At 35.7% G+C, this 57,671-nt stretch carries 63 protein-coding genes, 3 rRNA genes and 4 pseudogenes (2 of these 70 cut by a window edge); 58 read left to right on the top strand and 12 right to left on the bottom strand.

Translation table 11 applies throughout. From position 1 onward, the window contains the following. From NYE63_RS10970 to tatC, 6 genes are all read left to right on the top strand, one after another. On the top strand, window positions 1-662 hold the 3' portion of the coding sequence (locus tag NYE63_RS10970; protein ID WP_342605143.1) for a multicopper oxidase domain-containing protein. It extends 364 nt beyond the left edge of the window; the window shows 662 of its 1,026 coding nt (coding positions 365-1,026); the start codon falls outside the window, past its left edge; the stop codon is at window positions 660-662. A gap of 15 nt (window positions 663-677) precedes the next feature. Then, window positions 678-1,847, top strand: coding sequence for a ZIP family metal transporter (locus NYE63_RS10975; RefSeq protein WP_342605144.1), 1,170 nt, complete (start codon window positions 678-680; stop codon window positions 1,845-1,847). Window positions 1,848-1,906: 59 nt separating this feature from the next. After that, window positions 1,907-1,966, top strand: coding sequence for a twin-arginine translocase TatA/TatE family subunit (locus tag NYE63_RS10980; protein WP_232522831.1), 60 nt, complete (start codon window positions 1,907-1,909; stop codon window positions 1,964-1,966). A gap of 133 nt (window positions 1,967-2,099) precedes the next feature. Beyond that, window positions 2,100-2,324, top strand: coding sequence for a helix-turn-helix transcriptional regulator (locus NYE63_RS10985; protein WP_342605145.1), 225 nt, complete (start codon window positions 2,100-2,102; stop codon window positions 2,322-2,324). A gap of 66 nt (window positions 2,325-2,390) precedes the next feature. Beyond that, window positions 2,391-2,579, top strand: a complete 189-nt coding sequence (locus NYE63_RS10990; RefSeq protein ID WP_063236300.1) for a twin-arginine translocase TatA/TatE family subunit — start codon at window positions 2,391-2,393, stop codon at window positions 2,577-2,579. A 78-nt stretch (window positions 2,580-2,657) separates the two neighbouring features. Continuing rightward, window positions 2,658-3,374: a twin-arginine translocase subunit TatC gene (tatC, locus tag NYE63_RS10995; RefSeq protein WP_342605146.1), complete on the top strand. Its 717-nt coding sequence runs from the start codon at window positions 2,658-2,660 to the stop codon at window positions 3,372-3,374. A gap of 422 nt (window positions 3,375-3,796) precedes the next feature. Here tatC and NYE63_RS11000 read toward each other — a convergent pair. Beyond that, window positions 3,797-3,949 (bottom strand): annotated as a pseudogene (locus NYE63_RS11000) (chromate transporter); the annotation flags it as partial. Window positions 3,950-4,669: 720 nt separating this feature from the next. On the opposite strand from NYE63_RS11000, the gene NYE63_RS11005 reads away from it, so the two are divergent. Both NYE63_RS11005 and NYE63_RS11010 read left to right on the top strand, forming a co-directional pair. Then, window positions 4,670-5,239: a copper resistance protein CopC gene (locus NYE63_RS11005; RefSeq protein ID WP_342605147.1), complete on the top strand. Its 570-nt coding sequence runs from the start codon at window positions 4,670-4,672 to the stop codon at window positions 5,237-5,239. Next, entirely contained in the window at window positions 5,236-6,327 is a 1,092-nt protein-coding gene (locus tag NYE63_RS11010; RefSeq protein WP_342605148.1) for a CopD family protein, read from the top strand. Before NYE63_RS11005 ends, NYE63_RS11010 begins: the two co-directional genes overlap by 4 nt. Before the next feature lie 159 nt (window positions 6,328-6,486). Here NYE63_RS11010 and NYE63_RS11015 read toward each other — a convergent pair whose 3' ends face one another. Continuing rightward, a complete protein-coding gene (locus tag NYE63_RS11015; protein ID WP_255264142.1) occupies window positions 6,487-6,765 on the bottom strand; it encodes a hypothetical protein in 279 nt (92 codons plus the stop codon). Window positions 6,766-6,770: 5 nt separating this feature from the next. Beyond that, the gene (locus NYE63_RS11020) at window positions 6,771-7,718 is read right to left on the bottom strand and encodes an IS110 family transposase (RefSeq protein ID WP_342602057.1); all 948 of its coding nucleotides are present in this window, start codon (window positions 7,716-7,718) and stop codon (window positions 6,771-6,773) included. Window positions 7,719-8,133: 415 nt separating this feature from the next. Here NYE63_RS11020 and NYE63_RS11025 point away from each other — a divergent pair, with 415 nt between their 5' ends. The 5 genes from NYE63_RS11025 to NYE63_RS11045 all read left to right on the top strand — a co-directional run bounded on the left by NYE63_RS11025 (window position 8,134) and on the right by NYE63_RS11045 (window position 12,011). Then, on the top strand, window positions 8,134-8,730 hold the full coding sequence (locus NYE63_RS11025) for an rRNA adenine N-6-methyltransferase family protein (RefSeq protein ID WP_342605149.1): 597 nt from the start codon (window positions 8,134-8,136) through the stop codon (window positions 8,728-8,730). Further along, window positions 8,720-9,406: a response regulator transcription factor gene (locus NYE63_RS11030; protein ID WP_342605150.1), complete on the top strand. Its 687-nt coding sequence runs from the start codon at window positions 8,720-8,722 to the stop codon at window positions 9,404-9,406. Before NYE63_RS11025 ends, NYE63_RS11030 begins: the two co-directional genes overlap by 11 nt. Then, window positions 9,403-10,491: a HAMP domain-containing sensor histidine kinase gene (locus NYE63_RS11035; RefSeq protein ID WP_342605151.1), complete on the top strand. Its 1,089-nt coding sequence runs from the start codon at window positions 9,403-9,405 to the stop codon at window positions 10,489-10,491. The genes NYE63_RS11030 and NYE63_RS11035 overlap by 4 nt, the downstream gene beginning before the upstream one ends. Window positions 10,492-10,761: 270 nt before the next feature. Beyond that, entirely contained in the window at window positions 10,762-11,229 is a 468-nt protein-coding gene (locus NYE63_RS11040) for a VTT domain-containing protein (protein WP_342605732.1), read from the top strand. Between the two features lie 278 nt (window positions 11,230-11,507). Continuing rightward, the gene (locus NYE63_RS11045) at window positions 11,508-12,011 is read left to right on the top strand and encodes a fructose-bisphosphate aldolase (protein WP_342605152.1); all 504 of its coding nucleotides are present in this window, start codon (window positions 11,508-11,510) and stop codon (window positions 12,009-12,011) included. A 414-nt stretch (window positions 12,012-12,425) separates the two neighbouring features. Here the strand turns inward: NYE63_RS11045 and NYE63_RS11050 are convergent, their stop codons facing one another. After that, entirely contained in the window at window positions 12,426-13,643 is a 1,218-nt protein-coding gene (locus NYE63_RS11050; protein ID WP_342605153.1) for an MFS transporter, read from the bottom strand. Continuing rightward, on the bottom strand, window positions 13,636-14,235 hold the full coding sequence (locus NYE63_RS11055; protein WP_342605154.1) for a TetR/AcrR family transcriptional regulator: 600 nt from the start codon (window positions 14,233-14,235) through the stop codon (window positions 13,636-13,638). The genes NYE63_RS11050 and NYE63_RS11055 overlap by 8 nt, the downstream gene beginning before the upstream one ends. An 808-nt stretch (window positions 14,236-15,043) precedes the next feature. Between NYE63_RS11055 and NYE63_RS11060 the strand changes: the two genes are divergently transcribed. The 4 genes from NYE63_RS11060 to NYE63_RS11075 all read left to right on the top strand — a co-directional run bounded on the left by NYE63_RS11060 (window position 15,044) and on the right by NYE63_RS11075 (window position 18,328). Further along, complete coding sequence (locus NYE63_RS11060) at window positions 15,044-15,856, top strand: SDR family NAD(P)-dependent oxidoreductase (RefSeq protein ID WP_342605155.1); 813 nt, start codon at window positions 15,044-15,046, stop codon at window positions 15,854-15,856. 304 nt (window positions 15,857-16,160) lie between these two features. Next, the gene (locus tag NYE63_RS11065) at window positions 16,161-17,024 is read left to right on the top strand and encodes an alpha/beta hydrolase (protein ID WP_342605156.1); all 864 of its coding nucleotides are present in this window, start codon (window positions 16,161-16,163) and stop codon (window positions 17,022-17,024) included. Window positions 17,025-17,194: 170 nt separating this feature from the next. Further along, the gene (locus NYE63_RS11070) at window positions 17,195-17,563 is read left to right on the top strand and encodes a DoxX family protein (RefSeq protein WP_342605157.1); all 369 of its coding nucleotides are present in this window, start codon (window positions 17,195-17,197) and stop codon (window positions 17,561-17,563) included. Window positions 17,564-17,794: 231 nt separating this feature from the next. After that, the gene (locus NYE63_RS11075) at window positions 17,795-18,328 is read left to right on the top strand and encodes a TetR/AcrR family transcriptional regulator (RefSeq protein ID WP_342605158.1); all 534 of its coding nucleotides are present in this window, start codon (window positions 17,795-17,797) and stop codon (window positions 18,326-18,328) included. 176 nt (window positions 18,329-18,504) lie between these two features. Here the strand turns inward: NYE63_RS11075 and NYE63_RS11080 are convergent, their stop codons facing one another. After that, window positions 18,505-18,963, bottom strand: a complete 459-nt coding sequence (locus NYE63_RS11080) for a cupin domain-containing protein (protein ID WP_342605159.1) — start codon at window positions 18,961-18,963, stop codon at window positions 18,505-18,507. A 354-nt stretch (window positions 18,964-19,317) separates the two neighbouring features. On the opposite strand from NYE63_RS11080, the gene NYE63_RS11085 reads away from it, so the two are divergent. From NYE63_RS11085 to NYE63_RS11125, 9 genes and pseudogenes are all read left to right on the top strand, one after another. Then, entirely contained in the window at window positions 19,318-19,755 is a 438-nt protein-coding gene (locus NYE63_RS11085) for a MarR family transcriptional regulator (RefSeq protein WP_342605160.1), read from the top strand. Continuing rightward, window positions 19,752-20,495: a pirin family protein gene (locus tag NYE63_RS11090; RefSeq protein ID WP_342605161.1), complete on the top strand. Its 744-nt coding sequence runs from the start codon at window positions 19,752-19,754 to the stop codon at window positions 20,493-20,495. Before NYE63_RS11085 ends, NYE63_RS11090 begins: the two co-directional genes overlap by 4 nt. Window positions 20,496-21,257: 762 nt before the next feature. Beyond that, window positions 21,258-22,142, top strand: coding sequence for a Virginiamycin B lyase (locus tag NYE63_RS11095; protein WP_342605162.1), 885 nt, complete (start codon window positions 21,258-21,260; stop codon window positions 22,140-22,142). A gap of 28 nt (window positions 22,143-22,170) precedes the next feature. After that, on the top strand, window positions 22,171-22,824 hold the full coding sequence (locus NYE63_RS11100; protein WP_342605163.1) for a Vat family streptogramin A O-acetyltransferase: 654 nt from the start codon (window positions 22,171-22,173) through the stop codon (window positions 22,822-22,824). Window positions 22,825-22,918: 94 nt separating this feature from the next. Beyond that, a pseudogene (locus tag NYE63_RS11105) lies at window positions 22,919-23,463 on the top strand (DUF1697 domain-containing protein). Window positions 23,464-24,056: 593 nt separating this feature from the next. Next, on the top strand, window positions 24,057-24,473 hold the full coding sequence (locus tag NYE63_RS11110) for a DUF4362 domain-containing protein (RefSeq protein ID WP_342605164.1): 417 nt from the start codon (window positions 24,057-24,059) through the stop codon (window positions 24,471-24,473). Window positions 24,474-24,716: 243 nt separating this feature from the next. After that, window positions 24,717-24,926, top strand: a pseudogene (locus NYE63_RS11115) (hypothetical protein); the annotation flags it as partial. Between the two features lie 16 nt (window positions 24,927-24,942). Continuing rightward, the gene (locus tag NYE63_RS11120) at window positions 24,943-25,299 is read left to right on the top strand and encodes a hypothetical protein (RefSeq protein ID WP_342605165.1); all 357 of its coding nucleotides are present in this window, start codon (window positions 24,943-24,945) and stop codon (window positions 25,297-25,299) included. Between the two features lie 470 nt (window positions 25,300-25,769). After that, on the top strand, window positions 25,770-26,084 hold the full coding sequence (locus tag NYE63_RS11125; RefSeq protein ID WP_144552803.1) for a hypothetical protein: 315 nt from the start codon (window positions 25,770-25,772) through the stop codon (window positions 26,082-26,084). 255 nt (window positions 26,085-26,339) lie between these two features. On the opposite strand, the gene NYE63_RS11130 is transcribed toward NYE63_RS11125, so the two are convergent. After that, window positions 26,340-27,110, bottom strand: coding sequence for a sporulation protein (locus NYE63_RS11130; RefSeq protein WP_057216934.1), 771 nt, complete (start codon window positions 27,108-27,110; stop codon window positions 26,340-26,342). A gap of 598 nt (window positions 27,111-27,708) precedes the next feature. Here NYE63_RS11130 and NYE63_RS11135 point away from each other — a divergent pair. From NYE63_RS11135 to NYE63_RS11185, 11 genes are all read left to right on the top strand, one after another. After that, window positions 27,709-28,128, top strand: coding sequence for a UPF0715 family protein (locus tag NYE63_RS11135; protein WP_342605166.1), 420 nt, complete (start codon window positions 27,709-27,711; stop codon window positions 28,126-28,128). Window positions 28,129-28,287: 159 nt separating this feature from the next. Continuing rightward, window positions 28,288-28,569, top strand: a complete 282-nt coding sequence (locus NYE63_RS11140) for a colicin immunity domain-containing protein (protein ID WP_342605167.1) — start codon at window positions 28,288-28,290, stop codon at window positions 28,567-28,569. A gap of 379 nt (window positions 28,570-28,948) precedes the next feature. Next, window positions 28,949-29,464, top strand: a complete 516-nt coding sequence (locus NYE63_RS11145; RefSeq protein ID WP_342605168.1) for a sigma-70 family RNA polymerase sigma factor — start codon at window positions 28,949-28,951, stop codon at window positions 29,462-29,464. Then, window positions 29,454-30,500, top strand: coding sequence for a DUF4030 domain-containing protein (locus tag NYE63_RS11150; protein ID WP_342605169.1), 1,047 nt, complete (start codon window positions 29,454-29,456; stop codon window positions 30,498-30,500). The genes NYE63_RS11145 and NYE63_RS11150 overlap by 11 nt, the downstream gene beginning before the upstream one ends. Window positions 30,501-30,904: 404 nt before the next feature. After that, a complete protein-coding gene (locus NYE63_RS11155) occupies window positions 30,905-31,399 on the top strand; it encodes a hypothetical protein (RefSeq protein ID WP_342605170.1) in 495 nt (164 codons plus the stop codon). A gap of 196 nt (window positions 31,400-31,595) precedes the next feature. Beyond that, the gene (locus NYE63_RS11160; RefSeq protein WP_342605171.1) at window positions 31,596-31,970 is read left to right on the top strand and encodes a hypothetical protein; all 375 of its coding nucleotides are present in this window, start codon (window positions 31,596-31,598) and stop codon (window positions 31,968-31,970) included. A 176-nt stretch (window positions 31,971-32,146) separates the two neighbouring features. Continuing rightward, a complete protein-coding gene (locus NYE63_RS11165; RefSeq protein WP_342605172.1) occupies window positions 32,147-32,380 on the top strand; it encodes a DUF3953 domain-containing protein in 234 nt (77 codons plus the stop codon). 141 nt (window positions 32,381-32,521) lie between these two features. Beyond that, window positions 32,522-32,701, top strand: coding sequence for a hypothetical protein (locus tag NYE63_RS11170; RefSeq protein WP_342605173.1), 180 nt, complete (start codon window positions 32,522-32,524; stop codon window positions 32,699-32,701). Window positions 32,702-32,917: 216 nt separating this feature from the next. Beyond that, a complete protein-coding gene (locus NYE63_RS11175) occupies window positions 32,918-33,250 on the top strand; it encodes a hypothetical protein (RefSeq protein ID WP_342605174.1) in 333 nt (110 codons plus the stop codon). Window positions 33,251-33,626: 376 nt separating this feature from the next. After that, window positions 33,627-34,229 carry a DUF6241 domain-containing protein gene (locus NYE63_RS11180; protein ID WP_342605175.1) on the top strand — a complete coding sequence of 201 codons (603 nt, stop codon included), beginning with the start codon at window positions 33,627-33,629 and terminating at the stop codon, window positions 34,227-34,229. Window positions 34,230-34,552: 323 nt separating this feature from the next. Continuing rightward, window positions 34,553-34,825, top strand: a complete 273-nt coding sequence (locus NYE63_RS11185) for a hypothetical protein (RefSeq protein ID WP_342605176.1) — start codon at window positions 34,553-34,555, stop codon at window positions 34,823-34,825. 272 nt (window positions 34,826-35,097) lie between these two features. On the opposite strand, the gene NYE63_RS11190 is transcribed toward NYE63_RS11185, so the two are convergent. Beyond that, complete coding sequence (locus NYE63_RS11190; RefSeq protein ID WP_342605177.1) at window positions 35,098-36,087, bottom strand: anti sigma factor C-terminal domain-containing protein; 990 nt, start codon at window positions 36,085-36,087, stop codon at window positions 35,098-35,100. Next, window positions 36,080-36,580: a sigma-70 family RNA polymerase sigma factor gene (locus NYE63_RS11195; RefSeq protein WP_342605178.1), complete on the bottom strand. Its 501-nt coding sequence runs from the start codon at window positions 36,578-36,580 to the stop codon at window positions 36,080-36,082. The genes NYE63_RS11190 and NYE63_RS11195 overlap by 8 nt, the downstream gene beginning before the upstream one ends. A gap of 568 nt (window positions 36,581-37,148) precedes the next feature. Between NYE63_RS11195 and NYE63_RS11200 the strand changes: the two genes are divergently transcribed. The 15 genes from NYE63_RS11200 (at window position 37,149) to NYE63_RS11270 (ending at window position 50,453) form a co-directional block, all read left to right on the top strand. Further along, entirely contained in the window at window positions 37,149-37,283 is a 135-nt protein-coding gene (locus tag NYE63_RS11200) for a hypothetical protein (protein WP_342605179.1), read from the top strand. A gap of 236 nt (window positions 37,284-37,519) precedes the next feature. Continuing rightward, window positions 37,520-38,815, top strand: coding sequence for an IS110 family transposase (locus NYE63_RS11205; protein ID WP_342603074.1), 1,296 nt, complete (start codon window positions 37,520-37,522; stop codon window positions 38,813-38,815). 454 nt (window positions 38,816-39,269) lie between these two features. Further along, a complete protein-coding gene (locus NYE63_RS11210) occupies window positions 39,270-39,644 on the top strand; it encodes a hypothetical protein (RefSeq protein ID WP_342605180.1) in 375 nt (124 codons plus the stop codon). Window positions 39,645-39,767: 123 nt separating this feature from the next. Beyond that, the gene (locus tag NYE63_RS11215; RefSeq protein WP_185152130.1) at window positions 39,768-39,935 is read left to right on the top strand and encodes a hypothetical protein; all 168 of its coding nucleotides are present in this window, start codon (window positions 39,768-39,770) and stop codon (window positions 39,933-39,935) included. Window positions 39,936-40,096: 161 nt separating this feature from the next. After that, the gene (locus NYE63_RS11220; RefSeq protein ID WP_342605181.1) at window positions 40,097-40,642 is read left to right on the top strand and encodes a GrpB family protein; all 546 of its coding nucleotides are present in this window, start codon (window positions 40,097-40,099) and stop codon (window positions 40,640-40,642) included. Between the two features lie 278 nt (window positions 40,643-40,920). Then, on the top strand, window positions 40,921-41,133 hold the full coding sequence (locus NYE63_RS11225) for a helix-turn-helix transcriptional regulator (RefSeq protein WP_342605182.1): 213 nt from the start codon (window positions 40,921-40,923) through the stop codon (window positions 41,131-41,133). After that, complete coding sequence (locus NYE63_RS11230) at window positions 41,123-41,548, top strand: hypothetical protein (RefSeq protein WP_342605183.1); 426 nt, start codon at window positions 41,123-41,125, stop codon at window positions 41,546-41,548. Before NYE63_RS11225 ends, NYE63_RS11230 begins: the two co-directional genes overlap by 11 nt. Window positions 41,549-41,770: 222 nt before the next feature. After that, window positions 41,771-42,133 (top strand): hypothetical protein, encoded by a 363-nt coding sequence (locus NYE63_RS11235; RefSeq protein WP_342605184.1) that lies wholly within the window; start codon window positions 41,771-41,773, stop codon window positions 42,131-42,133. Window positions 42,134-42,334: 201 nt separating this feature from the next. Beyond that, the gene (locus NYE63_RS11240) at window positions 42,335-42,748 is read left to right on the top strand and encodes a hypothetical protein (RefSeq protein WP_342605185.1); all 414 of its coding nucleotides are present in this window, start codon (window positions 42,335-42,337) and stop codon (window positions 42,746-42,748) included. 176 nt (window positions 42,749-42,924) lie between these two features. Continuing rightward, complete coding sequence (locus NYE63_RS11245; protein ID WP_340890432.1) at window positions 42,925-43,125, top strand: hypothetical protein; 201 nt, start codon at window positions 42,925-42,927, stop codon at window positions 43,123-43,125. A 144-nt stretch (window positions 43,126-43,269) separates the two neighbouring features. Beyond that, on the top strand, window positions 43,270-43,704 hold the full coding sequence (locus tag NYE63_RS11250) for a hypothetical protein (protein ID WP_342605186.1): 435 nt from the start codon (window positions 43,270-43,272) through the stop codon (window positions 43,702-43,704). Between the two features lie 896 nt (window positions 43,705-44,600). Then, window positions 44,601-46,151, top strand: a 16S ribosomal RNA gene (locus NYE63_RS11255). Between the two features lie 176 nt (window positions 46,152-46,327). Further along, window positions 46,328-49,260, top strand: a 23S ribosomal RNA gene (locus NYE63_RS11260). Between the two features lie 63 nt (window positions 49,261-49,323). After that, window positions 49,324-49,439 (top strand): 5S ribosomal RNA (rrf, locus tag NYE63_RS11265). The 16S, 23S and 5S rRNA genes sit together here, the layout of an rRNA operon. A 162-nt stretch (window positions 49,440-49,601) precedes the next feature. Continuing rightward, window positions 49,602-50,453, top strand: coding sequence for a tyrosine-type recombinase/integrase (locus tag NYE63_RS11270; RefSeq protein ID WP_342605187.1), 852 nt, complete (start codon window positions 49,602-49,604; stop codon window positions 50,451-50,453). Window positions 50,454-51,017: 564 nt separating this feature from the next. On the opposite strand, the gene NYE63_RS11275 is transcribed toward NYE63_RS11270, so the two are convergent. After that, on the bottom strand, window positions 51,018-51,257 hold the full coding sequence (locus NYE63_RS11275; protein ID WP_161922965.1) for a hypothetical protein: 240 nt from the start codon (window positions 51,255-51,257) through the stop codon (window positions 51,018-51,020). A gap of 177 nt (window positions 51,258-51,434) precedes the next feature. On the opposite strand from NYE63_RS11275, the gene NYE63_RS11280 reads away from it, so the two are divergent. Further along, window positions 51,435-51,701 (top strand): hypothetical protein, encoded by a 267-nt coding sequence (locus NYE63_RS11280; protein WP_342605188.1) that lies wholly within the window; start codon window positions 51,435-51,437, stop codon window positions 51,699-51,701. A gap of 1,050 nt (window positions 51,702-52,751) precedes the next feature. Here the strand turns inward: NYE63_RS11280 and NYE63_RS11285 are convergent. Beyond that, window positions 52,752-52,934 carry a YolD-like family protein gene (locus tag NYE63_RS11285; RefSeq protein ID WP_342605189.1) on the bottom strand — a complete coding sequence of 61 codons (183 nt, stop codon included), beginning with the start codon at window positions 52,932-52,934 and terminating at the stop codon, window positions 52,752-52,754. A 363-nt stretch (window positions 52,935-53,297) separates the two neighbouring features. Between NYE63_RS11285 and NYE63_RS11290 the strand changes: the two genes are divergently transcribed. Continuing rightward, window positions 53,298-54,230 carry an amidohydrolase family protein gene (locus NYE63_RS11290; protein ID WP_342605733.1) on the top strand — a complete coding sequence of 311 codons (933 nt, stop codon included), beginning with the start codon at window positions 53,298-53,300 and terminating at the stop codon, window positions 54,228-54,230. Here NYE63_RS11290 and NYE63_RS11295 read toward each other — a convergent pair. Next, window positions 54,196-54,623 (bottom strand): annotated as a pseudogene (locus tag NYE63_RS11295) (GerAB/ArcD/ProY family transporter); the annotation flags it as partial. The gene NYE63_RS11290 and the pseudogene NYE63_RS11295 sit on opposite strands and share 35 nt — an antisense overlap. 94 nt (window positions 54,624-54,717) lie before the next feature. Between NYE63_RS11295 and NYE63_RS11300 the strand changes: the two are divergent. From NYE63_RS11300 to NYE63_RS11315, 4 genes are all read left to right on the top strand, one after another. Then, a complete protein-coding gene (locus NYE63_RS11300) occupies window positions 54,718-54,987 on the top strand; it encodes a hypothetical protein (RefSeq protein ID WP_342605190.1) in 270 nt (89 codons plus the stop codon). A gap of 182 nt (window positions 54,988-55,169) precedes the next feature. Further along, complete coding sequence (locus tag NYE63_RS11305; RefSeq protein WP_342605191.1) at window positions 55,170-55,922, top strand: DeoR/GlpR family DNA-binding transcription regulator; 753 nt, start codon at window positions 55,170-55,172, stop codon at window positions 55,920-55,922. Window positions 55,923-56,474: 552 nt separating this feature from the next. Further along, window positions 56,475-57,455, top strand: a complete 981-nt coding sequence (locus NYE63_RS11310) for an ABC transporter substrate-binding protein (RefSeq protein ID WP_342605192.1) — start codon at window positions 56,475-56,477, stop codon at window positions 57,453-57,455. Between the two features lie 80 nt (window positions 57,456-57,535). Continuing rightward, window positions 57,536-57,671, top strand: the 5' portion of a protein-coding gene (locus NYE63_RS11315) for a sugar ABC transporter ATP-binding protein (RefSeq protein ID WP_342605193.1). 1,430 nt of this gene lie beyond the right edge of the window; only the first 136 of its 1,566 coding nucleotides appear in the window; its start codon is at window positions 57,536-57,538; the stop codon falls past the right edge of the window.

A 57,671-nucleotide genomic window follows, 5' to 3' on the forward strand; every position in this document is an offset into this window, starting at 1 on the left:
CTATTCCAGGACCAACATTTCGTTGTACGGAAGGGGACCTTTTGCGGTTTCACTTTATTAATAAAGGCAGCCATCCCCACTCTATTCATTTTCACGGAATCCATCCTCCAGAGATGGACGGTTTAACTTCCATTTATCCTGGACAAAAATTCACGTACGAATTTGAAGCGAATCCATACGGATTACAAATTTACCATTGCCATGTACTACCCCTAGCTCGCCATATCCATAAAGGCTTATACGGTAATTTTATTATTGATCCAAAGAAACCAAGAGAGCCGGCATTAGAGTTAAACATGGTTATGAATGGATTTGACTTGGATTTAGACGGCGAAAACGAGTTTTACACGGTGAATGGCTATGCCAACGCATTTATGAATCACCCTATTAAAATCAAAAAGGATCAACTCGTTCGGATCTATCTAAGTAATTTAACAGAATTCGACTTATTAAATTCGTTTCACTTGCATGCGAATTACTTTACGTACTATCCAACCGGCAGAAACGATAACCCCTCTCAATTTACAGATACCATCATGCAATGTCAGGGAGAACGTGGAATTATTGAAGTTCGGTTTCCATACAAGGGATCATATATGTTTCATGCCCATGTAAGTGAATTCGCTGAGTTAGGCTGGATGGGATTCTTTGAGGTCGAGTAAAAAAGGAGGGATAATATGAAGGGCAAATGGCTAATTACTGGTTTAATACCGTTAGTATTACTTATAGGAGTGTTGGGATGGGTGCTAAAGAATGGAGCGGGTATAGAAAAAGATCCTGCAGCACCGATAGAAGTCTTGAACATTGAACGCATCAAGGTAACTAAAATCGGTTTCGAATTATCTGTTAGTAATACGGGACCCAAACCCTTAACGATTTCTCAAGTTATGGTCAATGATTCGGTGTGGAATTACAGTGTCTCTGCTCAAGCAAAACTTGAACGATTTGAAGAAGGAAAGGTGACCATCACTTACCCATGGGTGGAAGGTGATCCACATACAATTAAATTAATCACAGAAAATGGGATTATCACGGAAGGTGAAGTTGCAGCTGCCACGCTCACTCCAGAAACCAACTGGAGCAACTTTTTGAATTACGGCTTAATCGGCTTTTACGTTGGGATTGTCCCGATCACATTGGGGTTGTTGTGGTATCCATTTATGAAACGTTTCTCACGAAAATCTATTAATGGGATTCTTGCTCTTACCGTTGGGCTCCTTTTATTCTTATTTGTTGGGACTTTGGCTGATGGATTTGAAATTGGTGCAGAAGCACCATCTGTCTTTCAGGGGAATATGGTTGTCATTATTGGGGCATCCTTAACCTTCTTATTATTGATCGGTTTTGATCAGTATCAACAAAGAAAACAAGAAAAGAAAGGATATTCTCCTTTTGGTCTAGCTTTGTTGATGGCTACCGGAATAGGACTTCATAACTTTGGGGAAGGTTTGGCAATTGGTTCTTCCTTTGCCCTAGGTGAAGCTGCTTTAGGAACCTTTTTAATCATCGGCTTTACCCTTCACAATATTACGGAAGGGATTGGAATCGCTGCTCCTTTATTAAAGACCACACCTCGATTTAGAGACTTTCTATTACTGGGAGTTATCGCAGGTGCACCCGCCATTGTAGGTACTTGGGTTGGCGGATTTATCTTCTCGCCAATTTGGGGTGCTGTATTTCTAGGTATAGGAGCAGGGGCAATTCTTCAAGTAATTTATGTAATAACGAAAATGCTGATAGACGATCATAAAAAACATGCGGAACCATCGGTCTCATGGTTAAATTTAACTGGCTTTACCATTGGATTATTAATTATGTACTTCACGGCATTTTTTGTTAAATATTAAGGAGGGATTTCGAGGTTAGGATCTGGAAGTGCATTCCTTATTAGATTTAAGCCTTAATCTTGTTTGGACCCATAAAAATTCCCGAACTTGGTAGAGGTGAGGGTTCAACATTGAATTAAAAACTCCACCCAAGGTCTTATTGAAGTGGAAAAGAAAGATAAAGAAAAGTAATAAGAGAAAGATTCTGTAGACCCATAAAACATTTTATTTTTAACCAACGCTGCTAAAACTAATTAAAAGGGAGCGTCATTGGTGATAAAACTTGGTAAAAAAAGAAGTAATTTTGGTAGATGGGTGGATAAACAAAAAGACATAAATAAATTAGAGTTAGAAAGAGCATCAAATTTAAGTAGAATGACGATCTCAAAATTATGTAGTGATCCGGACTATCGACCGAGATTTTCAACTGTAATTAAAATTAATCAGGGACTAAAAAAACTTGGTAAGAATATGGATTTAAACGATTTTTTTTACTGAAGTTATTCAAAAAATGATCATAAGTCTAAAAGGAATTACAAAATTTAATTACTTGGGGGAAATATTATGCTTCAAAATATAGGTATACCAGGATTGATACTAGTTTTAATCATCGCCCTTATTATTTTCGGCCCTTCTAAGTTACCGGAAATCGGAAGAGCATTTGGATCAACATTAAGAGAATTTAAAAAGTCTACTAGAGAGCTTGTAACAGATGACACGAATATAGAAACATCTAATAAGAAGAATAACTAGATAAGTAAATTAAGAGGAGATGTAATTTCTGTCTTACATCTTCCTTTTCATGGAGTGATTATGTTGGAAGGTCAAAACATGAACGTAGTTCAGCACATTGAGGAGTTACGCAAATCAATTATCATTACTTTAGTTGCCTTTCTACTGTTTTTAGCTCTGGCATTTATATATGTCCAAGATATTTATCATGTGATAGTCGAAGATTTACCATTTAAACTTGCTGTGTTAGGACCGAGTGATATCTTATTCGTTTATTTAATGATTGCCAGCGTCGTTGCCATTACAGTTACTATTCCAGTTGCTGCGCACCAAGCTTGGCTGTTTGTGCGTCCAGCATTAACACCAAAAGAACGCAAAGTTACAATCGCTTATATTCCAGCACTATTTATTCTATTCGTATTAGGAATTAGCTTTGGTTACTATATTTTATTTCCTCTTGTACTAAAATTTTTAATGTCACTATCAAACGACATGTTTACTACTTTCTTTACAACGGAGAAATATTTCCGATTTTTGCTTCATATGACTTTGCCGTTTGGATTTCTGTTTGAACTGCCCGTTGTTATAATGTTCTTAACAAGTTTAGGAATTATAAATCCATACCGTCTACAAAAAATGAGGAAATATGCATACTTCATTTTAATCGTCGTTTCAATTTTGATTACACCGCCAGATTTCCTATCAGATATCGTTGTGATCATACCTTTATTACTCTTATATGAAAGCAGTATCAGCTTATCTAAATTTGTATATAAACGACAGCACAAGGATAAAGAAGGTAACAAAGAAGCTTAAACATCTGTTATTATGCTAGCCTTATTCTACTAAAGTACCCTTGAACAAGGTAAATTAAAAAAGTCGATTCTTTTAACTTACAGGAAATCGGCTTTTTTAGGTTAAAATCTGCTTAGCGTACAAAACAATGTTGGTGCAACCCCTAAAAGTAGAAATTAATGAAATGGATTATCCTTATAATACTTGAACGGTGTTATTTAAGTTATGAGTTCAAATTAAACCTTTACTATATTAAGCAGTTGCGTTTTCTTTGTCCTCTATAAGTTGTTTAGATACTGAGATTGTTTCAAAATCAGACTTACTATTTAGATCAGTCAAGATAATTTCACCGTCTAGTATGTCATAAGAGTACCAACTCATAAAATTGTAGCAATAATAGTTGAATAATCACTGAGGTAGATAATGCAGATCAAAGAAAACGGTCACAAATTATTATAGGAGGTTATAGGGAATCCTCCAATGGCGCCTGTTAAAACAATAATCCAAGGTGGTAACTTCCAAAAGACTAGCATACTAAACAATATAGCAGCAAAAGCAAAGTCAATTGGAGCTAAGATAGAACTGGTCCAAATAGGCTGCTTTGGTGTAAAAGGAGTTCAGAATATCAGAGCAAGGGATTGCGGTAATAATACTGTCGAAGATGCTGTGATACTCGATAATTCTACTCTGGAATTAAAAGATGCACATGACATTTCTACTAAGCAAATGTTTTTATAAAGGCAGCAGTTAAAACTAATAATAAATGCCTCTAAAAATACTATTATTCTTTATTCTTTCATCACATTTGACCAGTAAAATCATTTATTGTGGATGGTAGGGCTCTTAAAGATTTGCATGTTGATGGTGTAGAGTCAGAAGTGAAGAGATTACTTTAGGGTAATGATGTTAATGGAAAGCAAGAACAACGGACACAATCAATCTAATAAAAGGAGTTCGAAACTTGAATTTTTGGTACTGGCGATCCTGATTCTAGATGAAGGCAAGTTTGAAATAGGGAAGTCAGGTAGTGGCGAAGGTATAAGAATACCTGGTGCCATCTGTTATGCAGAATCAAAAATACCTTTCAAGAAGATGGGGAATACTACCTTCCTACTCATATAACATCTCCTGGATTACATATCAAGCCATACAAGCGATTTATAATAGGAGATATTTCGGAAGAGGAGATCATTTAAAGATAGTAAAGAATCTGTTTTTCATTTTGAATAGCTATTTTTTATAGATAACCACAAAGAATATATAATCGTTTTAATCACTAGATGAAATTGTTGATGAAAATAAGGAGGTCATTGATTTTGAAAAAGTCATTATATATTTTATTCTTTATACTGTTCACTTTCTCTTCTTCAGTATCAGCACATACTGGGTTAGAGAATTCTTCTCCATCAAATGGAGACACGATAACAGAAGAAATTCAAGAGATCACGATGGAATTTGAAACGGAATTGGAGACTGGCAGTTCCTTCTCCTTACTGAATGACGGTGAAAAGGAAATCCCGGTTTCAGATATTCAAATTGATGGAAATAAATTGACTGGTACGTCTGATGATCCGTTAGAAAACGGAAAGTATACAGTGATATGGAATATCATCGGGGAAGATGGACACATCATTGATGGGGAGTATGGATTTACTGTGGCGAAAGCGAATGCAAATAAGGAGAGTACCAAGTCACCAACAGAGATGGAGGAAGATAAATCTCCAACAATAGAAGAACCAGAAAAGAACCCAGAACAATCGCCAGCTGTAAATACCGCAGAAGAAGAAACCCAGTCGAACACTAATTTCATTGCGATATTTGTAGGACTGTTCTTTTTAGTTGTGATCATCGTAACTGTTTGGTTGATGAGAAAAGGGAAAAAATGATCTATGCACTATATCTGACTGAAACATTATTATATGGATGTTTTTCTTTACTGATGGGAACGTTTATCATGCAATTGATTCCATCAAGCAAGAAGCCATCTATTCATATTCATAAGCGATGGCTTCAATTCTCCATATTAGGTATTATACTTTTCTCTTTAATGCCTGTTGTTAACTTGATCTTTATGCTTTATAAAGACACAGGTTTTTCTTTAAGAGTACAGGATGTATTTTTAAGTTTTAAAGTTGGGAAAGCGTGGATCATTACCTTCATTATTTCGGTTTTCTTTTATTTGTTTGTTTCCATCTTTCCTGTTTTAAAGAATAAAGGATATTCGATGATTTCCATTGTGTTTCTCATTTTTCTTATTTTTACCATTGGATGGGCCAGCCACCCTGCGTCCTTAACCGCGTGGACAGGTTTTGTTTATCATTCTATCCATTATACGGCCGTGAGTGTATGGGTGGGAATACTGATACTGGTCAGCTGGTTTTCAAAAAATCACGAGAATTGGTTAGCGTTCTTAAAATGGTTTACACCAACAGCCATCATTTGTCTTGGGCTGACGATCCTATCGGGATTTATGATAATGACAATCATCGTGGAGGCAAAGGATTATGCAAATGCATGGATGCTGAACTACGGACAAGCCTTATTAATTAAGCATGTAATCGTTCTTCCTATATTGATATTTGCTTTCATTAATGGTTTTTGGATTAAAAAGCACCTACAACAAGGGTCGTCCTTTAACCCAAGGACATGGACAAAGGCAGAGAGTATTTTGTTATTGTTAATTTTTACAGTTACAGCCTTTCTTGGGCAGCAAGAGCCACCAAATGAGATTGAAATGATGGTGAAAGATAGTGGGATTTCCCCCCTGTTTCATTTTATCTATGGAACTATACCACCATCGCTGCCAGTTCATTTCGAGCTTAATTTCCTGAACCTATCTTTTTCTTGTTTATCGGCCGTTTTCTTAATCCTTGTTTTATGGTCATTTATCAAAAAGATCCCAGCTGCTTCATTATTTTTGAGCTTATTTCTTATTATTTCCATATATTTGTCGCTTATGTTCAGTATCCAATAAAGAATGAAGATGGACGATGAGGATGGATTTATCTATTGTAGGTTGCTGAGGCAACCTATTTGTATGAAAACATATTCGTGAAAGGCCATACTAAAATAAGCCCACCATATTCTAATTTTTTTGAAGGACGTAAATGTACTATGTCGTTATTTTAACTGGTTATGCAGTTTGTTGTTCAGATGGAGCGATTGTATAGCCTTTCTTTTTTAGGTATTCGATCATTTTTAATTCTTTGTTCATTTGTTTTTCTTCAAGGTAATTTGAGCCTAGTTCTTGATAGGGTTCCCCTGTTTTTAAGATGTTGTAAGCAATCGTTAATAGTAAATGAGCAGAAGCGATTCGTCCCTTCATTTTTCCCTGCCGTTTGGTAATCCTTTTTCGATGTGAAGCAATTCGATTATTTTGCCTTGATGTCGCTAGTACACACTCTACAGCCATCGTTTTTAAAGCTTTGTTACCTTGTGTGGTTTTACTCGTTTTTTTTTACCAGCACTTTCGTAATTTCCGGGACTCACACCAGCCCAAGAGGCAAGGTGTTTAGCTGACTTAAATACGGACATATCAACGCCCATCTCTGCAATAAAAGTAGCTGCGGCAGCTTTGTTCACACCAGGTATTCCATCCAATAATTCTACTTCTTTACGATAGGGGGACAGGAGTTGATCGATTTGTTTTTCCAATTCTTCTATGGCTTTTTCTAAATAACTCATATGCTCCCAATGGTAACGCAACATATCACGATGATGACGGCGAATACGACCATTAATTGCACTGGCAATGTCAGTAATACTTGCTTTTGTTCGCCAATCCACCATTTTTCGAAGACCATCGGTCTCTATTTTTTCACCGTTTAGAATCGCTTCAAGGATACGGCGTCCCGATACACCAAAAATGTCTGATAGTACGGATGTTAGCTTGATATTAGCATCTTGAAGAATTTTGTGAATGCGATTCTGCTCTGAGGTGCGATGATGAATCAATTTTTTTCGATAACGAGTAAGATCTCGTAAATCACGAATATCCTCCGGTGGAACAAAATTGCTTTCAATAAGTCCGCATCTTAGAAGCTTGGCAAGCCATTCGGCATCTTTCACATCAGTTTTACGCCCTGGAACATTTTTGACATGTCTGGCATTGGCAAGAACAAGGTGAAAAGAATCTTCGAGTATATTCCATATTGGTTTCCAGTAGACTCCAGTACTTTCCATCACAACATCGGATACCCGAAGGGTAGTTAACCAATCACTTAAAGCCAAGAGTCCTGTTGTTGTAGTTGAAAAAGTTTCAATAGAGGTATTTGGCTTTTTATCTAATGGACCAAATAATACACAGGCTACTACTGTTTCTTGGTGTACATCTAGGCCAGCACACCGTTCAATCATTGCTTCCATAGGAGAATCACCTCAATAAAAGATTAACAATACATATGACAGGAGATTTGTTACAAAAATTTTTGTATACGTACTTGTAGTACACTAAATGGTTCTTCAATACTGTCACAACCAGTTTCTTATACAGGGTATCTTCCTTAAGATCCACCAAAAAAGGTTCAGCCTGGTTGTATTGTTATCATCCATTATCGTCAAGGAGTTAAAGGGTTAGACTCTATTTTGAGTTTAGATTTTCGTAGTAGATGGTGGCGGCGAGAATCGCCGCCATAGAAGTTTCTTATGGAACTAAAGGGGTAGGTTAGTGAAATAAGATATACTTGTAAAACTTAAGAATTCTTAAGGTTTTTGTCGAGTTTTTCTTCAGGTTTGTTTTTTATGATTTGATTATAAATCACAAACCTAGAGGAGTAAGTACATGAAAAAAATTGATTTTTCTTTTATATATCAATACATTGTCAATCCTAAAACTGTCGGAGCAATCCTACCTAGTTCAAGATACCTTAGCAATAAAATGATAAAAGAAATTAACTTTAAGGATGCAAAATACATTGTGGAATATGGCCCGGGTACTGGAGTGTTTACAGAAAAGATCCTTGCACTAAGAAACCAAAGTACAATTGTTGTTTTAATTGAAAACAATAGGGAATTCTATTATTTACTGAAAAAAAAATTCTGGAATGAAAAGAACTTTATTCTTATACATGGTTCAGCTGAACATGTTCAACACTATTTAAATGAATATAAAATTCCTTATGCAGACTATATTATTTCTGGTTTGCCGTTTGCGAGTTTACCTCACAATGTATCAAACAAGATATTATCAAGCACTTTAAACGTATTAAAAACAGGTGGGGAGTTTGTAACATTCCAATACACCAAGGTTAAAATACCATTATTGAAAAAGTACTTTTCAAAAATCACTTTAAAAAGAGAATATAGAAATATCCCTCCAGCTTATATTCTTAGGTGTGAACCACGAGAAAAAAACAAGGAGACATTAGATGCAATCTAACATACTTATAATTGATGATGATAAAGAGATAAGGAACCTTATTGGAATTTATTTAGAAAATGAAGGTATGGTAACGGAAAAATTTGAAGACGCTATTGAAGCCATGAAATTTCTACAAAAAAATGAAGTTGATTTGATCATTTTAGACATTATGCTGCCTAAAATGGATGGAATACAAACTTGTATGAAAATTAGAGAAGAAAGAAACATGCCTATTATTATGCTTTCGGCAAAGTCTGAAGATATGGATAAAATACAAGGTCTTATGTCAGGAGCTGATGATTATTTATCAAAACCCTTTAATCCTTTGGAATTAATCGCCAGAGTAAAGTCTCAACTAAGAAGAACGAATAAATATAATACTGATTTAAGCGCTAGTAAAAATGTTATTGAAATAGGAGAACTAAAAATAAATGTGGATACGAGACAAGTTTATGTGCAAAACCAAGAGGTTAGGCTGACTCCTAAGGAATTTGACATTTTAGAGTTGCTTGCACGAAACAAAGGGATTGTACTTAGCGTACAAAAGATATATGAAGTGGTCTGGAAAGAGGAATTTCTAAAATCGGATAATAATGTGATGGTCCATATTACAAAAATAAGGGATAAAATTGAACAGGACCCTAAACGACCCATATATGTCAAAACAGTTTGGGGGGTAGGCTATAAAATATGAAGATTGTTAAGTTTCCAAATAAATTATCCTTTCAATTACTTGGTGCAATTACACTCAGTCTACTTGTAGCTATACTCATTTTTATTCCTTTTGCGCGTTTTATAGGCTACTTTTTGGAAAATAAGTCCCCTAATAATCTTAGTATATCTGTATATTACTCATTAGCCATCTTCATTTTTTTATTTTCAATTTTAACGTTTATAGGAACCTTTATAATTTTAATAAGAAAAAAATTAGGTTATCTTAAATTGATCTCACTAAGTATTCAAAATATCGCAAATGGAGAAATGGGGCTAATAATTGATTTGAAAGGTAAAAATGAATTGACTCAGCTTGCGGATAACATAAATTACATGTCTAAAGAGTTACATGACAAATTTGAAAAAGAGAGACAATTAGAGCAAGAAAAGAACGAACTCATCACTAATGTATCTCATGATTTACGGACACCATTAACCTCCATTATTGGTTATTTAGATCTGTTAAAAAGGAAACAATACACAAACCAAAAGCAGTTACAGGAATACTTAGAAATAACATACCAAAAATCACATAGACTTAAATTATTAATTGATGAGTTATTTGAATATACTCGACTATCCAATCAGGAATTTAAGTTAAATAAAACTGTTGTTGATATTCGAGATTTAATAGAGCAAGTAGTAGGTGAATATATTCCCATTTTAGAGAGAGAACAGTTAAGCATTAATAAATCAATCGAAGATACAAATATTCCAGTATTAATGGACGTAGAGAGGTTGGTTCGGGTATTCGACAATCTTATTAGTAACGCCATAAAATATAGTGATAAACCTTCAGAAGTATATATTAGCCTTCACAAGGAAGAAAAATCCGCCTGTTTTGAAATCTTGAATAAAGTGGAAAATCCTCCGAGTCATGACATAAACAAGGTATTTGATCGTTTTTTTATGGGGGATAAAGCAAGAATGGGTAATAACGGGGCTGGACTGGGACTTTCCATATCCAAAAGAATCGTTGAATTACATGATGGGATAATATCTGCCGACTACAAAGATCACACGATTGTCTTTAAAGTGGAATTACCTTTATGTTTTAACATTTAATACAGTATCATCTTAAGAAATCTTAATATTTTTATGAAGTGTTTCTTTATTATTTTCTCTTACAATTACCCTAGTTAACATTTAGGGGAGTGAGGAAAACTGAAAATAAAATATGCTATTATTGCCATTTGGCTATTATCCTTTTTTGCTTTAGCATACTTTGATTTATTACCAACTGATATAAATACAATTAAACACTTTTTTTCTGAAAATCAAAAATATGCACTGGTTATATTTATTGGATTATGGATACTTCGATTATTATTTCTTATACCTGGGACACCTTTAATGATTCTTGGTGGGGTATACTTCGGTCCAATAGAAGGGGCAATATTATCTACAATTGGATTAGTAATGAGTGCAACCCTGATATATTTCTTTTCAAGTAAAGTTTCTGAAAAAAAAGTAAAAAACTTCATGGATAATAGGCATAAAGATTTAAGCATTCTTATAAAAACTTATAATTATAAGATTCTGGGTTTGGGAATGATTTGTCCGATAGTTCCAGCAGACGTGTTATGTTTCTTATCGGTTGCTAATGGAATTAAATATTCTACTTACATTTTAACTATAGTAATTGCAAATGCACCTTTGAGACTTTTATATAGTTATATTGGTGTTAGTTTTACAAAATCTACTGTTGGGTTAATTTTAACTTTTGTATCAATAGCATTGATATTTAAAGTATCGATAAAAATGTGGAACACTTTAAAAAAACCAATACAGGCCTACCATTAAAATAAAAACTAATTTCTAAACAGTTGCTCTATAGGCAGCTGTTTTCTTGTTACTAACGGAGGAGCTTCACTGTAATATTTGAGCTGAAAATAATCAAGCTTGTGAATTAATGTACTTAAACTAACGGGTGCGTTAGCTGAAGATCGGAGCTGTCTTTAAGGCAGCTTTTTCTTATGGAACTAAAGGGGCAGGTTAGTTTAATAAGAAATTCTTCTTTGTCACCAAAATATGGAATATAATTATTTTGATTGCATTATGAAATGGGGAGTGAGAATTAATTGAATAAAAAACATCAAATATGTTTATCTTTAATTTTTTTACCCTTAATGCTAATTTCAATTGTTGCTTGCAATAACATTAAGGACCCAAATATAACAATTGAAGCACAAGTTGCAAACTTAAGTGTAAAAGAATTTAATTCTGTTGGAACTCATGGTTTAGATAATCCAATTAGAGATGATTTTAGAAAATTCACGTTAAACTTTAATATGGAAAATTCAAATGAAGTAAAATCTCGGTCAATTGAAATTCCTAATGATTGGGGAAAGTTTATCAATTTTGATAGAGAAAGGTATTTATATGGCAATGGAAAGGAACAAGATAATGAGGATGAAAATTTCGCGAGATATACAAATGAATTCGTCTTTTACTCCAAGGGATTAAGTGAAGACGATATAAAAAATGCATTCAACTCAGCTAATATTACAGTTTCTTGGGTTACAAAAGAAGGAAAATCCATGACAAAAGAATATGTAATTGGTGATTTAATCAAATTTAATTAAGTTAATTAGTTCTTCAACTAACGGGTGCGCTAGTTCATTATAAAATTGCTATACCAATTAAAAAGTAAAGAAACCATTTTGATCTATCTTTTTGTCAAAAGGGTTTCTTTTTATTTGCCTTAAAATAAAGGCTCACATAATATTTAAGATAAAATTCATTTTCAATCAAACAATATAAATAAACGCCTATCCGATGGATAGACGTTTATGATATATATTCGACGAAGGACGGAATACGCAATTTAACCTTACTATAATAAATAGTGAATACTATGTTCAATATGACATAGACTATCCACTATTTTTTTACATACTATAATTGCTTTGCATACTATTTATTCTTAGTATTAAATGTCTAATATATAAGAGATACATGAGTAAGAAAACAAACTCATTATGTCGCTAATACTAAAATTATAGAATTTCTCTTATCTTTGTTTCTTTTACATTACCAGATTTTGTTTTTATAAACATTGAAACACCTAATCCAATTAAGAGAATGAGACCTATCCATTCAAACGAAAGGCGAAAGTGACCGTTCTTTATTAAATTTAGAGCTAAAATTGGTCCAGTGCTTGCACCTAAGAATAAGATAAAAGCGCTAAAAGCAACCGCACTTCCTCTTGCTGATCCAGCTAATTGATTAATGAGTGAAACGGTGATAGGAGTAACAATAGCAATTCCAATAACAAAGATAACACTTGCAATAATAAGTAGTGAAATTGTTTGACTAAACCCTAGACCAATTAAACCGACTATAGCTAAAGCAAGCCCTCCACGAAGGACAGCTCCGGAACCTAACTTTCTTGCAAAATGACCTGCAAATGGAGATAGTATCATTCCAATAATTCCAGCAGCCCTTACAAATAGAACTTGCTGAGAAGTTAATCCCCATTTCGGAGAAGTTAAATAACTTCCTAAAATTGTATACATCCCAACCAAAGATAGTAAGAGCATAAACATAATGATGAAAAGGAATAATAGTTGTCTTTGCTTAAATAGCTGATTCATTTGTTTGAATTTAATTAAAACACTCTCTTTAGAATGAGGAAGAGTATCTTTAGGAACGAAAAGAATCACTACTATACTAGAAATCAAATAAATACCACCTAAAAGGCCAAAAATTGCATGCCATCCAAATAGAGGATTTATGATACCTGTAAACACTTGTCCTACAATACTCGCCATTAATAACCCTGAGCTAATAAATCCTACTGCCGTTAATCTTTTATGTGGAGGAAACATTTCAGCTGCATACACAAAAGAAATAGGTGCGAATGCTGCTGCAATAATGCCCTGTAGAGCTCTAAGGATAATTAGTCCAGAAAAATTATTAGTAAAGGCAATAAGAATAGTTACAACTGTTAAAGCAATGAGACTTGTCACTAGAAAAATTTTACGGCCATATTTATCTGAGAAGGGCCCGTAGATTAAACAGCCTAAGGCGTAACTTAATGAAAAAGCACTTCCAATCCATGTAGCTTGATTAGAAGTAACATTAAAAGTGTTGGCAAACATCGTTAAAAGAGGAATAGTGACATACATACTGCATAATATCACTAATCCACACCAAAATAAGATAAGAGTGATTACAGAATAATTGTAATTTGACTGACTGGTTGAGTTATTCAAGATTTTTCTCCTTTAATTTATTATCGTTTTGGTTAACTGAAGGTAGAATGCTCTCCATTACTTGTTGTACTAATCCAGAAATAAAATGATGGTCTGGTTCTTGATTGAAAATTAGTGTACGAAAATAAATAGGGCCAAATAGCATATCTAACACAATGTCTATATTTATATTCGATTTGATTTCTCCTTTCTTAATAGCTGTTTTCAAAAATAAAGTAGCCTCTTTTCTTCTTAAGTTAAGGTAAGAAGTGTAAAATCTCTCTGATATTTCTCTGTTTTCCACAATAATAGCCAACATAGAACGTCCTAGCTTTGTGTTAAAAACAACTGATAAATTAATAAGCTGCTGCTCAAAGTTATGACGAACAGACTTTTTTGTATCGAATTGGAAAGTAGAAGCAGTAGTCATAAGAAAAGCATCTAAGACAAGGTCAGCTTTACTGTCCCACCACCTATATATAGTTGACTTCCCAACTCCCGCCTGGATCGCGATAGCTTCAATCGTTAATGAAGAATAACCTGATTCATTTAGTACTTTTATTGTAGAATCCAAAATCTTTTCTGTATTTCTTGATTGCTTTAGATTTGGCATAACTATTTTCCCTCCCAATTTAATTTTCTAAGAAGTTTATCATTAACGATACGATACGTTTCGTTTTGTAATGTTACGTATTATATAAGATAAAATAACCTTGTACAAGCTTTATTTATTAAAAAATATTGAAAATAATGGAATTATCCAAGTTGTATAGTAGGTTGCACAAATCAAAAGGAGTTAACCCAATAGATGTTAAATTTAAACTGGCTGAAATTATTACGAATTTATACTGAGGAGAAGAACAAAAAGGGCGATAGCATATTTTGAAACAGCTTTTAGCAAAAAAGAAATACCGGATGATATTCCAAAATTATTAATAGAATTTGGTGCGGAAAAAGTTCAAGATATCATTCCTGAACTAATTGAAAAAGGATTCGTAAAAAGTAAAAGCGAGTTTACACGTTTGATTAAGCAAAACGGTGTTCAATTAAATTAAGAAAAAATAAGTGAAGATGATTTAGACCGTGTATTAATGAATGAAGAAGTACTACAAATCGGTAAAAAAAGATTTATACGTTTAATTAAATAGTAGGTGTGAAATTGTATCGGAAGCGTTAATTCAAGAAAGAATTAGCGCTTTTTTGTTGAACATATTGTACTTTCGGTCAGGTTAATTGAAGAAGGATTTATGTTAAGGTATTGCTCATATTAGTATCCAATTTTAATCAGATAATTTTTTTCATATACTAAGCATTTGGTTTGACATCTATCATTTAATATATAAAATGATAGATGTGAGAGCGAAATAATAATAACCGTAATAATAATAGTATGCTCTCTGATTTCTAAGGAGGAAGAAAATATGCCAATCAAAGACGTAAGTAATAAATCGTTACCAGAATTAATTTCATTAAGAGGTCGAACAGCAGTAGTAACTGGTGGCGCTTCTGGTATAGGATTTGCAATCAGTACACGTTTAGCTGAAGCTGGTGCAACAGTTATTATTGGTGATTTAAATGAAGAAGCTGCGAAAAAAGCTGCTACTGATTTATCTCGTTTTGGTGTAGAGCATAAAGCGGCTCAACTTGACGTAAGTAAATCAGAATCAATTACTGCACTAGCAGACTTTGCTGTATCATCAACAGGACGTCTAGATATTTGGGTAAATAATGCTGGGGTATACCCTTCAAAACCTGTACTTGAAATTACAGATGAAGAATGGGATTTCGTTCATGACTTAAACTTACGTGGTACATTCATTGGTTCTCGTGAAGCGTCAAAACGAATGATTGATTTAAATATTGAAGGTGTTGTTGTAAACCTTGTTTCAACTGCTGCTTTTAATTCAAGTAATGGTGCAAACCCTGGACACTATGTATCATCTAAACACGGTGTAGCTGGTTTAACGAAAAGTTTAGCAGTAGAACTAGGGAAATACGGAATCCGTGCTGTAGCAGTCGCACCTACACTAAGTGAAACACCAGGTGTAGCTGCAAAACGTAAAGAAGATGCAGGGATGGACGAAGCATTAGCTGCCTATGCAAAAACAATTCCATCAGGCCGTTTGGGTGTTCCTGATGATGTAGCACGCGTAGTATTATTTGCAGCTTCAGATTTAGCGAAGTTTGTAAACGGTAGTACTGTGTTAGCTGATGGTGGAGACGTAGCTAAATAAGCCGAAATGGAAGAGGAGGGTTTTAGTGGACTTTCTATCCTATGATGACATTAAAGCCTACAAAATTAAAGGGACCTGATTTTAGGACAAATAAAAAAAGCACTTTCAAAGAGAATATTTTTCAATATATAAACCTTTGAAAGTATTTTTATATGGATTGATGTATTTCTATCGACGAGCAGATCGTTTTTACGTAAGTTTTACTTGCGGTTAATCGTCTAATGATGGAATACGAGAACGAAATTAAAAAGAATTACAATATTACATCGTCAGCAATTGTAATGCTGGAAGAGGAGAAAATACGTTGAATAAAATCGAAGAAACATTTAATTTTGAACATCACACAGCTATCGTGAATGACATTCGTCTTCATTATGTCATGGCTGGTAGCGGCGAGCCAATTGTCCTTTTACATGGTTGGCCACAAACATGGTATGAGTGGAAGGATATTATTCCAGCACTTGCCCAATCATATACAGTTATTGTGCCAGATTTAAGAGGCGCAGGTTTATCTGATAAGCCAGTGACGGGATATGATAAGCTCACTTTAGCGCAAGATATTTACTTATTAGTAGAGCAGCTTGGCTTTAAAGAAGTATCTCTAGTAGGGCACGATATAGGAGCGATGGTCGCATTCACTTACGCGAATGAATATCCTGAAGATGTGAAAAAATTAGTATTATTAGATGCATTACTTCCAGGCTTTGGGCTTGAGCAATTAATGGACGTGGCGAACGGTGGTATGTGGCACTTTGGATTCCATATGGTCGATGATTTACCTGAAGCATTAGTAACGGGACGTGAATATCAGTACTTAAATCATTACTTTAAAAAACTATCATACAACCCCACATCGATTAAAGAAGAAGATGTAGCTGAATACGTTCGTCAATATTCTAAACCAGGTGCATTACGTGGAGGTTTTAATTATTATCGTACTCTGTTAGAGGATGGCCACTATAATCAGCAATATAAAGAACGCAAATTGAAGATGCCGATTCTAGCTTATGGCGGTGAAACCTCTACAGGGGACTATTTCCGTCAATCACTTCTGCCGATTGCGGATCATGTAGAAGGTGGTTCTATTCCGGAATGCGGACACTATATAGCAGAAGAACAACCTGAATTTTTAATTAACGCCCTGACAAAATTCTTGAGCCAATCGTAGGGGAAGTGGAAGAGTTGGCGAATATAAAACTTCTTTCTGATACAATCCTCGTGCTATTTTCGGTAGATTTTAAAGCATCGTTTACATGTGTCGGGAGTTTCAGTGGCTAAAACGTTAATTTAAGAACAAATGAAATAAAAGCAATATAGAGAAAAGCTGGAGGAATTAGAATGATGTTAGTGTCTATGGTTTTACAGGTTTTATTGGGAATTCTATTTTTAGGAACAGGTTTCAGTAAAATCGTTGGGGTAAAAATGCAGGTAGAGGAATTCAATCATCTAAAACTGCCGCAATGGTTCAGGATTGTTACCGGAATTGTTCAATTAATTGGGGTACTGGCCTTGATTTTAGGGTTCTGGTATCCAGAATGGGCAGCTTTTGGAGGACTCTGGCTAGCTATTACCATGTTTTTTGGCATTGTAGCGCATATGCGCGTCAAACACCCGATAAAAGATTCAATTCCAGCCTTTGTGTTAATGATTTTGTCTTTAATTGTCTTTTTGTTGAACAGCTCGGCTCTAGTAGCCCTGTTCAATTAAATCATGACAAAATTCGATAAAACTTAGCTGTCCAATTATGGGCAGCTTTTTTGTTTTTTAGTTTAAAGAAATCGACCAAAAACAACCCTTTGCTTCTGAATCACAATTATACTTTAAGCAAAAAGCTTTTCATAATTGTCGCATCCATTGAAAAAATAGCGGTCAAGGCACATAATCTATAATAGTACGTAATTGGATCCGTTTTAGGATGTTAGGTTATGAGGTGAAGATATGTCACAAGTCAAGACAACAGAAGAGATGATACTGGATGCCGCCATCGAGCTTTTTGCTGAGAATGGGTATTCAGATACGGGAACAAAAGCGATTGCCCAGAAAGCAGGGCTCCATGAAAGCACATTGTTCCGGCACTTTGACGGAAAGAAGGAAATTTTCCGTAAAGCGATTTTAAAACATTCTCCTATTGTCGACTTCAATCGGATTGATGAGGATCTAACGGGTGACTTGGAGGAGGATTTAAGATTTTTAGGGACTCATTATTTGAACCTGGCCTTCAAAAATATTAATCTATTCCGGATAGGTCTGATGGAGGTGCCAAAGAACATCGAATTCGCCAAAGTCCTTTCAGAGGTTCTCACCACATTGGAAAACCATTTAAGCTCCTATTTAGCTGCTGGTTATTCTGAGGGGAAATTGAAAAAGGCAGGTTTCCAGCTTTTAGCGAAGCTGTTTTACGGCATCCATTACCAACAGGTCGTCACGACCATTGTGTATGAATCCGTCGACACGTTTGCCCATTCTAACTGACTGAAATGGGAACCTAATTCCGAGGAAGACATATATCACTAGTATCAGTCATTATTAAAGCATCATCTAGCTAGCGCGCTATTAAAACCAGAAATAAAAAATTGCTCTCTTCACTGGATGAAGTAGAGCAATTTTTTTTAATCTTACTGATAAATAACCAAATAATTAATAGTTTCCTATTCGTGTTTTAAAATGGTTAATCCATTTTTCTTGCCAGAAGCAATTAATTGTTCAGCTTGTTCATTTGAAATAGGTTGATTTGGCAATTCAGTTGCAGAAGTAGCAGGTCTAGCGATATCACGAATGACATTTTCAAAATCAGTTGATGTAAGTGATAAAATTGCTTTTGCCGTTTCAGTTTTTAAACGGAACGTATGGGATTTCCCTCTTGGCACAAAGACTGCATCACCTGCAACAGCATGAATTTCTTGGCCCTCTAAATAGAATGTCATTTCTCCTTCAACCACACGCCAAATTTCATCTTCATTTTCATGAATATGGAATGGAGCTTCTAATCCTTTTACTTCATTAAATTCAAATACTGAGAAATTCCCCTCAGATTCTGTGCTTAATAATAAAGGTTTTACGCGAGCGCCTAAAAAAATATAATGCTCATTCGTCAATAATTTAGTCATATCATTTTCTCCTTTTGTCGATAACGATGTGTAGTAGTTTCTTAATAATAAAAAGATCTGTTACACTTATCATTTTATATATTAAATGATAGATATTCAAGTGGAAAGCCTTCAGAATTGACTTGAATTCTATTCCTTTGTAATAAAGCGGTAATAGTTTGGTTAGTATTGATATAATGTTTATGATTTATACAATCAGGCGAGAATTCATGACAAATGGGCTTATTCATACTGTAAAATGGAGAAGAAATCACCTTTATGCTAGGAAATAGAAATATTCCAATAAGCGATAAAATCAATCATTTGCAATTACAACAAACATCAATTAATATATTAAATGACAGGAGAAATATTATGAACTACTCATTAAGAAGAATTCGTTTAAGTTATCTGGCTTGGTTTCGTTACACACGTTATTTTAACCGAAGTATGACCTGCAGCAATCGTCATTTAGCTAAATGGGAATTAAGAACAGGTCAGTTTGATATTATTAGCCATTTAAAAGAAGGCGAGCGGGTTACACAATCAGAATTAGCGAGTCGACTTGCGGTGACCAATTCAAATATAACTCAAATTTTAAGCAAGTTAGAAGATGCAGGCTATATTCAACGCGAACAAGAGTGGAAGACAAAATATATTTCACTCACTCCTAATGGGATAGCACTACGGAACGAAGTTGTCCCTGCGCAAGAACAATTCCGAGCAGAGCAATTTGCGAATTTGACAGAAGATGAACTTGAACAGCTGATCCAACTACTAAAAAAAGCAAATCAAGGAGTGAATGTAGAGTGAATATTTTACGAAATGAACAAGCTTATTCAAACGGTGGGGGTGTTTTTTCTCTACTAATTCGTCGCCCCGGTTTAATCGATGGGATCTTTGAAAAAGAGGACCATGCATTTGGCCCACTTAGTCGAATTGACCACGCAAAAATCGGGCAGGGTACAAAGATAAGTATGCATGAACACATAAATGATGAAATTTTAAGTTATATGTGGCAAGGCGAAATGCTACATGAAGATTCAACAGGCTTGAAAGAATCTTGCTCACCAACAAAGCAAATGCTAATGGGTGCTGGGAAAAGCTTCTTCCATGAGGAATCAACACCAACAGGTCCAGTTGAAATGCTCCAAGTATTTATGCGTCCATCGGAAAAGGATTTAGAGCCACGCGTTCAATTTGCGGAAATGCAACTACCAGAAGTCAGTGAATGGCGTTTAATTGCAGGACCAACAGAATCAGATGCCCCACTTGAACTTCGTCAGCAAATCATTGTTTATGATGTACATGGAAAAACAGACGAAGTCTTTATATTACCGTTTGTGGCCGGCTATACACCTTGGCTGTATGTAATGGACGGCGAAATTACTGCGCATGGGAAAATCCTACGTAAAGGCGATGCAATTTCAGATACCGCGGAAGAGTTAACAACAATCCAAATGACAAAGGATACAACCGTTGTGCTATTCCTAGTCGACCTAGAGGCACCAATGACACTTGTTGGTAATTTTAGTGGCGTCAAACGCTTTTAAGATATAGAAATAAAAATAGGGCTTTTTCTTCATCGAGGCCGCCCTGTTACCTTCTTGAAAAATATGAACTAGTAGTAAAACATGAAATTAAATTAAGCTTTGATTTACAAGACACGCAATTAGATGAAATTCTTCAATATATTAGAGGATAAAAATTTAATTACTTTAAAGCCTACGCTAATGGATTTTATGTGGGTGCGTTAGCTTAAAGATCGGAGCTGTCTTTAAGGCAGCTTTTTCTTATGGCACTAACGGGGCAGGATAGTTCAACAAGGAATACTGCTTTTGAAATAGAATTTATAATGTACGTTAATTAAAGAACGAAGGTTGAATGATTTTGATTAACACAGTTTTTTATATGTTCTTCTTGGTGTGATAGTTTCATACTTCTTGGAGGGCAGTTGTTGGGAGGGTATTTATAATAAAGTTTGATCAAAAGTCCTGTATTGATATGAAGGATTTTTTTTGTTCCGCAATCGGGCCATTTTCTTGAATAAGATGTTGCATAAAATCCCACTTTTTTATACGGCTATCAGGTGCGTGAGTGTGCACAAACGTTGATTTAACAATGATAAAATCCTGAAAAAATAATAAATTGTGACAGGTTCTTGGCGCCCAAGGGGGTTTGTGAGGGGGAAATTTCTGTTAGATTAATTATGTTAACTTAATATGAATAGAGTATGCAAGATCTTTTTCGCAGGAATTCAATCATTTTATAACGAATTACTAGAAGAACTTTATACAAGAGGAAGGAGGATTATGGTGGGGATAAAAATTGACGAATACGAACTTCTTGACATAGATTCAGGCCCTTATGGAATAACTGCTGGAAAAGATGGTGCGCTATGGTTTACACAACATAAAGCAAATCAAATTGGTCGAATGACTGTTAACGGTGAAGTCACTCATTTCGTTGTTCCTACACCCAATGCAGGTGTGCTATCTATAATCTCCACAACTCAGGGTGATGTATGGTTTACGGAAAATAGGGCGAATAAAATTGGAAAACTGAAAGTAACAGGTGAAATCATCGAATATACTCTCCCGAGTCCAAATTCAGCACCTTTTGGAATAACTGAAGGACACAATGGAGACATTTGGTTTACCGAAATGAATGGAAATAGAATAGGGCGAATTTTACCATCAGGTGAAATTATTCAGTATGATATACCGAATCCTGGCTCCTATCCCTCTTTTATTGTTGCTGGACCTGACGGTGCCATCTGGTTTACTGAGAATCAGAGTAATCAAATTGGTCGGATTACAATACTCGGAGAAGTGACTAATTACATTTTGCCAACAAAACATGCTGGTCCTGTAGGTATTACAAGTGGACCGGACGATGCACTTTGGTTTGTGGAAATTAACGAAAATAAAATCGGTAGAATTACTACCTCTGGAACAATAAGTGAATATACCATCCCTACTGCAAATGCTCGCCCACACGCAATAGTAACGGGTCCTGACCGTGCTTTATGGTTCACTGAATGGGGAAGTAATCAAATTGGCCGAATTACAATGCAAGGTGAAATTACGGAATATCCAATTCCTACACAAAATGCGGAGCCTCATGGAATTGTATTAGGACCTGATGGTGCCATTTGGTTCGCTGAGGAATGCAATAAGATAGGTCGGCTAAGTTTATAATAAAAATCCTGAAAGGCAGTGGATATCCATGGAATCAAATAAGCAACATGGACCCAATCCTAAAGATAAATATCCGATTAAAGGGAATCGCGTCGTGCAATTTATAAAAAATACAATTACTAGACCAAACATTATTGTGGGTGAATACTCATATTACGATGCAAGAAATGGTGAATTTTTTGAAGATCAAGTGTTATATCACTACGAATTCTTCGGTGACCAGCTTGTCATTGGAAAATTTTGCGCCATAGCACCTGGTGTAACCTTTATTATGAATGGAGCTAATCATAGAATGGATGGTTTTTCAACCTACCCATTCAATATTTTCGGACACGGTTGGGAGAAATATACGCCAACGTTAGATCAGTTGCCGTTTAAAGGTGATACCATAATTGGAAATGATGTTTGGATAGGAATGGATACTGTCATTATGCCTGGAATAAAAATAGGGGATGGTGCAATTGTAGCAGCCAAATCGGTTATTACAAAAGATGTGGAACCTTACACTATCGTTGGAGGAAATCCTGCAAAGAAACTTAATACCCGTTTCTCAGAAGAAATCATTAACGAATTGCTGGAAATTAAATGGTGGGATTTAGATATTGATATCATTTCTGCTCATATTGATGTGATAGTGAATGGAGAAATGGAGAATCTAAGAAATTTTAAAAATAAAATATGACAAAATAAAAACTGTCTATAAGGCCGAGTGACAGAGTTCTTGCTCTAATCCGTCAAATGTTTTATATAAAATGCAAACTAATAGGAGGATTATCATGGTCTATGTCGCACTGCTTAGGGGAATCAATGTTGGTGGGAAAAATAAAATTAACATGAAGTTGCTTAAACAAGCTTTTGAACGAGTGGGTATGAGCTCGGTAGTTACATATATCAATTCAGGTAATATTATTTTCACAGTGAATGGCCAATCAAAAACAACAATATCCCATATTTTAGAAGAGGCTATACATACAAACTTCGGATTACAAATCAAAGTTTTAGTCCGTAGTTTTGATGATGTTAAAAAAGTCATACACTCCCTTCCAGAGTCTTGGACGAACGACCAACAGATGAGAAGCGATGTGCTGTTTTTATGGGATGAAATTGATGATGAGTCAGTGCTTAATAAGCTGGTCATCAAACCAGAAATTGATACGGTGAAATACATTCCTGGAGCCATTCTATGGTCGGTTGAAAAAAAAAAATTACCAAATCCGGTATGACTAAACTCGTTGGTTCAAAGCCATATCAACAAATAACAATCAGGAATGTAAATACAACTCGCAAAATATACGAACTTATGCAAGCTGCAGAGTTGTGAATTACATGATACTAGCAAGAACTATTTTCTAGTAATTGGAAACCATCTGACAATTAGAGCAATAACCCTGTCACTGGGCCTATAATACTCGTTATGGTAAAAAAAGGTTAGGTACTTTTTAGATATCCAACCTTTTTTTGATGATATGACACTTTATGAAAGTTCTGCAATATACACCAGTTGAATTAAATAATCAATCTTCAACAATAGGGCGCGATTCTTTAATAAGAAACGCTTTTCTTAATGAACTAACGGGTGCGTTAGTTGATTAAGGATCACAAAAATAATCAATCTTTTTTATAAAATAAGCAAGAAGATTAAAAATATATGTTGTTCGAAAAAGGGGAGGGTATAGATATTGCCTTCCCCTTTGTGTTTACAGATAAATTTGTATGACTGTATTGTTTTAATGTACCCGATTTTGTATCTCAAAACAGTTTAGAGATTGAACTGGTGCGGTTTTGAGTGGATTAATAACTCTATGTACTCAAATTCATGTCCCCAATGTACTTATCTTTGTGTCTTCGTACAATGGTTGCATAAGTGAAACCGTAAAACAATTTATAACGTCATATAAATAAAGGGGGGAGTTTATGATAAGATATTTAAGTTTTATAACTGTCAGCATAATGTTTTTGCTTATAGTTGGTTGTGCCAATATAGAGACTGATTCAAAAAAATTTGTTCCTTCTGATACTGATATTGTGAATAGAAATAATGGTGATATTGAAAACGAAACTAAGTTAAAAGAATTTATCAAGAATACAGAAACAGGGAAAAAGGATAGTATTCGTGTGGTTACTTACACGAAGGAAGGAGACCCAATACTAACTGATTTAACATATAACGGAGAGCAGCTTGAAATTACTGAGGATACCACTAGAGATGAGTACGGTAGTGGAGAAATTAACACATTTGGATGCGAGAAAATTTTAGTTGAAGGAAACAAATACTCTATCATTGGTTGCCAAGGTTACGAAACACCTTATTACTTAGCAGAAGGTAATTAATGTGATTCTCAACGACCCTCTATCACACCTTGATTCGAGTACATCCTTCTTCAAATAACAGGTGAGTTAGCTGAAGATCAGAGCTGTCTTTAAGGCAGCTTTTTCTTATGCAACTAAAGGGGCAGGATAGTTCAACAAGGATAATGGTTATTTTTATTTGACTTCACAAAAATGTGAAATCAAAATCAAACAATAATTAAACAGAATGAAAGGTTAATCTCTTCTGTTGGAAGGGATTAAAAGACAAAATACCTCCACCATTATTTGAGTTGGTTTCAATTCCTTGACCGCATCATGCATCAAAATGATGATGCAACGGTAAGCAAAATGATTATTGATAGCTGCCTGTTCTCAACAGAAGCAACCTATGATAAACTTAAATTACTATATTTTACCAAATGGTTGATATTTGTTTATTTCAGTAAAGAGGCAGAATTGTTGATGAAACATTAATATTAGGGAGTTGAATATGAAAAAGATTATATATGGAAGTTTAATATTTCTAATCTTATCAATGCTAGTAGCGTGCACGAATGAAAAAGATGATTTCGCTCGAATTCATCCAAATCTTTTACCTAGTGAAGGTCACAGGTATTCGCTACAAGCTGTTGGAAAAGAAATTTCATTGGATTTACTAGAGGACAACAACATAACCAATGTGGGACCTGTTACAAATACATCATCTTATGAGTCATTGAATGAGCAATACCCTAAACTTGAATTAAAGAAAGAACCTGCATTCATCTTGTTCGATGAAAATGGTTTGGTTTTAAAAACATATGACTATGAAGAAATGATTGATTTTTTACAAAATCCAGACAAATAATTTTAATCTTCAAAAATCGGGGAGCTTTAAAGAAATAAGGGAACTTCTATAAATTAGGGCTTCCCTTTTTTTTTTTGAAATCAACAATATTATTTAACATAGTTTAGATAAAAGAAAAAGGGATTAAGAAGTATGATGGCGGTGGGAGATATGCTAAATTATTCGCCAAATGGTGGACCGACGGTGAATTAATGGTTTCAACCAGAAATATCTGGCTGAACTTATTTTACTAAAGGGTGCTTTACTTCAATAAGGAAGGTTGCTGAGGCAGCCCTTTTCTTATGGAGCTAAAGGAGCAGGTTAGCAAGATTGTGAAGGTTTGTACTTAAACTAACGGGTGCGTTAGCTGAAGATCGGAGCCGCCTTAAAGGCAGCTTTTTCTTATGGAACTAAAGGGGCAGTTTAGTTGCATAAGGATAATGGTTTTTTGTGGTAAAATTAATAGGGAAAGGATAATAAGGGGGATGACTATGGAAGGGTTGGAAATATACGATTTTTTAAGATTAGTTTTTATTACTTTTATAATTAGTTTAATTGTTATTACCATTATTTTATTGGCTCAAAAGAAACGGAGCAACCTCGTTAATGGATTCACAGTTAGTATTACTTCAATAATTTCAATAATTGTTTCTGGTATTAATCTTATTATTATGGGATACATAGCTGATGAATTAAATTTAGGAGGAGATGTTATTTCCTCATATTTGTTTCTTATAATTTTAGGGTTAAGCATATTTAATTTGTTTATTTACTTTAAAAATAAAAACAGTATTATTAGTGCCTAATAAATAAATTTTGTTCTTAAAGGAGTTGTTAGGGCAACTCCTTTAACGGGTGCGTTAGCTGAAGATTGGAGCTGTCTTAAGGCAGTTTTTCTTCTTTAACTATCAGGTGTTATTGTTTAATGAAAAATCTACTAATCTAGTATAATAGTTCTTCTTTTGTCTATACTGTCTATTAATATGGTATAGATTGGAGAGAAACAGGTATGATCTTAACTGATGTATGGGGTTTATATAAGGCAGATAAGCAAATCCAATTTATCGAGAATAACGGGATAGTATATCCATTAGTTCTTGCTTGGCTGTTTCTACACTTTCTTTTTGGAAATGTTTGTATTGCACTCGGATCTTGGATTCATCCATTCCTGCTGCACTTTCCAAAAACCCAGAAAGTCCTCTTGCTTTTCTATCCACTTCGATGAATAAATCTACGGATTGAGCGTCCGCGACGAATCCGATTTCAACCTCATCAAGGCTTCTTTGGAATGGACCGCCCTTTGGCTTGTATTCGAATTCCTGAAAGACACCCGTTTTGCTACGTTTGAAGGGTACATTTTTCACTTTGTTCAAGTAAAACCCTAATGATTCGATTGCTTTTAGGAAGCTACTGACTGTTTCATTTTCAAATACGTTTATATAATCGTTATCTTTAGGGTCCAATGCGAACGTCACATCCATTTCCGTCTTCATCCACACAGACACGTCCCCTATCGTGATTGGCGTTTCGTACGGAAGTTGCAAGGAAAACGGAATCACCTTTTCTTCGCCTTTTTCAATGACGAATGCATCCGAAACCTTTATTTTGTAAAGGGTAACATCATCTAAATACTTACGGTCATCCTGTTCCCTCAAAACCTGTGTCATCACATGGATGTACAGCCCATTGATTTCCTGTTGGGTGTTTCCGCCAAGGACAAACACGTTCCCTTTTACCGTTTCTCCTTGTTTGTATGAATCTTTTTCTAATTTTGTATCCACTTTCGCCGCACCGATTCCGATGCTTGCTTTCATTTTATCAAAAAATGACATGTACATAATTCCCCCTTTGTAAGTCTATAAATAGCATAGCATAATAGGTTCATGAGCGTCTCTAGAAGTGGTTCAAAGTTTAATGGGCCATGAAAAAAGTGAAACCACAAAAATTTATGCATATCTAAGTGGTGCAATGCGGAGAGACTTGTATAGAAAGTATTTTTAAGGGACCAAGGGTCCTTTTTATTTTGTTCTTAATAAACTATCGGGGCAGGATAGTTGAAGATGAATGTTACAATAAAAGAAAAATGAAGCTAGGTGATATTATGGTTGGAACGTTTTTTAGTTTTTTTGTTATCTTTTTTATTATTGCAAGACTTGTTAGCCAAATGGGTAAGATTAGCTGGATGCCACTGATAAGAACAACTACGAGACAAGATGCAATATTAGCAATAATCTTTTCATTCGTTGTTGCTGTTTCAACCCTTAATGGATAAAACTCTATTTAGACCTTGTGAAATATCACGTGCGTTAGCTTAAGATCGGGACTGTCTTTAAGGCAGTTTTTTCTTTATGCAACTATCGGGGCAGAATAGTTGAAGAAATGATATTATTATGGAAAAAAGTAACATGACATTTGGAAGGTTGAGAAAAATTGGAGATTTGGAAATTAAGTGAAAAAGTATCGAAAATTAGCGATGTAATACCTTATTATTTTGTTAGTCTATTCTTGTCTTGTATCTCTTTTTCTGTTTTTATAATTGTAGTTAGTGGAGAACCCTCTTGGTTGCAGTTAATGCCTGTTATTATTTATTCTTTTTATGTTGTTATACCTTATTTACTTTTTGCAGTACCATTGCAGATTATATTTAATAAACGCCCGAGAAAATTTGATGTGTTTTATCTTTTAATTTACACGGTACTTTCTTTTGTAGCAGTATTTTTATTTAATGTAATGTTATTTAGAGTTGAACCTACATATTTAGTTGAAACCCAAATATATTACGGTTTTAGTTTTGCAGCAGCTGCTATTTATTGGTTTTGGGATTCTGTCTTCTTACAAAAGAAAAACTGAAATATCCTAGTTCTTCAGCTAACAGGGTGCGTTAGCTGAAGCTCAGAGCTGTTTTTAAGGCAGCTTTTTCTTATAGAACTAAAGGGGCAGGTTAGTTGAATAAGGAATGCTATAATATCACTAATTTACCTTTGGATTCTCTAGTGAAAGGGGATAAAAATGTTCATAAACAAATATAAGCAAATAATGGTGGATTTTTTAGAGGGGAATATGTCGGCAGATGAATTTCAAACCCGTTATATGGAAATTTTTTTAAAAGCGAATGATAAGTTGGATGAGGCGTATTTTGAAATACTGAATGGGGTGTTTGAGTCGGCAGATTGTTACTGGCACGAATGTCTTCCTGGACAAGAGACTTCATCTGAAATTTCTGAACAACAACTAAGAAATGAAATAAATGAAGCATTAATAAAATTAAATATATTGTTAGATAGTCGTTAGCTCTTCTTCAACTAACGGGTGCTTTAGTGAAACAGGAACCAAAGAAGCGATTTCACCCCTAGCATAGGGAAAATCGCTTCTTTACATCCAAAAAATGTCTTAGCGTATATTATCCGCGTTTTGACGGCAGGACCCCAAGTAACAGAAGAATATTCCCCATATAAAAAAGTAACCCTTCCAAGACGAAGGGTTACTTTTTTATATGGGAAATCGTACACTAAGAAAGCTTAAAAGGAGAAAAAAGAAAAAAAACTTAGACCAAATGTCAATATCATCCGTCTTATATATAAGTACAAAAATTAGGAGATGTAAAAGGATGCGTAGGTTTATACAGAAATGCATTTAAAAGGGTACATGCTGTAAATTAGTGGAGGTATTTATGGATAACAATAATGAATATACAACAGATAAAGATGATGCATTTTTAAAACTTTTTAAACAATACGAAAAGGATGTGTATAGGATTGCTTATGTTTATCTCAAGAATAAATCAGATGCCTTAGACATTGTTCAGGAAACTGCTTATAAAACGTACTTGAAATTTGAAACTTTGGAAAAGGAAAGTTCACTGAAAAGTTGGATTATAAAAACAGCAATAAATTCTGCTATTGATCTATTACGAAAAAATAAAAAAATCATATCAATAGAAACTAAAAATATAAAATCAATTTTTGTAGAAAACGATATTTCGTTATCTATTTCTCTACAAAACTTATTAACTTTAATAAATGAAGATGAAAAAACGGTATTATTATTAAAATATTATCAAGGTTACACTTTTAAAGAAATATCCGAGTTTCTAGATATACCAATTAGTACAGTTAAGTCAGGACTATATAAAAGCTTAAAAAAAATGCGGAAATATTCAAGGAGGTCAGATTTTTATGGATTTTAAAATAAAAAAAGAAATAGAAAAGATAGATATTCCAAATGAATTACATGATTTCGTAAAATTAGGAATAATACAAGCAAAGGAAGAGACACAAACTTTGGTACCTTCGTTTGAGAAGAAGCCCGTTAAGAAACGCTGGAGTCAAAAAAAGAAATTTACATACTTAACGTTAGCTTCAATTATGATGGTTGGTCTTTTCATTAGTACTGCGTTTATATCGCCTGCAATGGCAACTATAGCATCTCAAATTCCATATTTGAATCAAATATTCCATTCAGATTCAATATTGGATTCAGTCTCTCAAATTATTGATGAGGAAGGGATTCAAGTGAGTTCTTCAGGTGTAAGGTACCTCCCTAAAAAGGAAGTATATATCGTTCTGGATGGACCTAAAGATTATTACAATGATACTAAAGGGGAGTTAGAACTTAAAATCAAAGAGTTATTAGCTGCAAAAGACTTTGATGCATATTCAATTAATATTACTCAGGAAGAGTCCCATGTTTCTGAGCAAAAAGAAAAAAAAGAAATTGAAAATCTATCTAACAAGTTAGAAGATAATTTAAATAAATTAGGATATCAGGATATAAATATTAGTATTGATCCATCAGAAGAGGCAATATTAATAAATTTAAACTTATCTGTAAAAAATCACAAACAAGCACAGAATGAAATAGAAAAGGAAGCTCGAAAAATAACTAACAATAATAGTACTTATAAGTATTATGATATTAAAATAGCCAATACTAAAGTGGAAGTAATAAAAGCTGGTAAAGGTGCAGAAATTGCACCTATTCTTGAAGAAGGATTATTGTCTAAAAAGGAATTTAAGGTAACAAGTATTGGGTATACCACGGATTCTCTAACTTTTTCAATCTATACTTCAATAGATAGTACAGATTCAAAATCTAGGGAATCAATTAAGACACTTAAAAATACTATAAATGAATTTTTACAATCTAAAGAAATAAAGACAATAGTTGAGGGTGAACCAGTTACTATAAAAATTTTCAATAAAGACAATAAAATAATTAATTAAGAATTATGAAAATAAAAATGAAGTAAAAAAAAGTTGTTCATCAAAATCAAAACGCTTTTATTGAATTTACAATGATATCAGAAGCAAAGGAATATAGGGAGACTCAAATATTAGAGAAGCAACTCGCTAAACAACATATTATTTAAGGAAATCATAACCTACTGACACCTGAACATAATAAAAAATAGATAAGTGAGGACTTGTACTTCAATAATTGAGGTTGCTACGGCAACCTTTTTCTTGTGGAACTAAAGGGGCAGGTTAGTTCTGCAAAGTGTTTCTGGGTTAAATTGGGATGGACTACAGATAATGAATTGTTCAGCAAGAATCTCACGGGATTAAATGGTAAATTAAATTAAAATAGTACGCGTATGGTATATACATTCATTAAGGGGAAATTGATAATGAATAAAAAATTTTATTGTTTATTTATTGTACTGATGTTTATATTATTTGGGTGTTCAAAAGACCAGTCCTTCGATAGTTTCTTTCAGTCAAAAATGAACGAAATGGAGGGTAAAGGAAAATATTCGCTGATTCAAAAAATGGAAAATGAAAATAATGCTCTTGCTGTCTTTACTACCGAAGACAATAAAAAGATATACATAGCTTACATGGAGAAAATAGATAGGAAATGGGAATGGAGAAAAACAAGAGGTACAGAATGGGAGACACCTCAAAAGTGGTCAGTAATGGATACAGCTCCATACATTTATTCTGGGGCAATATCAGACCCCTCAATTTCAAAGGTCCTTGTCGGAAATGATGAAGCAGAAATCATTGAAGTAAAGGGGAATAATCGTTTTTGGTATTTTACCGGTAAAACAATGGATGAAAAAGTTACTACTATTAAAGTAGATGGTTCAGAGGAAATATTAAATGAATTTGAGTTTAGTTAAATAAAGTGTTCTTAAAGAACTAACGGGTGCTTTAGTTCATTAACAGGGGTTACTGCCGGCAGCCTTTTTCTTATGGCACTAACGGGGTAGGCTTGCTTAATGAAAAATATTCCAAACTCTGTTTAATTCCAAATTAATTAATAATGTTAAACTTATCCTATGGGACTAAATAACTTGAGAGTTGGGAGTAGTTTATTTGTTAAAATCGAAAGCATTTAGAATAATAGTACTAATATTAATTCTATTTTCCATCTTTATAATTCAAAAAAGAGATGTGATATTTCAGGAAGGAAACCCTATACCTTTTGCTGTAGCTATATCTAAAATAATTATTCAGGATAAAGAAATTACTGAAGTAAAAGGAACAGAGGAAGTGGGGGGGATTTACGGATATTTAGTAAAACGTGGGGAAATGAAGCCTTTCATTAAAATGATGGAAAAGGAAGGCTGGGATTTCGAAGAAAGAAACGAGATATCAAATGCTTTAGTGTTTAATAAAGGTGATGTTACCACAAGTATTGGTTATCAATATTATACAAGATACTACACAATAATTTATTATTCTCCTTGAACTAACGGGTGCTTTACTTCAATAAGGGAGTTGCCTAGGCAGCTCTTTTTCTTATGGAACTAAAGGGGCAGGATAGTTAAAGAAGGAATTTCCATTTTCTACACAAATGAAAATGTGTAAATGGTATGATTAAATTTCAAATTGTACCGACTTAATTCTTAGGGGGAAATATATTCTTGAAAATAGTTAGAGTTACCTTAGCGATAATTGTTATTGCTTTATCAGCCTATCAGCTAATTACTGAAAATTTTGAGTTGATGCCGTATTCTATGTTGTTCTTGGGGGCAACTATGTTAGTGACTGGATTAGCCGAACTTCAAAAGGATAGAAAAAGATTTTGGGGGTATATGAGCATTGTTGTCTCTTTATTTCTTTTCTTTGTTTCCATACAGGGTTTCTTAATTAACTAGCGAGTGCGTTAGCTGAAGATCGGAGCTGTCTTTAAGGCAGCTTTTTCTTATGGAACTAACGGGGCAGGTTACTTCAACAAGAAATGTGGGTTTTCTGGTAAAATAAAGGGAATAATTGATTATTTGTTTGGGGGATTTTTGGTGGAGGGTATCATACCTATTGTTTTTTATATTGTTGGGATATTTATTCTATATATAGTTATAGAAACAGCAGTAAGGAAAGGTATTAACAGTTCAATAATTGGTCAATTTCTTGAAAAGAAGTATGGAATTAAAGAAGATAAAAAGTCTTTTCTTGATGATGATTTAGATAATGGATAAATATAACGGATTTTTAAGCTAACAGGTGCTTTACTTCAATAAGGCAGTTGCTGCGGCAGCCTTTTCTTATGGCACTAACGGGGTAGTTTAATAAGAGAGAAGCCTATTTTATGTCGCTTTTGATCATCTTAATACCAGATAGTTCTACAGATAGATAAATATGATAAAGTTAAAAAGGATGTAAAAGAGACAGAATTTTGGACAAGGAGATATAAAGTGAAGAAATTAAAAAAACGGGTTTTTCTAGGGTTAGGTGTGCTGATGGCCGTGTATCTACTTTTTGTAGTCTATGATTACTTAGACAATCAGAAAAAGGAAGAGCAGAGCCGAGCATTCATGGAAGAAAGCAATAAGGTATTTAATCAATATGATATTAGAGCGCTCGGAGTCAATCCAGATAACAAAAAGATTAAAGTCCATGTGCCGATAGAGGAAGAACAACGGAATGAACTAGCCTATTCTTTGGCTCAAATCGCCCAAAAGCATGACATGGAGGATTATGAAGTCATAGTTAGAGCTATAAGAGATGGGTACCCAATTGCCAATTGAAAGCCTTGTGAAGGATTGTACTTAAACTAACGGGTGCGTTAGCTGAAGATCGGAGCTGCCTTTAAGGCAGCCTTTTTCTTATGGCACTAAAGGGGCAGGTTAGTTCATTAAGCTTGGAAACTTTTCAATTTGTACCAGAACCACACAAGGTCTTGAACAGGAAGGAAGAGAAATGCAGAAGTAACAACAACGTCTTCAGCAACAAAAAACAAAAGGCAATGGGAAATGGAAAAGTCGTCAAAACCCATAGGAAATAGAAAAATTCAAGGATAATAGTTAAGGTATCTGTTATGATAGTAAATGTAAACTTTGCCCAAAAGAGGAAGTAACTAAAACGAAGCATGAATAATCAAGGTGCAATCTGGAGGAATTTATTATGAAAAAGAAAATTATGTATGGAACACTTGGCGCAGCATTATTAGCTTTTGGAACTTACGCTTCTCTATCTTATAACAGCCCTATCGCAGAAGCTCAAGCTGAACCCAACGGCAAAATTGTAGCAGATGCTGAAAATACTCAAACTGCAGAAGTTGATTACAAACTTAGTAGTGAAGAACTTCAAAAAGCTCAAAAGGAAATCGGTAAAGTTAACCACGAAGAAGATGTCATCGCTAGAATGATAGAAATGACACTTCAAAAAGTTAATTTCGGTGGAGAATCGGAAACTCCTAGAGGTGTTGATCCTAATTCTATTAATAGAGCTCAAATGACTAAAGGCAACATCCAATACTTGAAAAATCAATTAGACTCTATTGAAATCAGTCGTCTTACTAAAACTGACGGATATGAAAAAATGTTAGATAAATGGGCCGAAGGTAATTTTGACCAAGTTGATAAAGATGCAGAAAGCCTAGTAAGTTTCTTATCCGAGCCTTACGGTAAATATGAAGGCGATAAAGTAGGGAAGAAAGGCTTTTTACAAGAGGAAAACTACGTTAAAAAAATGTTTGGTGAGAATTCACTGAAATTCCAACAATAATCTTCAGATGATAAGCTACGAGAAATCGCGGCTTATTTCTTTGTTTATATTTAATAGGGATTTTAATGTGCGATTTTTCTTCTTTTCATAGAGAAAAAAATACCCTTCTTCAACTATCGGGTGTCTTAGGCTGAAGATCAGAGCTGTCTATAAGGCAGCTTTTTCTTTATGCCACTAACGGGGCAGGATAGTTCCACAAGCACAGTGTATTCGTACTGTGTGGTTTGATATTCAAGCAAACTCTTATTATTGTTAAAATACGGTAGTGTTAATTTTTTTAAGGGCACAAATTTTTATAATCTAATTCATAAGGAGCAATTGTTATGCAAAAAATACCTGGACTTATATCCATTCTAATCCCGTCTGTTTTAACATTATTGATCATTAACTTTTTATTTGATATCGTATTGTTGAAAATTCAAGGAATGCCACTCGTGTTTCCGTTTATCTTGTGTCCTATAGGAGCTGCATTAGGGTTTGTAGGATATAAAATGAATCGGGATAAACTTTCATTGGTTGGGATAATCTTTAACATCGTTTTATTTGTGTTCCCAATCGTATATAACATTATCGGTATACTCACACAAGGTGCATAAAGTTTAGTGAAAAAGGAATGGATTATTCCAAACCTCTATTTTAGAGATATATCGCACAGTTTGTGTCAACTCTACAATAAGGCAGGTTGCTGAGGCTGTCTTTTCTTATGGAACTAACGGGGCAGTTTAGCTCAAGAAGAGTGCCAAAGGCGTTGATCAAAAATACTATGCGAGTTTACATAGGAGATCGATTTTATTGAAAAAGGATCTTCCATTGGAAGATCCTTTAATATGTCTCCTCAACTAAGTTATCTTAGTTAAAAGTGTGTAATTTAATAAATATCAACAGTAGCCCCAATAAGAGAGGCTCTAATAATATCTATATTATTAAACCGTTCTAACTCTTTTGGTGTCCCTGTAACTACAGCTCCACTAATACGAATATCGCTAACTTTTGGTGATGACTTTTCATTAATACTATTAGCTAATTTCTTTACTTTGCTTTGATAGTTTCCATCCTCCAAACTAAGCGTTTTAATGATATTTAGAAAGAATTGTCCTCCTATTTCAAAATCCGAATCCATTACTTCAAAACCATATGCAGATCCTCCACCTTGTGTAATAGCATGTCTTTCGTTTTCTTTCATAAGTGCTTCCTTTTTATACTCCTTTACTTGAGCATCAGTAGATGTGTCTACCCACAACCAATTAACATTATCTGTTCCAAGGATCTTTGATGCTTCATGAAGGGTTAGAGGCTTTTTAAATGATAGAGCTACTTCTACTATCTTATTATTACCTAATTCTGTCGCAGCAGTTATCTCCTTTGGAAGATAGGTATATGTAAGTTGCGGGAAGTAAAATTCAATTTCTCTCTCTCCATTAAGCTGATTAAAATTTACGTACCTTTTTTCTCTTTCACTAAATATTTTTGTTTCAATACCACTTTCATTAATCCTTCTTTTTCCAAATAACGGTATTGTTACACTATCTGTATCCCACAATATGACTCTATCCCCAATTTGCTTCTCATATGCTATTTCCTGAGTATAACTAAAAAGATTTGAATCGGAAGGACTTGCACTTCCAGCATAAGTATTAGCTCCGTGAATTAGACTATAATTTAATGAATCATCATTAGATATACGTTTTTCGATTATCTGTTGACTCCCTATATAAATTACTGCTAACAAAAATATTGTTGTAATTGTTGTTATTATGAAATATTTAACAGTTTGTTTTCTTTTAGCCTTTTTCATTACATTTTGAAAAGAAGATTTACTAGTAAAATCAATCTCATCAGTAGTGTTTTTTTCACTCATTGTTATTCCTCCTATAATATTTGACAAATTGTTTCCTCGCTCTAAATAGGTTGGTTTTTACCATCCCAATACTCATATCAAGTAACTTGGATATCTCTTCATATTTTAGATCCCGCTGATACTTTAATAGAATCATCTCTCTGTATTGTGGCTTTAATTTTAATAACACTTTTTGAACTTCTGAACGCTGTTCTTTCTGTAATATTATTTCTTCTGGTAAATCTTTAGATAACAAAGCTATTTGTTCTTGGTTTAAATCAAGTTCCTCTCGTTTAAGCTTTCTGTATTGGTCATGGTGAAAATTTAAAGCTACACGTATTAACCAACTCCGGGTCTTAGATATATCTATTGAATCGTAGTAAAGAAGAAATCGATAGGCTGATTCTTGAACAATATCTTCAGCATCTTCATGTGAGACTCCTAATTTACGTAGATAACGATAAACAATATTAAGTTCGGCATTTAATTCTTGAATTTTCTTCGAATTGTTCATCGCTGTCCTCCCGTAAATAAGACGTACAAGATAGAAAAAAGTTAACACTTTATTTTAAATTTATTTTCATTTCTCCTTATCAACTAATGAACTAACGGGTGCGTTAGCTGAAGATCGGAGCTGTCTTTAAGACAGCTTTTTTCTTATGGAACTAACGGGGCAGGTTAGTTCAACAAGCATAGTGTATTCAAACTGTTCATTAAACTCAAAATTCCCTACTGCAAATCTTCATAATAACAACCTCAAATCCATAAAATTGTTTATAAAGATTTATTAAAAATTAGCCATAATTAAACAACCAAGTATCAACCTAAAAGGAGTTGGTTAATTGTTAAATCTATTCCTAGAGTTTTTTTATATTTTGGTTACTATAGCTGACGCACTTATTTCTTATTTTCGGGATAAAAACAAGAAAAAAACCAGATAGTTACTCTTTTAACGTCACAATATGTGTCAGCTCTACAATAAGCCTTATTGAACTAAAGGGCAGGATAGTTGAAGAGTGCTGTTTGACCTTTATTCAACAATTGGGCCAGATTGTTTAGTAGTTTTAGGGAGGTATTAAAATATGGAATTGTTTACTTTTTTTGTTTTTCCAGCATTCACTTTAGGTGGAATAGCTTTAGGGCTCGCCCTTCACTCAATCAAAAAAATAAAGAACATGGAAAGGAGAGTTGAGGAATTAGAAAATAAAAATAAATAAATCTATGACTTTTGTCAATAAAGTGTCCCAGCTAAACTTTAAGTGGATTTTCACAATGATTATTCCATAAAAGGGCGCGATTCTTTAATAAGGATCGCTTTTCTTATTGAACAAACGGGGCAGCATTCCTGTAATAACTGAAAATGAGGTTTGAACGATAAAAGACCTCTTGATAAGATGAATGTGTCCTGAGCTGGCCAGCTAAAAAGGACAAAAACATCTATCGGAGGCCTCAAATGAATTATAACCAAAATCATAAAATCACTCAAATTACTTTTGAAACCTTAATTGTCGGAGTAGACATCGCCAAACACAATCATGTCGCGAGAGCACAAGATTATAGAGGAATGGAATTGGGTAAAACGTGTTTCTTTGAAAATACGAAAGCAGGATTTCATTCGTTTCTAGATTGGATTAACCACCTAGTTAAAGCGTGTAAGTTAAATCAAGTGATTGTAGGCATGGAGCCAACCGGTCACTACTGGTTAAATCTAGCTCATCTCCTGAAAGAGAATAATATTAAGTTCGTATCTGTCAATCCACTACATGTTAAACGAAGTAAAGAATTAGACGATAATTCACCTACAAAGAATGACGTGAAAGATGCAAAAGTCATAGCACAGTTAGTCAAAGACGGAAGATACGCCGAACCAACAATTCCACAAGGAATTTATGCAGAACTCAGAGTGGCCAAAAAACTTCGCGATCTTCTCAACGTTGACTTACAGGTCGTTCAGGGACAAGTTCATAACTGGCTTGATCGTTACTTTCCCGAATTTTTGACGGTGTTCAAAAGTTGGGAAGGCAAGGCAGCTATTCATTTTCTAAAGCTAGAAGCCTTGCCACATGAACTTGTAAAGTATACGGATGAAGAGCTCTTACTTTCCTTAAGACAAGTGGTAAAACGCAGTATAGGCTTAAAGAAGATACGAGCACTTAAAGAAGCAGCCAATCGTTCGATTGGTATTCGTCAAGGGGCAGCTATGGCGAAATTAGAGTTGAGAGCTTTACTAGAGAAGTATGATTTTATTCAAATGAAATTCGAAGAATTAGATCATCAATTAGATCAGTTATTAGACCATATCCCAGGTGTCACACAGATGTTAGAGGTGTCAGGGATTGGTCGGGATACAGTAGCAGGTTTTTTCGCAGAGGTCGGCGACCTCAGAGACTATCAACATCCTCGCCAAATTGTAAAATTAGCAGGTTTAAGTTTAAAAGAGAACACATCCGGAAAGCACAAAGGTCAGACCAAGATTACCAAACGGGGCCGAAAGAAATTGAGGGCTCTCTTATTCCGAGCATCCATGATACTGGTGGCAAAGAACAAGGCTTTTAAAGCCCTTCATATCTATTACACAACACGTTCTCACAATCCCTTAAAGAAAATGCAATCTCTGATAGCCTTGTGTAACAAGCTTATTCGAATTCTGTTTTCAATCGGTAAAAAACAATTTACGTTTCAAGAAGATAAGATGTTAAAGGATATCCCTCATATGGAAACATTTGTAGCACATCAAACAGTCGCATAGATTATTGAATTTTAAGGTTACAAGTCATTTAATTAACACTCATTTAAAAGTGAAGCACGGATTAGTCGGCAAAGCAACTAACGTGAGGACTTAGATCCTGTGGGGCAGCATGACCGACATCCACCTCATGGAAAGGTTGAACGAAGGAATGTAGGAGCATCGACTCTGTGAGACATGGGAGGGTTGACCTCCATGAGACATGTGGATATCCAAAAGTGCGATCATAACATTGATTAAACCAATTTTTTCCTATAATTGGCTAGTTTAGCATACACTTTTTTCGATAAATCCCTATCCTTGAGGAGTAATGCCGAGCTTACATAGATAACGGTTAATGATATGACTATGAAATCCTAAGAATTCTAGAGCAATCGTGAGATTGTGTTTAGTTTATTGAGGGAGGTTAGCTCAACAAGAAAATGTTAAAATGGGAGTTGAAAGGTGTTGATGTTGAGTGTATGTATTCCCAGAAGAAAACGAATTTCTTTCGTTGTTTGAGTGTGAACCTACATTATTTGATACCACTGCGAAAGATTTACCATTTTATTATAATAAAGCAACATATCAATTTTCTAATGGAGAGGAAGACTTTATTGTTACACTTTCTCCATCTTACGGTGAAGTAAAAATACAAGTAACCCAACCGACTTCAAATAAATTGTTATCACTTTTGGATTTAAAACGAGTTGACAAATTTGAGATTACAGCAGACAAAAAGGAACTTTCAAGTGTACTTTTAACGGTTCTGAATGAGGATTCCCAACAAACAATAGAAATTGATTTTAAGCCGAAATATAAACTGATTTTTAGAGAACATGATATGCGGTAAAAACACAGTCTTGTTCAACTAACGGGGCAGGTTACTTGAAGAAGAGCTATGTTAAAAGTTCAACTAATTTTACTAATTTATGGTAACGTTAAATTAATGAATTTTATTAGGGGAGCTAAAATTATGGGTATTATAGTTTCAATCTTTTACGGCTTTGTTGGTTTAGTTATTCTATTTTTTATTGTTCAATATGCCATTAGTAGTGGGATTGACAATTCTAAAGAAGTTAAGGCTTTTCGGTCCGAACTTAAAGAAATAAAAAAACAACTCAAAGATTTAGGTGGAAAATAAACACATAAGCAATTTTTCTTATTCAAGAAATGGGTGCGTTAGCTGAAGATCGGAGCTGTCTTTAAGGCTGCTTTTTCTTTTATCGAGGCAGGTTTGTAAAAGAATGCAAGTACAAAGATTTTTCTGAAACTGAAAAAATTAAAATCTTGAGGGAGAGTAAAATGAAAGATATTCATGATGAAAGCACATGGCCGGTTTGGGCTAATGAGACAATAGACATTGTCGAACCAAATCCCAAGTGGGTAGAAAAAGGTAATCAGGAAAAAGCACTTCTTCATAATCTCCTTTCAACTTTCGGCATAACGGAAATTCAACATTATGGCAGTACATCTATTCCAAATTTACCAGCTAAACCAATCATTGATTTAATGGCTAAAATTGATTCATTTCAAAAAATAAAAGAAATATCTTCATTATTAGCTAATCACGACTGGAATTATGTACCACCTAACTTAGACAATCGACCTTGGCAAAGATTTTTTGTGAAAGTAATTAACGACAAACGAGTAGTACATTTACATATTTTACTTGAGGGAGAAGAACGGTGGGATAATCAGCTACTTTTTCGTGAGTTATTACGGACTAATCAGCAGTTTATTGATGAATACGCTATTCTTAAAAGAAATTTAGCAAAAAAATATAGCAATGATCGTGAAGCGTACACTAAAGCAAAAACAGAATTTATCAATTATGTTCTTAAATCTTAGTTGCGAATTAATATAAGTTTGTGAAGAAATGTACTTAAACTATCGGGTGCGTTAGTTCATTTAGGAACACAAAAATGATTAAACTTTGTTTCAAAGCTACGGCATAAACGATTATTTCTAAGATGAGAAAACCCCTTGGCCGACAAGGGGTTTTAGTTTTGATTGGTTCCTTTAAGAGTGATTATGTTATTTGTTTTTTTATGGAAAGTAAACTTTACATATATACCTTTTTATGTTAATTTTATGGAAAGTTTACTTTCCGTATTAGAGGTGGTTAGTTGAAAAATAAGCTAGAAATAATCCGAAAACAGCATGGAGTTAAACAGGAGGAACTTGCCGCAGCCTTAGAGGTATCTAGACAAACGATTGGGTCTTTAGGAAATGGGCGATATAACCCTTCAATAATTCTAGCTTTTAAGATTGCACGTTATTTTAATTTAAGCATTGAAGAAATTTTTATCTACGAGGAGGAAATAAATAATGAAAAATAAGGCACTTTGGATTTTAACCTTCAGTGGAATTGTCTTAATATCATTTGGAATATTCGTAACTTTTCCTGTGGCAAATGAGATTCGTTCCATATTTATCCGTCCGGATCTAGTTTCCATAGCTATTATTTTTACTGGGGTCTTTCTCACCTTTTCTGGAGTAACATCTATTTCAAGTGAAAGATTTAAAACTAAAGCACAAGAGATTGAAGAAAATGATGAGCGTAATATAAAAATCAATCAATTTGCAAAGTCTAAAGCCTTTGATTTTATGTCCATTTTATTTGGTATTGGTTTATTATTTTTAGCATTACTAGGTTATATGAATAAGGTGTCTTTTTTCTTTTTAATTGGTTTGTATTTTATTAGTTATTTTTATTTTCTTTATCAAAACTGGCTAATCAGAAAAGCTATTTAACCTAATTACGGCTATCAATGTTTTATACAAATCGAGCCGACGGACTATAAAGGACCTAACTATAATGTGTCCATGAAACTATACTAACCCCATAATGTGCTTTACTTTAATAAGGGAGTTGCTTTTGCAGTTCATTTTCTTATGGAACTAAAGGGGCAGGTTAGTTCAACAAAGACTGATATAATATGAAAAACATTAAAATATGAAAAGGGCGGACAATGAATGGATAATGATGTTGGACTTGATTTCTTTATTGGAAATACAATAAAAGAAACACAATACTTAGAAGAATCCGTTAAATTTAATGAAGAGTTGCAGGGTTATCTTCAGATTAAGGAAGAATACGGTAAAAGATATAGGGAAAAGGGACCTTTCGATTTGCTTATAGGGTTAGACCAATATGGTGATAAAATATTTTCAACGCAAGAAATAAATCAGTTAGTAAACATTTGCGAGGGTATAGTTATTAAATACAAAACAGATAATTTATACGGGCAAAAAATAAAACAATTTGCTGAAAAATTAATCGAACTTTGCAAAGAAGCATTACTGAAAAACAATTTAATAGTAGCAATTGGCGATTAAAATACAGGTTAGCAAGATTGTGAAGGTTTGTACTTAAACTAACGGGTGCGTTAGCTGAAGATCGGAGCTGTCTTTAAGGCAGCTTTTTTTTATGGAACTAAAGGGGCAGTTTAGTTGCAGAAAGATTATATGTTACTTTTGACCATTTAAAAGTAAAATAAGGAATGTATAATTCACATCTCAGAAGTACAGGAGGATTTGATGAGGTTTCTTATTAGTATTTGTATAGTTCTAATACTGTTATCTGGTTGTTCAAATAAGAATGAACAAGTTATTTCTATTCAAAAAAACGCAGGTAAAAACTATACATTTTTAGCTTATAAAGAGCATTTTGAAAGTAACAAAACACAAAAAGTAATGGAAATACTGAACAAACCAGACTGGGAAAAATCAGAATTGAATTTGGATAATGAACGTAACCCAGATTATAAATTTTATTTTAATAAACATGAAAGAGGAAAAAAAATAGTAGTTTATTCAGTTTGGCTTAGTCCCAAAAAAGATAAATTACAATTAACGAAAAATGACGGAAATGATTATATGGAATTAAACAAAGATGACTCTAAGTTAATATTTGAAACTATAACAGATTATGAAAATTTAACTTTGAATTAAAAGAGGGGTATTTTTAACAAAGGGACAGTATTGTATTTTCTTCAGCTAAAGGATTTTTTTATTAAATAATCGAGGTTGCTGCGGCAACCTTTTTCTTATGGCACTAACGGGGCAGAATAGTTCAAGAAAGATAACAAAAAATATTAGTGAATATGTTTGGCATGAAAGGAAAAGTAATGGATAAGGTAAAACTTTATTTAAAATATCGAAAGAAATCATATCTTTTAAATACTGCACTTTTTATTGCAGGTTTCATTGTTGTTATCTTTATATTTGGACCTCCGAAGTATTATGTTGTCCCCATTTTATCAATGATAACGGCTTATGGTTTTTTAGAGTTTGTAGAATATAAACGTTGGAAAAAAGAAAATTATTGAGTTTAGCATCCTCAACTAACGGTTGCTTTACTTCAATAAGGAAGGTTGCTGAGGCAGCCTTTTCTTATGGCACTAACGGGGCAGGTTAGTTCCATAAGAAAATAATTATCCAATTTATGTTAATATGATAAGCGAGGTGAAGAAATGAATATTGAGAAAGAAATCAGGCAATTAAAATATCAAATTAAACTACTTAAATTTATGGTTAATGGCGATGAATTTCCTTTTTTTATGTATGCTTTGGATAATGAATTCGAGGAAACTCAAGTCAATGCTTTAATGAAGATAATATTAGCTTTCGATTACCGTCTAAACGAGGGTAGTGATAATATCTACCATAGTTATCACGAGTTAAACAAAGATGATGAATCGTTAAAGACGTTGTTAAAAACCTATCAAATTGACACCTACGAGATATACAAAACTGAATTACCAAGTATCTCAGAGTTCAAACATTACTTGAACTGTATCTTTGCTGATAAAGAAATAAATGTAAAACACTTTATCTTAAATTTAAAAAGACAATCAATTCATAAGGAACTATGTGATTATCTATTGAACCAATTAGAAGGACTTTAACCAAGATAAGTTATTCAATTAACGGGTGCGATTCTTCATTAAGAATGATCGCTTTTTCTTATGCAGCTAAAGGGGCAGGTTAGTTTTATATGAAATATCTACTATGGATGAATCAAACAGAAAAAAATAGAGGTTATCGAGGGTTTCTCGACAGCCTAAGGAGCTTTTCAGCTCCTTTTTATTTTTGCGATTACACTTCTTTTTTTGCATATATTCTGTTAATTAATCCGACTATGCTAATAAAAATCATGGCAGCCACATTAGTAGCTATATTAAATTGTTCATTATCACTAAAAACATTAACAACGCAAACTACGAAAAAAATAACTAATAAGATGTTTTTGAAGTTATTTGCAATAGTTTTGATAGTAAACATCCTTTCTTTATTATCATAATTCTATTATATATAGCGAAGATTGTGAAGAAATGCACTTAAACTAACGGGTGCGTTAGTTGATTAAGGAACATTAAAATGATCAATCTTTTTTATAAAAGAATAATCCAATTAAATAGTATAAGGGCATGTTTTGATAAAATCTTCAGTATAGTGCATCCCAGTTGATTAATTTAATGATGAAACACGTACGGTGGTTTTGTTGTATTCATTAACAAGAGGGTTTCAAGAGGAAAGTGTTATTAGAGATTCTTATTTTACGGATTAAATGTTGACACTAAAGAAAAATAGCAGTATGATAATGAAGTCGCCTAATTAATGAGCGATTTTTACAAAAGAAATACTTCGTAGAAGTTGACAACTATTCAACGTTATGTTAAGATGAATTAGTTGAAAAAACCTACAACAAATTGCTCTTTGAAAACTGAACAAAACAAAGCGCCAACGTTAAATTTTTAGTGAGCACACACTATCAAAAAAGCAAATGAGCAAGTCAAACATTTCTTCGGAGAGTTTGATCCTGGCTCAGGACGAACGCTGGCGGCGTGCCTAATACATGCAAGTCGAGCGAATCGATGGGAGCTTGCTCCCTGAGATTAGCGGCGGACGGGTGAGTAACACGTGGGCAACCTGCCTATAAGACTGGGATAACTTCGGGAAACCGGAGCTAATACCGGATACGTTCTTTTCTCGCATGAGAGAAGATGGAAAGACGGTTTACGCTGTCACTTATAGATGGGCCCGCGGCGCATTAGCTAGTTGGTGAGGTAATGGCTCACCAAGGCGACGATGCGTAGCCGACCTGAGAGGGTGATCGGCCACACTGGGACTGAGACACGGCCCAGACTCCTACGGGAGGCAGCAGTAGGGAATCTTCCGCAATGGACGAAAGTCTGACGGAGCAACGCCGCGTGAACGAAGAAGGCCTTCGGGTCGTAAAGTTCTGTTGTTAGGGAAGAACAAGTACCAGAGTAACTGCTGGTACCTTGACGGTACCTAACCAGAAAGCCACGGCTAACTACGTGCCAGCAGCCGCGGTAATACGTAGGTGGCAAGCGTTGTCCGGAATTATTGGGCGTAAAGCGCGCGCAGGTGGTTCCTTAAGTCTGATGTGAAAGCCCACGGCTCAACCGTGGAGGGTCATTGGAAACTGGGGAACTTGAGTGCAGAAGAGGAAAGTGGAATTCCAAGTGTAGCGGTGAAATGCGTAGAGATTTGGAGGAACACCAGTGGCGAAGGCGACTTTCTGGTCTGTAACTGACACTGAGGCGCGAAAGCGTGGGGAGCAAACAGGATTAGATACCCTGGTAGTCCACGCCGTAAACGATGAGTGCTAAGTGTTAGAGGGTTTCCGCCCTTTAGTGCTGCAGCTAACGCATTAAGCACTCCGCCTGGGGAGTACGGCCGCAAGGCTGAAACTCAAAGGAATTGACGGGGGCCCGCACAAGCGGTGGAGCATGTGGTTTAATTCGAAGCAACGCGAAGAACCTTACCAGGTCTTGACATCCTCTGACAACCCTAGAGATAGGGCTTTCCCCTTCGGGGGACAGAGTGACAGGTGGTGCATGGTTGTCGTCAGCTCGTGTCGTGAGATGTTGGGTTAAGTCCCGCAACGAGCGCAACCCTTGATCTTAGTTGCCAGCATTCAGTTGGGCACTCTAAGGTGACTGCCGGTGACAAACCGGAGGAAGGTGGGGATGACGTCAAATCATCATGCCCCTTATGACCTGGGCTACACACGTGCTACAATGGATGGTACAAAGGGCTGCAAACCTGCGAAGGTAAGCGAATCCCATAAAGCCATTCTCAGTTCGGATTGTAGGCTGCAACTCGCCTACATGAAGCCGGAATCGCTAGTAATCGCGGATCAGCATGCCGCGGTGAATACGTTCCCGGGCCTTGTACACACCGCCCGTCACACCACGAGAGTTTGTAACACCCGAAGTCGGTGAGGTAACCTTTATGGAGCCAGCCGCCTAAGGTGGGACAGATGATTGGGGTGAAGTCGTAACAAGGTAGCCGTATCGGAAGGTGCGGCTGGATCACCTCCTTTCTAAGGATAATTACGAGAGCGCTTTTGTTTTGTTCAGTTTTGAATGAGTAATTCATTCAAATAGGAAAGACAAGCATCACGATGTGATGGATTCTTTCTGCTTTGTTCCTTGAAAACTAGATAATAGATAGAAGGCAATTAATTTTTTTCAAAGCATCTGTAAGATCTTTTTTAACGGTTAAGTTAGAAAGGGCGCACGGTGGATGCCTTGGCACTAGGAGCCGATGAAGGACGGGACTAACACCGATATGCTTCGGGGAGCTGTAAGTAAGCTTTGATCCGGAGATTTCCGAATGGGGAAACCCACTGTTCGTAATGGAACAGTATCTTTACCTGAATACATAGGGTACTGAAGGCAGACCCGGGGAACTGAAACATCTAAGTACCCGGAGGAAGAGAAAGCAAATGCGATTTCCTGAGTAGCGGCGAGCGAAACGGAATTAGCCCAAACCAAGAGGCTTGCCTCTTGGGGTTGTAGGACACTCAACATGGAGTTACAAAGGAACGGGGTAAATGAAGTGATCTGGAAAGGTCCGTCAAAGAAGGTAAAAACCCTGTAGTTGAAACTTCGTTCCCTCCTGAGTGGATCCTGAGTACGGCGGGACACGAGAAATCCCGTCGGAAGCAGGGAGGACCATCTCCCAAGGCTAAATACTCCCTAGTGACCGATAGTGAACCAGTACCGTGAGGGAAAGGTGAAAAGCACCCCGGAAGGGGAGTGAAATAGATCCTGAAACCGTGTGCCTACAAGTAGTCAAAGCCCGTTAATGGGTAATGGCGTGCCTTTTGTAGAATGAACCGGCGAGTTACGATTTCATGCGAGGTTAAGTTGATAAGACGGAGCCGCAGCGAAAGCGAGTCTGAATAGGGCGAATGAGTATGAGGTCGTAGACCCGAAACCAGGTGATCTACCCATGTCCAGGGTGAAGTTCAGGTAACACTGAATGGAGGCCCGAACCCACGCACGTTGAAAAGTGCGGGGATGAGGTGTGGGTAGCGGAGAAATTCCAATCGAACCTGGAGATAGCTGGTTCTCTCCGAAATAGCTTTAGGGCTAGCCTCAAGATGAGAGTATTGGAGGTAGAGCACTGATTGGACTAGGGGCCCCCAACGGGTTACCGAATTCAGTCAAACTCCGAATGCCAAATACTTATTCTTGGGAGTCAGACTGCGAGTGATAAGATCCGTAGTCGAAAGGGAAACAGCCCAGACCACCAGCTAAGGTCCCAAAGTATACGTTAAGTGGAAAAGGATGTGGAGTTGCTTAGACAACCAGGATGTTGGCTCAGAAGCAGCCACCATTTAAAGAGTGCGTAATAGCTCACTGGTCGAGTGACTCCGCGCCGAAAATGTACCGGGGCTAAACGTATCACCGAAGCTGTGGATTGACACCGTATGGTGTCGATGGTAGGAGAGCGTTCTAAGGGCGTTGAAGTCAGACCGGAAGGACTGGTGGAGCGCTTAGAAGTGAGAATGCCGGTATGAGTAGCGAAAGAAGGGTGAGAATCCCTTCCACCGAATGCCTAAGGTTTCCTGAGGAAGGCTCGTCCGCTCAGGGTTAGTCGGGACCTAAGCCGAGGCCGAAAGGCGTAGGCGATGGACAACAGGTTGATATTCCTGTACCACCTATACATCGTTTGAACGATGGGGGGACGCAGAAGGATAGGGTAAGCGCGCTGTTGGATATGCGCGTCCAAGCAGTTAGGCCGGAAACGAGGCAAATCCCGTTTCCATTAAGGCGGAGCTGTGATGGCGAGGGAAATATAGTACCGAAGTTCCTGATTCCACGCTGCCAAGAAAAGCCTCTAGTGAGATGTAAGGTGCCCGTACCGCAAACCGACACAGGTAGGCGAGGAGAGAATCCTAAGGTGTGCGAGAGAACTCTCGTTAAGGAACTCGGCAAAATGACCCCGTAACTTCGGGAGAAGGGGTGCTTTTTAGGGTGAATAGCCCAGAAAAGCCGCAGTGAATAGGCCCAGGCGACTGTTTAGCAAAAACACAGGTCTCTGCGAAGCCGCAAGGCGAAGTATAGGGGCTGACACCTGCCCGGTGCTGGAAGGTTAAGGGGAGAGGTTAGCGCAAGCGAAGCTTTGAACCGAAGCCCCAGTAAACGGCGGCCGTAACTATAACGGTCCTAAGGTAGCGAAATTCCTTGTCGGGTAAGTTCCGACCCGCACGAAAGGTGTAACGATCTGGGCACTGTCTCAACGAGAGACTCGGTGAAATTATAGTACCTGTGAAGATGCAGGTTACCCGCGACAGGACGGAAAGACCCCGTGGAGCTTTACTGCAGCCTGATATTGAATTTTGGTACAGCTTGTACAGGATAGGTAGGAGCCTGAGAAGCCGGAGCGCTAGCTTCGGTGGAGGCGTTGGTGGGATACTACCCTGGCTGTATTGAAATTCTAACCCGCGCCCCTTATCGGGGTGGGAGACAGTGTCAGGTGGGCAGTTTGACTGGGGCGGTCGCCTCCTAAAGAGTAACGGAGGCGCCCAAAGGTTCCCTCAGAATGGTTGGAAATCATTCGTAGAGTGTAAAGGCACAAGGGAGCTTGACTGCGAGACCTACAAGTCGAGCAGGGACGAAAGTCGGGCTTAGTGATCCGGTGGTTCCGCATGGAAGGGCCATCGCTCAACGGATAAAAGCTACCCCGGGGATAACAGGCTTATCTCCCCCAAGAGTCCACATCGACGGGGAGGTTTGGCACCTCGATGTCGGCTCATCGCATCCTGGGGCTGTAGTCGGTCCCAAGGGTTGGGCTGTTCGCCCATTAAAGCGGTACGCGAGCTGGGTTCAGAACGTCGTGAGACAGTTCGGTCCCTATCCGTCGCGGGCGCAGGAAATTTGAGAGGAGCTGTCCTTAGTACGAGAGGACCGGGATGGACGCACCGCTGGTGTACCAGTTGTCTTGCCAAAGGCATAGCTGGGTAGCTACGTGCGGACGGGATAAGTGCTGAAAGCATCTAAGCATGAAGCCCCCCTCAAGATGAGATTTCCCATGGCGCAAGCTAGTAAGATCCCTGAAAGATGATCAGGTTGATAGGTCAGAGGTGGAAGCGTGGCGACATGTGGAGCTGACTGATACTAATAGATCGAGGACTTAACCAACGCTTTAAAAAAATGAAATACCTTCTTATTATCTAGTTTTGAAGGAACAACGTTCCTTTTATGTTTGGTGGCGATAGCGAAGAGGTCACACCCGTTCCCATTCCGAACACGGCAGTTAAGCTCTTCAGCGCCGATGGTAGTTGGGGGTTTCCCCCTGTGAGAGTAGGACGCCGCCAAGCAATATTTATCACATCAATTAGGATTCATAAACCCGTATAAACAGGTTCTAATCCTATCTACGCATTCTAAACCTTAGGATTATCCTAAGGTTTTTTTGTATAAATTCCACAATTCGTTGGAAAGGCTTATTAATAGCATGATTTTGGTAGGGGGCTTCTCGAATGACCAGTAAAGAAGAAATCCTGGACAATAAACAAATTCTTCATTCTTTTGCGAAATGGTTAATGGGTCAGAATAAATCCGATGGTACGATTAAAACCTATGTGGGAGTCATCTCCCAGCTTCTTCAATGGTTTAAAGATGAGGCGGAAGAGATTGAAAAAACCCACGTCCAAACCTATTTAGATGATATGGAACAGTCAAATAAGAGTGGAGGAACGATTGAAAAACATTATTCAGCCATTACCATGTTTTCCAGGTTCCTTGATAAACCCGAAATCGTCCTCAACATCGATCGTAAAGCAAAGGAAAAGAAAGAAGATCCGCCAAAAGCCCTGAACATGCTTGAGCAAGCTGCTCTCCTAAAAGAAATCGAGGCCTCTGGGCATTTCAGGAATATTGCTATTGTCTACACAATGATTCATACGGGTATCCGGGTGTCCGAACTTTGTGATTTGAACCATAGTGACATTCAAAAAGAGGAAGAAAGGCAATATATCCTCATCCGGGATTCAAAAGGTGATATAGACAGGAAGATTCCACTCTCCATGACTGCTAGTGAAAAGATCATGGCATACAAGGGATTTTTAAATATGGAAACGGAAGCCATCTTCATATCCAGTGTGAATCAGCGCATAACGCCAAGGTCCGTGCAATATATGCTGACTAAATATAATACGACTCCCCATAAGTTGCGGAATACGTTTTGCCAAACATTAATCGATAAGGGGATAGACCTTCAAACCGTTTCAAAATTGATGGGGCATAAAGATTTGAACATGACCAAACGTTATATAGGAGAAGGAAAAGAAGAATTGGAATCAGCCATTGAAAATACTTTTGATAATTTATAGGATTGGGAATACTTAACGATATACAAGAAGTTTTCCTTCATTATATAAGTTCCAATTGCACGGGGGATTTCTTGCTGATGATTTAAAAATAGCATTTCTTTTATAAAGTGTAGGCCTTTTAAAGGACAGATTAAAAAGACTAGGAATTTTTAAGGCGATGATCTCTTTTGGTGAATGCCACCTCCTTTTAGCTACAGAAAAAGCACCATAATATGAGTGATTTTTTCTTGATTTTTATTAGAAGAACTCGGTGTTATCAATTTATCGTTGATGGCCATAGGGGGCCATAATGAGGAGGATTAGTAGAAAATAGGGGGAAGCAAAAAGGGACATTATTTATTTTGAACGATATCATAAAAACGCCGTAAAGAAGCTGGTACAGGGTTATTTCTACTTGTTCTGACCTTCTTGTTTCCACGTAAGTAAAAAAACTGTAGGTTAGCACCAAAACAACCCTTTGGTAGCAAAGAGGGTTAATAAAAGGGGATTTATTCCTATACTGTTCCAGGTATTGGCCTCACCTAGGGTAGACTAGAAAACATCATGGACTTCTTATTCTACTATTTAGGGTTGCAGGGTTGTTTCTCTTAGTAGTTTCTCGGCTTCAATTATACAAGCACCCTTGTCATGTAGGTATTCAAGTGAGATACCCCTTTTTAATGCTGTTTGTTCCATTAATCTAATTTCATGATACATAGCACCAGACAAGATTCCTTTTTCAATGTTCTTATTTATTTCATAATAAAATCCTGCCAATAATTCTAACGGTAATTCATCGTAAAGGGAACTTTTTTTGTTCTCCATAAAGCACCTCCTCATTCTACCAATAAAACTAGCATACATATTTGTAATAAAACATAAGGGATCTTAAGGGGAGCTTTCAAGCTAGGGAAACCCTGAATTTGACCGAATACAGAGTTTTTTTGTATTTGAATAACATGATTGATGAATCACTGTTTCCTATTCGGAAGAAGCTAGCTGTTGCATAAAATAGGGGATTTCTTCTATGTACTGTTCCGGGTATTGGCCCCACCTACGCCAGATACTATGACGGCCACGCATGCCATCCAACCTATTATTATCATCATAAAGGAAAGCGCTTACATTATCAAGGATTTCATTTGGAAATACGAGCAAAAACCCTTGGTCATTACAGAGCTTCCTAGAAACACTAATTTATTTCAAGCACAAACAGAAAATCATATAATCTTTGACGAGTTTCTTTATATTTTAATCAATCGTTTTTGATTAAAATAATTTACCGGATAACCAATTCGGCATCTATGAAAAAGCGAATGAAACGAAAAAATCGATAAAAGTGATCCTGTACTTCTCTGACTAGCAACGGACTAAAGTTAAGTATTAAGGGAGCTAGGATTAAAGGAAGCCGATAATATTATACTTATTGATGCAAGAAGAGACAATAAGCCACCTGCATCTACTGCTTAAGCTGATTGTCATTTTGATGCCTAATCCTTATTGAATGGATGTGAAAGATTAACAAAACATCAAGAGCAGACCTTTACTAGGTTTGCTCTTTCTTGAATTCCCGATATATAGTATCAGTTGAAACTCTAGTAGATGTTTCAAATTCCTTAACTGTCATCATTCACTATGAGTTATACTCTTGGATACTGACAAATTCGAAGTTCTATGCAATTTCGATTAATCTTAGTGTGGACTTAGCTAAACTTCACCCTCACTTAGCATACGTTATGCCTGTATTAACTCTTACCAATCATCTTTTGCACGGACAGTATAAGTATCTTATTTTTGTCATGAAAATCTATATTGAATTGGAGTTTAAATAATACACATTATAAGAGGTCGGTTTAAAGTAAGATTGAATTATTTGGAGTAGCAATAGTTCATAGATGAAATGTAAATTGAGTTTCTATGGGTTTTTACAAGTCATATTTGTACCCTAACGGAAGCTTATATGAAAATTGTTGAAAACCTTTCGGGAAAGTGAAGGGCGGTTAAATATCCTATCGTTCTTTTTATGTACGGTAGGATTGGTTTATAAAGATGGAATTAAAAAATTCGCTTCAGCAAATGGAATTTGCTGAAATGGGGGAGGAGATGAAGTTAAAGCGAAAAAATAGATTCCTGCCTCAGTGACATTGTAGAGTTGAAACCAACATACCCTAGAATTAGTATGTATGGATGTTTCCCCATCTGGTTAGATGGGAAGGTCCATATCGGAGGAGATTGACGCTTATCTAGCTCTATAAGCATCAATATAAAGATGATTTTCTTGAAAACCTCGATTTTCCTCTAAGGCCGTTTCTAGCTAAGTTAATGTATTTCCTTGATGTGAGATAAACGAATGGAGAAGATCTTTTGATTATTATCCTTTATGAACAGGGTTTGTTCATTTAGGTTAAGTTTATACATATTGCCTTTACATGTTTCTAATAGCCCATCTTTAAAATAGGTGATTGTCATTATCCCATTTTTTTTTAATGATTTTAATATCATCTGATCATCTCCTTCCTATTTGGCTTTACAAAAGTTACTTTTATGCTAGAAATCATTTATTTATGATGATTAGTAAAAAATGCAACAATAGGGAGTATAATATATAGTATACACCAATAATTGAAAGCGTTTTCATTAATATTTGAACGTTGTGTGAAAATATCAATATTTTTCTGTTGGACATTTTATAATCACATAATGGTCTTAAGCCGGGAGTTGTTCCAGTTAAACAATTCGTAAAATACTAATTAAATGTTATATTGTAAAGTGACAATTATTGAGCAACGGTCAGACACTCTTAGCGGAAGGAAGTCACCCGACACGTGAAGATCTGGATAAGGTTTCAACTGAGCACCAATCTATATCGGACATACTTCCGGACATTTAGCAGTAGCTAATAGTGTTGCACTTAAATTGGCAGGAATTACAAAAGAAACTCCTGATCCACCTGGTGGGGTAATCGTAAGAGACCCTAAGACAGGAGAACCGACTGGGGTATTAGAGGAATCTGCTAAAGGTCTTGTAAGTAAGCATATTTCTGTTGTTACAGAAGAGGAAAATCTTGCAGCGTTTAAAAAAGCTGTCCAGGATTATATCTCAAAAGGTGTAACGACCTCGATTATAGCTGGGGCAAATAAACAGGGTCTTATTGATTTACAAAGATATCAGAAGCAAGGTTTGCTGCCGTTAAGGGTTACAGCCATGGGTGCCGGGTTTGGTGGCGTTATAACCCCTGGTGAATTAGGCGGTATTGTAACAGGTTTCGGTAGTAATATGTTGAAGCTGGGCCCTGTGAAGCTGTCTCATGATGGATCCATTCAGGGGTACACCGGCTATTTAAGAAAACCGTACCACGTGCCGCCTGGAGATGATCTAAATTATCGGGGATATCCGGCGACAAGTCGTGAGGAATTAACGAAGCGAGTAGTGGAATTGCATAAGGCTGGATACCAAATTGCGATTCATGGTAACGGAGACGCAGCAATTGATGATATTCTTTACGCCTTCCGTACTGCCCAGGAGAAGTATCCGCGTAAGGATGCCCGTCATCGTATTGAGCATGCTCAAATGGCTAGATTGGATCAATTGGATGAAATGAAGAAACTGGGTGTTACACCATCATATTTTGTTTCCCATACCTTCTTTTGGGGCGATCAGCACAGGGATATATTCATGGGGCCTGAACGTTCCGCTATGATGAGCCCTCTTAAATCTTCCATTGATCGTGGTATTAAATTTAGCATTCATCTTGGATTTTGTTTCATGCCTTTTTACCCCTCCATCTCGAGACAATGAGAAGAGAGAAGTAAACCAACTAAGTAAAGCGCGGAATTACCAATCATATCCCCAAATTTAAATTGGTCATTGATATTTTTTGTAATCATGGAAATGGTGTAAATAACTGGAGGCAATCCATACATAAATGGATGAATGTTCTTTGAAGAATTGAGCCAGCCCTAAAACAGTTGCATATTAGGCTATCGTAAAGCTGGAAAACATTTGCATCATCCATATCACGAGCAACAAAGACTCAAACCGTTCAAAGATCAAACCGGTGATTTCAAGCATGAGATCAAGGGTCGGCCATGTTCTAGTAACCACTCCATCGACGGAAAACGCTCCGATGACCATAATGACCGTTATTACATAAAAGATCAAAGGTATGGCCGTTCCGACTAGAACGGCTTTTTTATGCAATTAAAGGGGGAAGATAATCCGATAATAAAAAATACATATTTACCTAGGTTTGGTAAAATTAATTAGAGGAGAAGGGTGGTTAATCATGAAAAAATATTTAGGGGTTATTTCGTTTGCTTTAATTATCTTGGTTATTTGTTTCTTTGCTGGAACTATAACACAAGTAATTGACCCTGGAGTAACAACTTTTCGTGTATTGATGATATGTGGAATCATTTTATCATTCTCTTTCTCTTTTCTCAGTGAGAAAGGACTTTGGAGAAAATTAGCTTTAGGTCTTAGTATATTTGTTGGTTTAGTTTACTTTATGGCTGTTGAATTAATGAGAATAATATTCCAGGGTAATGGATTTTAAATTGTTTATTCAACAAACAGGTGCGTTACTTCATTACCAGGAGTTGATCAACAGCTCCTTTTTCTTATGGGGGTACCCCTAATAGTTCTCACATGTCACTGCAAAATTATATATACTAAAATTAATTAAACTAGAATACACGAAGAACCTTAAATAGAAGTGTAATACGAGGAGGAGATATCATGCTTATTACGGAACGGCATCAATTAATTTTAAAGCTATTAAAAGAAAAGGAGAATGTTAAGATTCATGAGCTAGTAGAATTAACAAATACTTCAGAATCTACTTTGCGTCGTGATCTAGATCAATTAGAAAAGCAGAACTACTTAAAACGTGTACATGGTGGAGCTTCACTTTTACATAGTAAACGAGACGAACCAAGTGTGTTTGAGAAAATAACGCAGAACCTTGAGGAAAAAGCTAAGATAGCAAAATATGCGACAGAACTAATTTTGGACGGCGACTGTGTTTATCTTGATGCTGGAACAACAACGTATCAGATGATCAAACATTTAAGACAAAAAGATATCGTTGTCATTACAAACGGAATTGATCATTTAGATGCATTACTTGAAAATGATATATGTACATATTTTATTGGTGGATTTGTTAAAAAGATTACCAAAGCAACAGTTGGACGTTATGCATACGAAAGTATAAAAAAATACAGATTTGATAAGTGTTTCATGGGTGCGAACGCTATTCATTATAATTTTGGATTGACTACCCCAGATCCAGAAGAGGCGCAAATAAAAGAAAGAGCCATTTTTTTGTCACGTGAGGCCTTTGTATTAGCAGATCATACAAAATTTGGAGAAGTATCATTTTCTAAGTTTGCAGATTTAAACCAGACAAAAGTTATTACGAATGAAGAAAGTACAATAACGTTAGGAAAATATAAGGAGAAAACGGAGATAATTATTGTGAGGGACTAAAAACTAAATTTGTATCGTTGAAGGAAAGCTGGTATTTAAACTGTCTGATTCAGACATTTAAAATACCAGCTTTTTTTTGAAGGAGATTCTGAAATTAATTTTTTGGGAATTTTCCCCTTTGTTGTATCAATATAATAAAGAATGCTTGATTTATTGTAATGTGGGCAATTAACAATGAGGTAAAATCTGCTCCATGTATTAAACATTCCATTTGGAAGTTTAATATTTTATGTTATTAATATATTTTTTGGAATAATTGGCACTGTTGACAATTATAAACAGTTTTAATATAATCAAAATCAATCAAAAACAACCAAATTCATTCAAGTATAATTCTAATGGGTAAATGGTAATTATATTGTTATAAAAAAGATGAAAGCGTTATCAATCAATTAAGATGTCAATGTAAAAACTATCAAAATCAACCATATTTCCATTGTTTCAACCAAAATATTCATTTAAGGAGGTGATCTAGTTTAAGAGATTGAGAGCGGTAACAATTTCTCGTTCTGTAGCTAATTATTTTCATCTTCAAAAACTAGGGGGATTAATATGGTGAAATATGTAAAAATACTAGGGGTACTAGTTTTGGCGTTCGTAATTGCCGCGATGACGGCATGTAGTGGGGCTAGTGAATCATCAAATGGATCAACAGACGGTAACGAAGGACAAGAAGTTAACAAACAATTAACGATTGGTGTAGCGGTGGGTAGTTTAGCAAACCCTTTCTTTGTCTCCATGGGTAAAGGTGCTGAAGAAGCAGGAAAAGAATTAGGTGCTGAAGTTCTAGTTGAAAGCGCTGAATATGATTTAGCAAAACAAGCAGCTCAAATTGAAAACTTTATTACGAAAAAGGTAGATATTATTCTTTTAAATGCTGTTGATACAAAAGGAATTGCGGCAGCTGTTCAACAGGCCAAAGCTGCTGATATTCCTGTAGTTGCTGTAGATACTAATGCTGAAGGTGGTGTCGATGCCACTGTTACTTCAGACAACTATCAAGCTGGTAAACTAGCCGGAGAATATGTGATTGAACAATTAGGTGGAAAAGGAAAAATAGTTATTATTGATGGACCTCCTGTTTCGGCTGTATCTGATCGTATTCAAGGATTTGAAGATGCAATAAAGGATTCCGAAATTAAAGTAATTGCGAAGCAAAATGGAGAAGGGAATCGCGAAAAGGCATTAACGGTGATGGAAAGCATTTTACAAGCTAATTCATCAGGCTCTATTGACGCTGTATTTGCGATTAATGATCCAGAAGCAATTGGTGTTGAAATTGCTCAAGAGCAAGCGAATCGTAAAGATGAATTTTTCATTGTCGGAGTAGACGGTGCTCCTGAAGCCACAGAAGCAATGGCAAAGGAAGGAAGTACAATTGCTGCAACTTCAGCTCAGTCACCTAGTAACATGATCAAAAAAGCTGTTGAAATCGGAATGAAAGTGAAAAATGGTGAAGAAGTTGAGGAGCTTATTAAAGTTCCAGTTGAGATTGTAACTCAAGATACATTAGATTCTTACAAAGGTTGGTAAGAATCTTTCAATAAATAGGCTGATAAGGATTCCTCCTTTAATCAGCCTATTCAAATCAATATAAGGGGTGAGATAAAGGTATGGCTGTCAATGAAATGTCCCTTAAAGGCCAACAAAGTCTAAAAAAGCCAGTGTTAAATATGAAAGGTATTGGTAAAACATTCTCAAGTGTAACCGTATTGAACAATGTGAGAATTGAACTTTATCCAGGTGAAG

It is taken from the genome of Peribacillus sp. FSL E2-0159 (assembly GCF_038643155.1).
GTDB lineage: Bacteria > Bacillota > Bacilli > Bacillales > DSM-1321 > Peribacillus > Peribacillus simplex.

Bases quoted from the DNA above. Each gene is read 5' to 3' on its own strand.
- NYE63_RS11060 (WP_342605155.1), top strand. From the start codon at position 15,044: ATGCCAATCAAAGACGTAAGTAATAAATCGTTACCAGAATTAATTTCA.
- NYE63_RS11030 (WP_342605150.1), top strand. From the start codon at position 8,720: ATGCAATCTAACATACTTATAATTGATGATGATAAAGAGATAAGGAAC.
- NYE63_RS11305 (WP_342605191.1), top strand. From the start codon at position 55,170: ATGCTTATTACGGAACGGCATCAATTAATTTTAAAGCTATTAAAAGAA.
- NYE63_RS11110 (WP_342605164.1), top strand. From the start codon at position 24,057: ATGATAAGATATTTAAGTTTTATAACTGTCAGCATAATGTTTTTGCTT.
- NYE63_RS11245 (WP_340890432.1), top strand. From the start codon at position 42,925: ATGGATAAGGTAAAACTTTATTTAAAATATCGAAAGAAATCATATCTT.
- NYE63_RS11250 (WP_342605186.1), top strand. From the start codon at position 43,270: ATGAATATTGAGAAAGAAATCAGGCAATTAAAATATCAAATTAAACTA.
- NYE63_RS11200 (WP_342605179.1), top strand. From the start codon at position 37,149: ATGGAATTGTTTACTTTTTTTGTTTTTCCAGCATTCACTTTAGGTGGA.
- tatC (WP_342605146.1), top strand. From the start codon at position 2,658: ATGAACGTAGTTCAGCACATTGAGGAGTTACGCAAATCAATTATCATT.
- NYE63_RS11085 (WP_342605160.1), top strand. From the start codon at position 19,318: ATGAACTACTCATTAAGAAGAATTCGTTTAAGTTATCTGGCTTGGTTT.
- NYE63_RS11230 (WP_342605183.1), top strand. From the start codon at position 41,123: ATGAAAAATAAGGCACTTTGGATTTTAACCTTCAGTGGAATTGTCTTA.
- NYE63_RS11195 (WP_342605178.1), bottom strand. From the start codon at position 36,580: ATGAACAATTCGAAGAAAATTCAAGAATTAAATGCCGAACTTAATATT.
- NYE63_RS11100 (WP_342605163.1), top strand. From the start codon at position 22,171: ATGGAATCAAATAAGCAACATGGACCCAATCCTAAAGATAAATATCCG.
- NYE63_RS11130 (WP_057216934.1), bottom strand. From the start codon at position 27,110: ATGTCATTTTTTGATAAAATGAAAGCAAGCATCGGAATCGGTGCGGCG.
- NYE63_RS11070 (WP_342605157.1), top strand. From the start codon at position 17,195: ATGATGTTAGTGTCTATGGTTTTACAGGTTTTATTGGGAATTCTATTT.
- NYE63_RS10990 (WP_063236300.1), top strand. From the start codon at position 2,391: ATGCTTCAAAATATAGGTATACCAGGATTGATACTAGTTTTAATCATC.
- NYE63_RS11055 (WP_342605154.1), bottom strand. From the start codon at position 14,235: ATGCCAAATCTAAAGCAATCAAGAAATACAGAAAAGATTTTGGATTCT.
- NYE63_RS11310 (WP_342605192.1), top strand. From the start codon at position 56,475: ATGGTGAAATATGTAAAAATACTAGGGGTACTAGTTTTGGCGTTCGTA.
- NYE63_RS11300 (WP_342605190.1), top strand. From the start codon at position 54,718: ATGAAAAAATATTTAGGGGTTATTTCGTTTGCTTTAATTATCTTGGTT.
- NYE63_RS11035 (WP_342605151.1), top strand. From the start codon at position 9,403: ATGAAGATTGTTAAGTTTCCAAATAAATTATCCTTTCAATTACTTGGT.
- NYE63_RS11190 (WP_342605177.1), bottom strand. From the start codon at position 36,087: ATGAGTGAAAAAAACACTACTGATGAGATTGATTTTACTAGTAAATCT.
- NYE63_RS11155 (WP_342605170.1), top strand. From the start codon at position 30,905: ATGAATAAAAAATTTTATTGTTTATTTATTGTACTGATGTTTATATTA.
- NYE63_RS11240 (WP_342605185.1), top strand. From the start codon at position 42,335: ATGAGGTTTCTTATTAGTATTTGTATAGTTCTAATACTGTTATCTGGT.
- NYE63_RS11275 (WP_161922965.1), bottom strand. From the start codon at position 51,257: ATGGAGAACAAAAAAAGTTCCCTTTACGATGAATTACCGTTAGAATTA.
- NYE63_RS10975 (WP_342605144.1), top strand. From the start codon at position 678: ATGAAGGGCAAATGGCTAATTACTGGTTTAATACCGTTAGTATTACTT.
- NYE63_RS11235 (WP_342605184.1), top strand. From the start codon at position 41,771: ATGGATAATGATGTTGGACTTGATTTCTTTATTGGAAATACAATAAAA.
- NYE63_RS11145 (WP_342605168.1), top strand. From the start codon at position 28,949: ATGGATAACAATAATGAATATACAACAGATAAAGATGATGCATTTTTA.
- NYE63_RS11075 (WP_342605158.1), top strand. From the start codon at position 17,795: ATGTCACAAGTCAAGACAACAGAAGAGATGATACTGGATGCCGCCATC.
- NYE63_RS11080 (WP_342605159.1), bottom strand. From the start codon at position 18,963: ATGACTAAATTATTGACGAATGAGCATTATATTTTTTTAGGCGCTCGC.
- NYE63_RS11285 (WP_342605189.1), bottom strand. From the start codon at position 52,934: ATGATATTAAAATCATTAAAAAAAAATGGGATAATGACAATCACCTAT.
- NYE63_RS11220 (WP_342605181.1), top strand. From the start codon at position 40,097: ATGAAAGATATTCATGATGAAAGCACATGGCCGGTTTGGGCTAATGAG.
- NYE63_RS11015 (WP_255264142.1), bottom strand. From the start codon at position 6,765: ATGGCTGTAGAGTGTGTACTAGCGACATCAAGGCAAAATAATCGAATT.
- NYE63_RS11150 (WP_342605169.1), top strand. From the start codon at position 29,454: ATGGATTTTAAAATAAAAAAAGAAATAGAAAAGATAGATATTCCAAAT.
- NYE63_RS11180 (WP_342605175.1), top strand. From the start codon at position 33,627: ATGAAAAAGAAAATTATGTATGGAACACTTGGCGCAGCATTATTAGCT.
- NYE63_RS11270 (WP_342605187.1), top strand. From the start codon at position 49,602: ATGACCAGTAAAGAAGAAATCCTGGACAATAAACAAATTCTTCATTCT.
- NYE63_RS11010 (WP_342605148.1), top strand. From the start codon at position 5,236: ATGATCTATGCACTATATCTGACTGAAACATTATTATATGGATGTTTT.
- NYE63_RS11025 (WP_342605149.1), top strand. From the start codon at position 8,134: ATGAAAAAAATTGATTTTTCTTTTATATATCAATACATTGTCAATCCT.
- NYE63_RS11185 (WP_342605176.1), top strand. From the start codon at position 34,553: ATGCAAAAAATACCTGGACTTATATCCATTCTAATCCCGTCTGTTTTA.
- NYE63_RS11125 (WP_144552803.1), top strand. From the start codon at position 25,770: ATGGAAGGGTTGGAAATATACGATTTTTTAAGATTAGTTTTTATTACT.
- NYE63_RS11020 (WP_342602057.1), bottom strand. From the start codon at position 7,718: ATGGAAGCAATGATTGAACGGTGTGCTGGCCTAGATGTACACCAAGAA.
- NYE63_RS11205 (WP_342603074.1), top strand. From the start codon at position 37,520: ATGAATTATAACCAAAATCATAAAATCACTCAAATTACTTTTGAAACC.
- NYE63_RS11120 (WP_342605165.1), top strand. From the start codon at position 24,943: ATGAAAAAGATTATATATGGAAGTTTAATATTTCTAATCTTATCAATG.
- NYE63_RS11215 (WP_185152130.1), top strand. From the start codon at position 39,768: ATGGGTATTATAGTTTCAATCTTTTACGGCTTTGTTGGTTTAGTTATT.
- NYE63_RS11140 (WP_342605167.1), top strand. From the start codon at position 28,288: ATGTTCATAAACAAATATAAGCAAATAATGGTGGATTTTTTAGAGGGG.